The organism is Belliella pelovolcani (assembly GCF_900156785.1).
Classification (GTDB): Bacteria; Bacteroidota; Bacteroidia; order Cytophagales; family Cyclobacteriaceae; genus Belliella; species Belliella pelovolcani.
On record NZ_FTOP01000017.1, the window covers coordinates 1 to 57671 of the forward strand.

Below are 57671 nucleotides of genomic sequence, written 5' to 3' on the forward strand. Positions count from 1 at the left end.
TAGTCCGAGACACCCAAAAACACAAAATCAAATAATATAAGTCAATGAAATTCAATTACTTAATTTTCAACTAAAATATACCCGCACAAAACAGGAGCAAACCCTAATGAATATATAGGAAATGATCTTCCTAGATAATTCTTATCCAAATTATCAATCAATTAAAAAACCACCCAAATCGGGTGGTTTTTTGCTTTTCTCTCTTTGTTAAATCTTTTCTGAGCTAACTCAATCTTCCAATGTTCTAATTTTTCAAAATGATTATACGCTTCTTTACAAGTAGCTTCAATTTCTAACACAAAAGGGTGTTGTAAAACATTATCTAATAATGTTTAAATATCAATTAATATCGATTTGTACTGAAAACCCAAGCTTAATTTCATTGCTGGCAAAGTTCCGTATATACATATTTTTCAATCACTAATCCTTACCTCACCGGATACACGTAGCTCCCAAATCTATCAATAATCGCTCTTTCTAATTCTTCTCTATGGTCAGGGTGGGCGATATTCATGAGGGCGTAGGCTCTCTGTCTGAGGTTTTTGCCATAGAGGTAAGCTACCCCAAATTCTGTGACTACATAGTGCATGTGGGCTCTGGTAGTTACTACACCAGCTCCTTGTTTTAGGAATGGAACGATTTTGCTTGCACCTCTTCTCGTAGCTGCGGAAAGCGCCATCACAGGCTTACCACCCTCAGACAATGCCGCTCCACGCATAAAGTCCATCTGACCTCCTACACCAGAATAATGATAGCTTCCGATTGAATCTGCACATACCTGACCTGTCAAATCCAGTTCTAGGCAACTATTGATGGAGACTACTTTGGGATTTTTTCTGATGACTGCGGTATCATTGACATAAGCCGCTTCGTGGAAGGAAAAGATAGGGTTGTCATGGACCTTTTGGTACATTTCTTTATTTCCAATTGCAAAAGAAGTAACGATTTTGCCAGCGTGCTTTTTCTTGTAAGCGTTGGTGATAGCACCTGATTCTAGCAATTCTATGACACCATTAGAGAACATTTCTGTATGAATACCGAGGTCTTTGTGCCCGGTTAGTTTTTTCAATACCGCATCAGGAATGGCGCCTATTCCCATCTGTAGCGTGGCCTTATCTTCAATCAATTCTGCTATATAAGAACCGATTTTCAATTCGTTTTCTCCGATTTTATCCCCATAGTTTACCTGTGGAAGATCCTCGTCCACTTCCACAGCGGCTGCAAATCTACTGAAGTGGATATGTCCATCTCCATGTGTTCTCGGCATTTGTTTGTTGACTTGAGCGATGATTACCTTGGCGGTTTCTATCGCAGGTTTGGCAATATCCACAGATACGCCCAAGGAGCAAAATCCATGTTCATCTGGCTCTGAGACATTGAGGATGGCTACATCAATGGGTAAGATATTATTTCTAAAAAGCCTTCCAATTTCACTCAAGAAAATTGGTACATACCCTCCTTGTTCGCTATTGACTGCCTGACGTACATTTTCTGATACAAATAGTGAGTTCATAAAGAAGCTCCCAAGGCAATCAGGAGCAGCTAGAGGCATCTCTCCCAAAGTAGAAATCGATACGACTTCCACATTTCGCAATTCATCCTTTCTAGCAGCTAGCGCATGAAGCAAATGTGTCGGAGTGGCTGCACTTCCATGAATAAAAATTCTTTGGTCACTTTTGACATGTTTGACAGCTTCTGCTGCACTGATGTACTTAAACATAGTTATTTAGTTTTGTAGTTTTTGAAATATTTATAAAGCTCTCCTGCCCACAGGACAAGTGAGGATAAGGCAATCCAAGTGAGAAATTCGATAGGATTGACTGCTTTGAAGTTGAAAAGAGCAGCAAATACTGGAACTTCTATAATCAATACCTGAATGATAACGGAAAGGATTAAGGCATAATTCACCCATTTGTTGCTGAACAATCCTATTTTGAAAATGGACTGATCAAGATTTCGCATGTTGAAGACATTGAATAATTGAGAAAACGCGATGACTATAAAAACCATTGTTCTGGCTTTTTCTATCCCCAAAGGGAGATAGGATTTGAAAGCAAAAATGGCCAAGCCAGTCATGATAAGCGCATTGATCAAAAGAAAAGGAATGATATTTCTATTGATGATATTTTCTTTTGGACTGATAGGAGGGGAAGTAAGCTCTCGACCTTTGCCTTTTTCAGCTGCTAAGGCCTTGTCGCAAAATCCATCCGTAACAATATTGATCCAAAGAATCTGTGTCGCTGTCAATGGTAAAGGCAGACCAAATGAAATCGAAGTGATCAGGGTCAATATTTCCGCAAAATTTGTTGTGATCAAGAAGAAACTTGTTCTTCTGGCATTGTTGAATACGATTCTTCCCTGTTCGATGGCATGGACGATTGTTGAGAAATTATCATCCGCTAAAACCATCAATGAAGCGTCTTTGGCCACATCAGTACCCATGATACCCATAGCAATACCAATGTCTGCCTGCTTCAAGGCTGGAGCGTCATTGACACCATCACCTGTCATCGCCACAAGCTCTCCCTCGGCTTGCAGTGCTTTGGCTATTTTCAACTTCATCAATGGAGTCAACCTAGAAAAAACATCGGCATTTTGCACTGCGACTTTGAATTCCTCCTCAGACATGGCTTGAAGCTCTGAATCTGTATAGACCAATGTTCGACCTGCTTTGGCTATGCCTACTTTCTGAGCGATGGAAAGTGCCGTGCTAGCATGGTCACCAGTAGCCATGATGACTCTGATCCCTGCTTGGTGGCAGGAAGCTACAGCCGGAATTACCTCGGGTCTCGGAGGGTCCATCATGCCTGCTATCCCAACAAACTCTAAGTATTCGTCCTTTTCTAGATTAATCCCCTTTTTTCTAGCCAAAGCAAGTACGCGAAGGCTGTCTTCTGACCAGGCTTGTATTTTTGAATGGATCTCTCTTTTATCATGCTCAGTCAACTCTTGAGACTCACCCTGATTATTGAGGAAAAAATGACATCTTTCTAAAATGGGTTCAGGTGCACCAATGTAAAAGCGTAATTCGTCTTGATCTTTTCTTACTAATGTTGATCTGAATTTCAATTCGGAACTGAAGGCAATGTCTTCAATGATCTTGAGAGTTCTTTTTTTGCCTGCTTTGTTAGCCAACACCAAAAAAGCAGCCTCAGTAGGGTCTCCGATGATGTTGATTTGGTCACTTTCCTTGATTTGGATACTGGATTGATGGCAGTGGGCTGCGATTTCAAGGAGGGCATTGGCTCCAGCTATATCTTCTTTTTCACCGATAAATTCACCCGTACTATCCCAACCTTCTCCACTGACTTCAATGTCAGATTTGCCTAAGCCCCAGATTTTTTTGATGGTCATGGTGTTCTGAGTGAGGGTTCCGGTCTTGTCAGTGATGATGGTGCTGACTGATCCCAGACTTTCTGTAGCTGTCATTTCGCGGATGATGGCATTTTTTTGAGACATCCTATAGGAACCTACTGCTAAGACAATAGAAAGTACGGCCGGCAAGCCTTCAGGAATAGCGGATACCAAAGCAGCAATGGAAATTAAAAGTAGCTCACTAGTCTCTACTTCTAACACAAAGTAGCCAACCACAAATAAAATAAGTGCACTCCCAATTGCTAAATAGGCCATCTGAAGCGCTAGCTTGTCAGTCTTATTTTGGAAGTTTGTCTTCTTAGGAAGAATACTCTTCAAACTTGAGGCAATTTGCCCTATCTGAGTGCCTAATCCAGTAGAGGTGACCACAGCTCTGATACTACCACTGGCTACGAATGTACTCTTCCATACCATGTTTTTCTGGTCTGAAAATCCGCATGCCTCTAAGTGTTGCTTTTCTGATTTCTGAACAGGAACAGACTCTCCAGTCAGGGAAGCTTCTGCTGTCCTTGCATTTTTCTCGTAAATGATCCGTGCATCGGCTGGAACAATATCTCCCTCTTCCAAGGCAATAATATCTCCAGGGACTAATTCCTCTGAGTTGATGCTGATTAAATTGCCATTTCTAATAACCTTGCATTTCGGAACCAACAGCCCTTTCAATGCTGCTAAGGCACCCTCTGCTTTGTATTCTTGGACAAATCCTATGATGGCATTGATCAGGATGATACCCAGTATCACATAGACATCAATATAATGCGCAGTGGCATAGGATATACCAGCGGCAATCAGCAGGATATAAACCATCAAATGGTTGAATTGCTTGATGATTAGCTTTAATAGTGATTTCTTTGCTGGATCTGGAAGACTGTTTTTACCAAATTTGGCAAGTCGCAAACTAGCTTCTGCATCAGTTAACCCTTCGGTACTTGATTTTAATCCCTCTAGAATTTCTTCTGCTGGTTTTAAATAAGGATCTTTAATTGTCTCAATCATTAGAAAGCGCAGATTTTACTAGAATAAATTCAGTGATATTTTCTTGATCGAGAATGCCTAAAAAGTGGCCGTTTTCGATCACAAAGGCTACCTTTCTTTGCTTGGTCATCATATTTCGCCATGCTTCTTCTAGCGATTCTTCTGTTTCTATCTTGAATGGATTGAAGTCAGTTACTTCTTCAATTTTCAGGTTTGAACCACCCTCTTTTAGTCCTTGTATGATTTGATCTTTACTCAGCGTGCCTACAGCCACATCATCTTTGACAACTACAAAATGTGTCGCTTGACTATCCAGTAGTTTTTCTGTGGCTTTAGATAGGGGGGCATCATAAGCTAAGATTTGAAATTTGAGCATCATGGCATCTTTTACCTTAAAACCTTTCAAAAAGCTGGCTTGCGATGTATGGTTCACCTCGGCAGCAGCCCCAAGGAAAATGAAGATGCCTATCAAAACCAAGATGGGGTTATTGAACAGTCCGTAGAATACAAAAGCAATAGCTAAAAGTTGACCTATGCTTCCAGCAATTCGAGTAGCTTTGGCTCTAGGAAGTCTTATGGCTAGAAATGCTCTTAAAACTCTTCCTCCATCCATAGGAAATGCGGGGAGCATATTGAAAAGCGCAAGGATCAAATTGGCTGACGCTAAATAAAGAATCATGGTACTTCCATTGATGTTTAAGTTTTCTAAACGCTCAAGGTCATACCCAGTAAAAGCTAGGATTATTGAGAGGATAACAAAAATCCCGATATTCACTAGAGGTCCAGCTATTGCAACCCATAGTTCTTGCTTTGGCTCTTCAGGGATTTTTTCGAGCCTCGCAAGGCCTCCGATAGGAAGTAGGGTGATGTCCTTTGTGTTGATGCCGTATTTCTGGGCAGCCAGCGCATGTCCAAATTCATGGAGAATCACGCAGAAGAATAGTCCAAACACAAATAAAAGAGTCCATAGTATATCTTCTACAGGAGTATTAGCCCTAAGATTCGATATGATAATCCAGAGTAAGAGCAAAGAAAATGTCCAATGAATAAAAACTTTTACACGTTTATAGGTGCCTAGGTAGAGGGATAGCTTCATGGTGCTTAGATTTATTTACTAACGAATCTTTAAGATAAGCATTAGAATTTTTCTTTGCACAAAGTACGCTCAATTCTGGTGTGATTTTCATGACAAAAATCAGTTAATAAGCTGATTTCACTTATTCTTAAAATATTATATTTTGTTTTGAATGACTTTGCATTATTTGTTTTGTTTTTGGAATCACCAAGAAATGAATCGCTTATTCAGAATAATATTTCGAAATCCTTGTCTTATCTTACTGATTGAGTCTTCTATTTTTCTTATATTCGCAAGCACATTCAAAAAGCATTAAAACGAAAGCTACAATAGTTTTTGATATTAAAAGAAATAAACCCAATTCATTGATATGTCAGTTACTTCAGAGATTTATAAACCACAAAATCATATTCGGATTGTCACCGCTGCGTCCTTATTTGATGGCCATGATGCTGCCATCAATATAATGCGCAGGATCATCCAAGCTACAGGTTGTGAGGTGATCCATTTAGGGCACAATAGGTCAGTTCAGGAAATCGTAGACTGCGCGATCCAAGAAGATGTACAGGCTATTGCCATTACTTCTTACCAAGGTGGCCATGTGGAATTTTTCAAATACATGTATGATTTACTCCATGAAAAAGGAGCAGGGCATATCAAGATCTTTGGTGGAGGAGGAGGTACAATTCTCCCTGAAGAAATCAAGGAATTGCATCAGTATGGCATTACCAGAATCTATGCCCCTGATGATGGGAGAGCGATGGGGCTGCAGGGGATGATCAATGATTTGGTTCAAAAATCAGATTTTCCAGTTGGAGACAATCATAAGGGTCTAGATAGCCTAGACAAGACAGATAAAAAGGAGTTGGGTAGGTTGATCTCTGCAGCTGAGAATTTTCCAGAGGAAAGCAAAGAACTTTTGGCTCAGATCAGAGTAAAGGCTAGTGAAAGCAAGACTCCTGTGCTCGGAATCACTGGAACTGGAGGAGCAGGTAAGTCTTCACTGGTAGATGAATTGGTAAGAAGGTTCTTGATTGATTTCAAGGATAAAAATATGGCTATCATTTCCGTAGATCCTTCCAAGAGAAAAACTGGTGGAGCCTTGCTTGGCGATAGGATTCGTATGAATGCCATCAATCACCCAAATATTTACATGCGCTCCTTGGCTACAAGACAGTCCAACTTAGCCTTGTCAAAGTATGTGCAAGATGCGGTTGATATTGTCAAAGCAGCTGATTTTGACTTGATCATCTTAGAAACTTCAGGAATTGGTCAGTCCGATACAGAGATCATTGAGCATTCTGATATGTCACTCTATGTGATGACACCTGAGTATGGTGCAGCTACACAGCTGGAGAAAATCGACATGTTGGATTTTGCTGATGTGATTGCCTTGAATAAGTTTGATAAAAGGGGCGCGCAAGATGCACTTCGAGATGTCAAGAAGCAATATAAACGTAATCACAACCTTTGGGACATAGCTGACGAGGATATTCCAGTATTCGGAACCATCGCGTCTCAATTCAATGACCCAGGTATGAATAGCTTGTACAAGGCTATCATCAATAAACTAAAAGAAAAAACTGGGGTTGACTTGAACACTTCGTTTGAAGTTACGGGAGAAATGTCTGAGAAGATTTACATAATTCCTCCTGCTAGAACTAGGTATCTATCTGAGATTTCTGAGAATAACAGGAACTATGACAAGTGGGTAGCGGATCAAAAGGAAGTTGCTCAAAAGTTATATAGCATTCAAAAATCTATAGAAGCCATTCAAAATACCCAAGTAGGGGATAAAGATAGGTTGGTCAAGGAACTCCAAGAAGTCTATGCTGAAGTGGAGCTAGAGCTGGATCCAAAGAATAAGAAATGGCTAGAGGAATGGCCAGCCAAATCACAACAATACAGAGATGAGTACTATTTATTCAAAGTGAGAGATAAGGAAATCAAGGTAAAAACGTATACCACTTCTTTGTCTGGTAGCAGCATTCCAAAGGTGTCCCTTCCTCGATACGAAGCTTGGGGAGATTTACTAAAATGGGGGCTAACAGAGAATGTTCCTGGAGAGTTTCCTTACACATCTGGCGTATTCCCTTTCAAAAGAGAAGGAGAGGATCCTACAAGGATGTTTGCTGGGGAAGGTGGGCCAGAGCGTACCAATAAGCGTTTCCACTATGTTTCCAAAGGGCTGCCTGCAAAGCGGCTTTCTACAGCTTTTGACTCGGTGACCCTGTATGGCGAAGACCCTGACTATAGACCTGATATCTATGGGAAGATAGGAAACTCGGGAGTGAACATTTGCTGCTTAGATGACGCTAAGAAGCTTTATTCTGGTTTCAATTTAGCAGATCCAATGACCTCTGTGTCTATGACCATAAATGGACCTGCGGCGACAATGACAGCGTTCTTTATGAATGCCGCAATTGATCAACAGTGTGAACTTTATATCAAGGAAAATGGCTTGGAAGAAGAGGTAAATGCTAAAATTGAGGCGATTTACAAAGAAAAGGGGATTCCAAGACCTACTTACAATGCCCCAATTCCAGAGGGTAATGATGGGTTGGGTTTGATGTTGCTTGGTGTAACGGGGGATGAAGTACTGCCTGCGGAAGTTTATGCCAAGATCAAAGCTGAAACTGTCGCCAAAGTAAGAGGAACCGTGCAAGCGGATATTCTGAAGGAGGATCAAGCGCAGAACACTTGTATTTTCTCTACAGAGTTTTCCTTGAGACTGATGGGTGATGTGCAGCAGTATTTCATAGAAAATCAAATCAGAAACTTCTATTCTGTATCTATTTCAGGATATCACATAGCAGAAGCAGGAGCCAACCCAATTACTCAATTAGCGCTGACCCTATCCAATGGTTTCACTTATGTAGAGTACTATGTATCTAGAGGTATGGATATTAATAAATTTGCTCCAAACCTCTCTTTCTTCTTCTCCAATGGAATCGATCCTGAGTATGCAGTGATCGGTAGAGTGGCCAGAAGAATCTGGGCCAAAGCCATGAAACTGAAGTACAATGCCAACGAACGATCTCAAATGTTGAAATACCATATACAGACTTCTGGGCGGTCATTGCATGCACAAGAGATCGATTTCAATGATATCAGAACGACCCTACAAGCACTTTATGCAATCTACGATAACTGTAACTCGCTACATACCAATGCTTATGATGAGGCGATCACTACCCCTACGGAAGCATCAGTAAGAAGAGCAATGGCGATTCAGCTGATCATCAACAAAGAGCTTGGATTGGCTAAGAATGAAAACCCACTTCAAGGCGCCTTCATCATAGAAGAGCTGACCGACTTGGTAGAAGAAGCTGTCTACGCTGAGTTTGACAGAATCACTGAGCGTGGAGGTGTACTAGGCGCAATGGAAACCATGTACCAAAGAGGAAAGATTCAAGAGGAAAGCCTGCATTACGAGATGTTGAAGCATACTGGAGAGTATCCGATTATCGGGGTGAATACCTTCCTTTCTTCAGAAGGTTCCCCTACAGTGACACCTGGAGAAGTGATCCGTGCAACTATCGACGAAAAGGAAGCACAAATCACTACTTTGAATAGTTTACACAAAAGAAATGAAGACCAGTCAGCTGCTTGGTTGAGAAAATTGCAAGAAGCAGCGATCAAAAATGAAAATATCTTCGCTCAACTCATGGATGCAGCCAAATACTGTTCTCTTGGACAAATTACCAATGCCCTTTATGAAGTAGGTGGCCAGTATAGGAGAAATATGTAGTGAAGGATGAAAGAGGAAGGATGATGGGTTGTATGAGTTTGGAAGGTGGAAATTAGAATTTAGAATCTTTAAGTTATGAGTAAGAGAAGTGTTACAGTACGCATGAAAGCGGACTACGAATATGAAGCTGTCAATCAACAGGGCAATAAGGTGGAGATAGACATGTATGATGCGCCAAATAAGCAAGCACAATCCCCAATGGATCTACTGCTATCTGCATTAGCAGGCTGTGGATCTGTAGATGCGGTGGTGATGATGAAGAAAAAGCGTAAAACGATAGTCGACTTTTATGTAGAAGCAGAAGGAGATAGAAATGATGGGATTCCTGCATTTTATAAAAGTATCCACTTGAAATTTGTCTTGGTTTCACCGGATGCCACAGAAGAAGAGTTTGCCAAGGTAGTAGCTTTGTCGGTAGATAAGTATTGTTCAGTGGCTTCATCTTTGAAATCCGAAATTACTTACAGTTCAGAAGTAAAAAGACCAGCATGAGAGTAGTGCAGGAGTTTGTCAAGGACGATATCAGGATATCCATATTCTCTTGGAATAATAAATATTTAATCAAATTTGAGCTTGGTCCGATGGAGCAAACTTTCAAGATTCCAGAAATGGATGTCCTTGATGAGACTGACTTGAATACTTTCTATGAATCAGATTTTTTTGAAGCTGTCAAGTTGAGATTCAAAGAAATGGGACAATCATTTCAAAAACAGCTTGAAAATCTTTAGCTTTATGCAAAGCCTGGAGGTTTATGAGACACAAGCCATCATTTTTTCTAATTCTTTTTCTTTTAATCGCTTCTTGTCAACCAAACAAGAACAGTTCCTATGAGAGAAATTCAATGGAGGTAAAAGCCTTTATTGCTTTGCTTGATTTTGATTTTGAGGCTTTGGAACAAGAACTACAAGGTTTGGAAAATCTAATTCAAAAACTTTATGCCTCAAAAGACAGTGTACTAGCTCTGGCAGATCGTAATATGTACAAGATTGAAGGACATTACGCTAATTCTGCTCCGAATGAAAATCCTGCTTTGAGTACATTGTATCTGCCCATCATTCCCAATACCGATCCAAAGGCAATTGAGGAAATGTTGCTATTGACTAATCCTATTGATGAAGCTTTTAGAAGGGTGATTAATAATAATGAAGTCATATCTCAGGTTTATTTTAATAGCAAGGTGCAGTTCAATAGACTATATCCACCCTATGATGCTGCTACGATGCTTGATCCTGATTTGGATGTTACGGCTTATAATTTTTATTATGAGGCGGATGAAGTCAATAATCCAAAAAGAGAAATGGTCTGGGTTAAGGAGATTTATATTGATCCTGTCGGTAAGGGTTGGGTTGTTTCACTTCTGAATCCAGTATATATTGGTGATGAGCTCAAAATGGTGCTGGCTTTTGATATTTCCATCAATGTGATTTTGGAGACTTATTTGTCACAAACTAATCGGAAGCTGGTCATTTTGGATGAAGCTGGGACTGTAATTGCAGGGAAAGCAAGAGCGATAGAAGCTTTGGCTCTACCTCCGTTGAAAAATCATACATACATACAAACAATCTCCTCCGACAGTTTTAGACCTGAAGAATACAATCTTTTTAAAAGTAAGAGTAAGGCGGTTAGAAGTATGATTTCCCATTTTCTGCTTTCAGGTGGAGACCAATATTTACTCCATGAAGGAGCAGAAAGTTTTGATGTTCATGCTTACAAAATGGAGAGAACAGGTTGGTTAATATTAGATGTAGCAATTTGATGATAAAGGTTCAGAATCAGTATAATAGTTCTAATGGCAAGGCCTACCGGTGGTTTGTTGTTACTGGGATTTTGGTTGTTTTACTGGTGGTTTTTCTAGCCTTCAATTTCTATGATGCGCTTTCCAAAAATCAACTTGAGGCAAGAAAGCAATTTCTTAATAAGCAGGTGGAATTGGCTGCAAAAGATATACAGAATCATTTTGGTATTACATATGATGATATGGTCTTTTTTGTCAATAACCTTGAGCCTTGGACTTACGATGTCCCTAACGAGCAATTGGCGTTTGAAGGGAGGACAAGAAGGATTTTCAACAATCATCGCAATCTCTTAGATACTATTGTGGTTGAATTTCCAGATCAAGTTGTGACTTTTTATTTTGATCAAAGAAATAACTTTATTAAAAACTCTTTTGACACCATTGATGAAGCTATCCAAGATAAGGCGGCTTACATCAATTTTGAAAATCCTGTGAAAAATGTAAAAATCTGGGTAGCAGTCAATATAGATAGGTTTCTTGGAGATCAACTTGGCAATTACTATTTGGGAATTAATAGTGAGAAACTCTTGTACTTCAATGGACAACTTTTTGGTGTTTTTGAATATATGCCTACTAAGGGGTACAGCATTCAGCCGGATGTATTCAAGGCTATCCAAAAGGATATAGATATAGGTTTAAGGGGTAGCTATCAGGGGTTTTTGTCAAATCAACCAGAGAATAGAGAATTTGAAGCGTTGATTTTTCAATATCCATTCAGTCTATATCCACTCAATGAAAAGTTCTCCGTGGTTTTTGTTCAAGATAGACAATCGATTACTTCTGGGGTTTTTTCAACCTATGCCTATTTATTAGCTGGTTTGATGTTTTTGCTGGTGGTTGTGATTTTGATTCTGTATCGATTTATCAAAAATTCTCAAGAGTCAAATATAAAACTTGCACAGAACTCAAATAAGATTGCTTCACTCTTTAGACAACAAAATCTACTCTTACAAGAATCTAGGGGCTTCATTTATTTCCAAGATGCAGAGCGGAGGATGACCAACGTAAGTGGGGAAGTCCTAAAGATTTTGGGCTATGATGAAGCAGAGTTTATTCAAGGATTCAAGTCTTTTATAGATCCTAAGGATGACAAAAAACTAGATGCTATCATTCAAAAAGCCATTCTCAATAAAGAAGAAAGTTTTTCACTGGAGTTTAATTTTAAAAAAAAATCCGGAGAATGGTTGAGGGTACGTGTGTTTGAAAAGTTGTTTTACGATGACCAAGGAAATTTTACAGGAAATGTTGGCATTTGCACTGATATTCAAGATCGATTCTTGGCAGATCAAGAATTATTCAAAAGTAATAACAGGCTGATTTCAGTATTGAGAAGTTTACCTGACATCATTTTTATATATAATAATGAAGGTGTATTCTTAGATTATTATGTCCAAGACGAAAGTTTGTTGATAAGACCTGCTCGAGAATCGATAGGTAAATACATAAAAGATGTTCTTCCTGAGCCTTTGAGTTTAGAAATTATGGAAGGCTTTGAGAAGGTGAAACGTACTGGAAAACTCGTTAATATTGAATTTGAGGCCATTTCCCAATCGGGTAAAAAGATTTTTGAAACGAGGCTTTTCAAGTTAGATGATGACCGGGTGATTTCCATTGCCAGAGATATTACTGGTCAAAAACTTTGGGAGAAGGGGCTACAAGAAGCCATGGAGGCGGCTGAGCTTGCAAACAAGGCCAAGTCTGAGTTCTTGGCTAATATGAGCCATGAGATCAGAACCCCTATGAATGGCTTGTTGGGTATCATAGGTCTGATGGAGAAAACCAATCTAGATGCTCAACAGCAAGAGTTTTTGCAAGTGATCAAAGATTCAGGACAATCACTATCTGTAATTATCAATGATATCCTTGATTACTCCAAGATAGAAGCAGGAATGATGAAATTGGAGGTAAGTAAGTTTCATTTTAAAAAAGAAATTGAGAAAATCTTAAAAATTTTCAATGGGCTAGTCCAAGAGAAACGGATTAGATTGAGGTATACTTTTGGCCCATTGATGCCTGAATATGTACAGCTAGATAGATCAAAACTTGGTCAAATTTTATTCAATCTTATTGGTAATGCTGTGAAATTTACACCCGAAGAGGGGGAGATTAGTATTCAAATCAATGGTGAACTATTTATGGACACCAATGTCATTCTTCATTTTACTATCAAAGACTCAGGGATTGGAATTGCGGCAGATAAGATCAGTTCTTTGACTCAGCCATTTGTACAAGCAGATGGAAGTACTACAAGAGAATACAAAGGTACTGGTCTTGGACTTGCCATTTCAGAGAAATTGATCGAATTGATGGGGGGGGAGTTGAATATTACTAGCGAGCTTGGCAAAGGATCAGTTTTTTCATTCAATGTATATGGAACAGTTTGGCTGGAAGATGAGCATGATCTCAGCGAATTGGCAGAGCAAAAATCAGAAGAGTTTGAGTGGTTTGATATGGCTAAGGACTATCCAGTAGATATCTTATTGGTAGAGGATAATGAAACCAATCTGAAATTTATGCAGATGCTGATGAAAGAGCTCGGGTATGAAATTACTATTGCCAAAAATGGCGTAGAGGCTGTTTCAGCTGTACGAGAAAATCACTATGACCTTGTACTGATGGATATCCAAATGCCTAAAATGAATGGACTAGAGGCTACAGAGATTATTCGACAAATGGAAGATGAAAAGAAATTTGTTCCGATCATTGGTTTGTCAGCAAATGCTTTTCAGGAAGACATCAATAAAGCTATATCAATAGGCATGGATGGCTATCTCACAAAACCTGTCCAAGTCCAAGAGATTGCACTAACTATCAAAAAACATCATCAGTTGAAAATAAAAAAAGAGGCGCTTTAGGCCTCTTTTTTCAAGTTTTAAAGTTCTGTTTCTAAATTGAAGGCTTCCAAGTAGTCAGCGACTCTTCTCACGAACATGCCGCCGAGAGAACCGTCTACTACCCGGTGGTCGTAGGAGTGCGACAGGAACATTTTATGTCTGATGGCTATGACATCTCCTGTTGGTGTCTCTACTACAGCAGGTTTTTTGGTGATCGCACCTACTGCAAGGATTGCTACTTGCGGCTGCATGATGATCGGTGTACCCATGACGTTGCCAAATGAACCCACATTAGAAATGGTATATGTTCCTCCTCCTAGCTCGTCTGGGGAAAGTTTGTTGTTTCTAGCTCTTGTTGCTAAGTCATTTACTTTCTTAGAAAGACCAGTCAAGTTGAATTGATCGGCATTTTTGATGTTAGGTACGATCAAATTTCCTGATGGCAATGCCACCGCTATTCCAATATTGATGTCTTTCTTCTTAATGATATTTTCACCATCTACAGAGATATTGATCATAGGGAAATCTCTGATTGCTTTGGCTACGGCCTGTACGAAGAAAGGGGTAAAAGTAAGTGCTTCACCTTCTTTTTTCTTGTAGGCATCTTTCACTTTATTTCTCCAAAGTACGATATTGGTTACATCTGCTTCCACAAAAGAAGTCACATGTGGAGAAATACGCTTGGAGTCAAGCATCCTTTGAGCAATCATTTTTCGCATTCTGTCCATTTCGATGATTTCGTCATGGGCAGAAATACTCACATCTACCTTAGGCATAGGTGCGCTCGCTGATGGTTTTGGGGCAGTAGCTTGTGGAGTAGGTTGTTGTTGTCCCCTGTTTTTGAGGTAGGCAAGCATATCATTTTTGGTGACTCTTCCATCCTTTCCTGTACCTGAGATTGAAGCCAATTCAGCTTTGGATATGTTTTCTTCCTTGGCAATACTCTGTACCAATGGAGAATAAAAGCGATCATCACCTTTAGAGTCATCTGATGAAGATGTCGAAACCAATGTAGCTGTTTGCGCTGGAGCGGCTGCGATCAAATCCTCTTTCTCTGCAACATTTGAAGAAGATGCTGGAGCAGAGGTTGTAGTAGCTACTTCCGCATCAGTCTCTATGATGGCAATAGGAGCACCTACTGCAACTACATCTCCTTCTTTGACTAAAATTTGCTTCAAAATGCCTCCATGAATTGCAGGGACTTCAGTATCCACCTTATCTGTAGCTACTTCCAAGACAGACTCATCTTGCTCGATTTTGTCTCCTTCTTTCTTTAGCCAAGTTAGGATGGTTCCCTCTATAATGCTTTCACCCATCTTGGGCATTACCATTTCTACAGTTGCCATGTTTGTATTATTTAATTGGGTTTATTTCTGACTTTTAAAATTAAATTTTATTTTAGGTAATACAAAATCATTTAATAAAATTTTTATTCTGTTTTTCCTAAAATACATAATCGTAACAAATTCAATGCTGCTACAGCTGTCAACTGGATGTTCAGCATTCTATCATGAGTCAGTTGCAGTTTTTTACTGACTGTTTTTCCTTCATAAGCACAAGCGATCCAAACCGTGCCAACTGGTTTTTCTTTCCAACCTCCATCTGGGCCTGCTATACCACTACTTGCCAAGCCATAATCTGCACCAAACATTGTTCGGATATTTTCTGCCATTTGGATGATAGTTTCCTCACTCACAGCCCCATGCTTTTTCAAAATCTCAGCTTCCACATCTAGAATTTCATTTTTGAACTGATTGTGATAGGGGACTAGTGTGCCCTGAAAATACTTACTGCTTCCTGGTATACTAGTAATTAGATGTGAGATATAACCTCCCGAGCAGCTTTCTGCCAAAGCTACTTTTTTATTTGCCTGTTTCAAAAGTCTACCAATGGATTCTTCCAAGCTTTCATGGTTGTAGCCGTAGATGTACTTGTCAATTAAAGGCTTGACTTGGTCGATCACTGTCTCTACATCAGCTTGAAGTTCGTCATAGTCATCTCCAAAAGCTGTCAATCGCAACCTGACTTGACCGAGTGATGGGAGATAGGCCAGCTTGATATGTTCTGGTAGGTTTTTTTCCCAGTCCTTAATTACATCTGCGAGCCAGCTTTCACCAATCCCTACTGTCTTGATTACTTTATGATAGATGATTGGGAGAGGGTAGAGTGATTTGATTTTGGGAATTACGAAATCATTCATCAATTTCTTCATTTCATGAGGCACACCAGGCATAGACATCCAAACTTTTCCATTTTCCTCAAACCACATGCCTGGAGCAGTTCCTACTTCATTTGGGACATAGGTACATTTGGTGGGGAGGTGAGCCTGCAATCTGTTTAATTCAGTAAGCTCTCTTCCTCTTTTTTCAAAAAATGTCCTTACCGCTTCCAAGGCTTCGGGTACCAGTTCAATGGAACAGTTAAAGTATTCTGCCAGAAGTGGCTTGGTCAGGTCGTCATTTGTAGGGCCTAGTCCACCTGTCATCAAGATGATATCTGCGCGCTTTTCGGCATCTTCAAATGCTGCCATCATGGAATCTCTATTATCACCAACGGTCGTTCTTCTTACGACCCGAACACCAATTTTATCCAACTCTTGGCTGATCCAATGACTATTGGTGTCTATGATCTGACCATAAAGAAGCTCGTCTCCTATGGCTAAAATCTCGGCTGTGATCTCTTTGTAATTGGTCATTTTTGGGTAATCTTATGCTTAAAGAGAATGATTAGTAATGTGATTTTTAGTGTAATCTCTCGACTATCTAACTTTGGCTTTTCTGATAAGTTTTGAAAAGACTTTTGGGAAGAAACGCTTCAAGTATACCGCCAAAACTTCTTTTCCCCCTATTAGCACTTCCTCTTTTTTGCGATCTAAAGCCTTTTTGATTGCTTGGGCACAATCTTCGGGACTCATTCCTTTGTCCTGTGCATCATCCATTTCGTTAAGTGGAGTGCCATCAGCCGTGAGGGCATTGATGGAGACATTGGTGCGTATGAAACCGGGACAAATCATAGTTACCCCAATGTTTTCTTTATATATCTCAGCTCTCAAGGAATCAAAGAAACCATGCAGAGCATGCTTGGCAGCGGCATAAGATGACCTATAAGGGGAACCAAATTTCCCAACTAAACTGCTCACAACACCAAAATGCCCTGATTTTCTAGCTACAAAGTGTGGGAGAATCGCCTTACTCAAAGCGATTGTTCCGAAAAAATCAATCTCCATTATTCTTCTATCCACTTCTAGACGAGTTTCTAAGGCAAGGGATCTTTGGCTAATTCCTCCATTGTTGATCAAAAGGTCTATGTGCCCAAATGCCTTGACTGCTTCTGCTACTATTTCAGAGAATAGGGAGCTATCAGCAAGGTCTAAAGGGAGTATATAGATGGTTTCTGAATTTTGACAAGTTGCTTTTACTTTTTCTAAAGCTTCTCTTTTTCTACTGGATATGATTACTTTCCAGCCACCTTCATGGTAAGCCCTTACCAAGGCCTCGCCTATTCCAGAAGATGCTCCTGTGATCCATACTACTGATGCTTTCATGGATTGACTCTTTTGTAAATCACAAACTTGAAATCATACTCGTTTTTTTCATCCTTAGAGAATTGTTCTGACTGGACAATCTTCCAAGCCTTGGAGTCGAATTCTGGGAAAAAGACATCCCCGTCAGGCTCCGCATCCACTTCGGTGATGAGCATTTCATCACAAAACTGTATTGCATCCTTATATATTTGTGCTCCACCAATGATAAACACTTGATCTAAGTTTCTACTTATACCCAATTGAATCGCCTCTTCAAGGGAATTGACTAGATGATGACCCTCTGGAATTTTAAAGTCTTTATTTCTACTAATAACGATTGAAGTGCGATTGGGCAGTGGTTTGCCCATTGATTCATAGGTTTTTCTACCCATGATGATATGGTGGCCTGTTGTATGTTTTTTGAAGAGCTTCAAATCTGAAGAAAGTCTCCAAATTAACTGATTGTCTTTGCCTATTACATTGTTTTTGGCTTTGGCGACGATTAGGGAAATTTTCAAGACGGTATACTATAGGTTAGGAACACAAGATACCAAGGTTTTTGAAGGCAAAAAATCAAATTGTCAAAATGAATTTAGAGTATTCGATATTTTATGTTTTGGACTAGTTTGGAGCCATGCTAATTGGAAATGTTTTTTATTTATGACAACAGACCTGCATCTAAAAAATGAAAAGTCCATCAATTCTTTTAAAATAGATGGACTTTTTTTTAATAATTTAGATTGGTAACCTTTTCTTATTTATTTTCTCCTTTGAGGATATTTGGATAGTCCTTCATAATAAAACTAGAAGGGCTGTTATCATTGATCTCAGTTATCTTAATTTCGCTTTTAGATTGATCTTTGTGGCTTTCGAAATACATCTCCATCATGTGGCCATTTGGAAGATTGTCCATTTTAGTGCTTTGCTGCTGATAAGCTTTGGTGCCCATAAGAGGATTTCCTTCACCCCAAAATGATCCACTTCCTTTGATTGGCTTATCTGTAATCCAATATATTGCTTTTCCATCTTCTGATTCTGCAATATATTCTTCACAGGTATATCCATGTATGACTTTGCTATTGCCTGATTTGCGAATGGTGAAATCCGCATCTTCCAAATCGTTTTCCCAATCTGTCATATCTACTCCCTCTGACATTGCTTCAAAATCATAACTATAAGCCATGCTATTTTTCTTTCCATCGGAATCTATTAAGAAAATCGAAGCATTTCGCTCCATATCATAGATGAGAACGGTCTTGGCATTACTTTTTTTATCCTGATTTTCAAATTCCATCGCAACTGCATTGTCACTTTCAGAGATATATGTTTTCATCATAAAAGGGTCTAAATCTTTCCCTTTTTCATCTACACTTTTGACAACCATGGTTGTGTAACCGTCAAACTTATAAGTATCTGAAACTTCTACATCCATAGAAATTCCACTCAGGATTTTTTCCATGTTGAACCCACCAGAAGGCATGTCAGAACCATAGATGTTTTCAAATGCTTTTTCAAGTTGTCTTTGGGCGATATTCTCCGCTTCTTTTTCAACTCTCTTTTCTAAAGCATTACTAAGTCCTCTACTCGCTGCTTGCTTCAATCTGTTGCCAATTTGTGCTTCTGATTCTGCTGCTGATGATAAGAGAAAAATCAGTAAGAAAAGTTTTATCATTTTTTTCATAACAAATAGATTTTAAATAAGGGTCTAAAATTACCATTTGCTGTGATGAAATTCAAAAAATACGATTGTTAAATTTTAGAATCTATTAATGATCAAGGAGGTAGGCGGTAGAGAAGTGCTGATTAGGGAAAAAGTCTAGCGTCAAATCGAAGTGGTGAAATTGAAAGTATTTCTAAGTTGTCAAATTGAGGATGCATGGGGTTGATTATATAATTATTCTCCTCAGGTACCACAGCCGAAGGAACTTGAAGTATAAAATATTTCCTCTCCAATAAAAATTCGTCTCCTATATCTTGGGTAAAGTGGCTAGGAGGAGATTCTTTCCAAGAAGGATCCAAGTCCTCCATTGGGACTTTTTTAATTAACAATTCTGGAACTTGGATTTTGACCAATTGTAGGTCTTTGGGGACTTTAATAGGATTGATGTGTACGGCTACTTCCAACATGGCCAAAGATATGGAAGCAGCTGTGTAAAGTGCAGGTTTTCCTTTACTATTCCATCTTGCACCATAGAGCATGGCACCTTTTCCACTTAGGTCATTAGCGTATGCTTCTCTGCTGATGCGATAGACTATCATACAAAAATACCATGCTGAATCCTCCCTAGCTCGTCCTTGACTAAGTCCATTCCAAAAGAGGTGTCTAAGAGCGAAAAGGGAGTCTGTGAACCTAAAGGAATAGAAGTCTCAAAAAGCCATGATTTGAATAAATCCATATCGCCAAATACCTCCTCACCAAACTTGAAGAGCATGGCTAATTTAAGGATGCGCTCACAATGAATTGATTCAAAAGGCTTTTGGTCTTTTTTGTAGCGCTGCATGGTCCTCTCCGATACGTGCAAGAGGTCAGCCCAACTCTCTTCTGGAATAGGGCTATCTGCTACAATATTTGAGAAATCTTCATAAGCTAGACCATTGCGGCTGGTCTTTGCGAGGCGTAGTGAGAGTCTATCTCCTGCAAATCCATAGCTGGCAACGAAATCATTGACAATTCCCATGGCTCTTGATTTTTTTATTACATAACAAATGTCGGAAAAAATCAGACAATTGACAAGTTTTTTAATTGTTATTTTTAAGATAATTTATTGCCTCTCAGGAAGTCAGCTATTGGCATTCTTTTTTTTCCTTCTAGTTGTAGCTCTAGAATATTGAGGCTGCCATTTCCAGTTTGAAAAGTTAATTTGGATTTACCATCCGAATGATATTCTCCAGGCTTTAGATTAGTGAGTTTTTCATCACTTATCGCTGTTTGATAGATTTTACAGTTTTTATCCAAGAAAGTGGTCCAAGCTGCAGGATAAGGAGAGAGCCCACGTACCAGATTATGGATTTCTATGGCAGATTTGTTCCAATCTATTTCACAAGTCTCTTTGAATATTTTGGGAGCATGATGTAGAGCTTTTGATTCATCCTGAGGTAGTGGGTGAATATTCCCTGCTGCTACAGCTTGGATTGTTTTGAGTACCAGTTTTGAGCCTATTTCCATCAATCTTGTATACAAGGTTCCAATATTATCTTCTGGATGAATAGGTTCTTTTTCTTGGAATATGATGCTTCCTGTGTCAATTTCATGCTTGAGGAAGAATGTAGTGACCCCTGTTTCTTTTTCTCCATTGATGATGGCCCAATTGATAGGAGCAGCACCTCTGTAATTTGGAAGTAGTGATGCATGTAAGTTGAATGTCCCAAGTGGAGGCATGTTCCAAACTACCTCAGGGAGCATTCGGAAAGCTACTACTACTTGAATGTCTGCCTGATAGGATTTTAATTCATCGAGAAATTCTGGTGACTTGAGATTAGTAGGTTGTAGTACAGGGATATTGAGTTTGAGAGCAGCTTCTTTTACTGGTGAAGGTATTAGTTTTTGTCCTCTTCCCTTCGGTCTATCGGGAGCGGTAATTACTGCAACTACATTCCAGCCATTTTCGGCTAATATTTCCAAAGAAGGTACAGCAAACTCAGGCGTCCCCATATAAATAATTCGAAGGTCTTTTTTCATGCTATTGGAATTAGTCTAGCAAAGGTCTAAAGTTATCTGGTAACCTAAAATTAAAAACCTATCCAAAGGATAAGTTTTCAAAATATAAGGCTATTATGAATCATACATAAATATTATAAAAATTTGGTTTTCATTTTATAGAATGATTTTTACTTCTGCTTGTAATCTATTTCATAAAATATAATTTCCATAAAAATCTATATGTTTGGTTGAATTAATTGGAAACTATTTGGGGGCTAACTTCCGTTTGAATAAATATTTCTAGAAAATCTTAAAAATTATATAATTTTGCATCATGATTCAAAAGCTCAGAAATAGATTTAAGAAGCCTTTACAGTGTTTAGCTGTAATGATGGCCTTCTTTTTCTCTGTTTTAGCTGTTGGAGATGGTTTTGAGCAAGTTGAGGAGCCTGTTTATGTTGGAGAGTTTGTAGATGAAGCAGATTTTGACTACGTAGATTTTCCTACTTCCTTACTTCGTAATCAGTCAGTTAATAAATTATCCAAAGTTCAAAGACTTGAGATTGTCAAGATTTTTGATGTATTGGTAAATAATCTGACCTTAAATACAGAATTCGTTAAAATTTCCTTTTTAGGCTTCAGTGGTGAAATACCATATTTTCAATTTGTTTTGGAGAAAGTAATTGCCTCCAACGCCCCCTGATCAATTATTTGTTCGGTTTTATTATTGCTTAAGATTTGCCTAATAGGCAACACATCAATCATTTATTTCTTATTAAAATGAATTCAAAAGGTTTGTTTAAATCTTTTGGAAAGACTTGTATGTACCGTCTTTCCAAAATCTCTTTTGTGCTTTTGCTAAGCATAGGCTTTGTTTCCTGTCAGTCTGGAAATGGAAAAAGTCAAGATAAAATTATTTTGGCTGATATTCCTGTCTTGGAATTGCAACCAAAATCCATCGAAGTACCAAAAACATACGTGTGTGACCTACAAGCTGTACAGTTTGTAGAGGTAAGAGCCAAAGTTGAAGGTTTTGTAGCTAAAATTTATGTAGATGAAGGCCAATTTGTCAAAAAAGGTCAATCTCTGTTTCAATTAACATCCAATGAATTCAATGAAATGGTGAATTCTGCAAATGCAAAGCTGATGCAAGCAAGAGCAGAAGCCAAGTCCACTGCTTTGGAAGTGGAAAGATTGAAAATATTGGTCGATAAGAAAATAATTTCCTCTTCAGAACTTGAGTTGGCAAGAGCCAAAAATTCTGTATCCCAATCAGCAATTCTGGAAGCTGAGTCTTTGCTTAAAAATGCCCAAACTGGTTTGTCATACACGACCATCAAAGCACCTTTTGATGGGATAGTTGATAGGATTCCCTACAAAACAGGAAGCTTGGTGACGGCTGGAGATCTCTTGACCAATATCACTGATATTTCAGAGGTTTTCGCATACTATAAAGTCACTGAAAATGAATATTTGAAATACATGAGGGATCGATTGGAGGAAGTTTCAGAGTCTGATGAAAATGGCGATGAAGTGGTGTCTTTGATTCTATCTGATGGACAGACTTACCCTTATGTGGGTAAGCTAGAAACCATGGAGGCTGATTTTGAGAAGGGGACGGGTTCGATAGCTTTTAGGGTTCGATTTCCTAATCCTGACCAATTGATCAAGCATGGAGCTAGTGGGAAAGTTCAGATGGATAATATGCTCGATGATATATTTTTGATTCCTCAAAAGTCCACTTTTGAAATTCAAGATTATAGCTATGTCTATATTTTAGATAAAAATAATATTGTAAGGGTTAGGAGCTTTGTTCCCCTTCAAAGGTATGGAGTGTACTACATCTCTGATAGTTTTGAACCGGGAGATAGGATCATATTCGAAGGAATTCAGCAGCTTAAGGACGGGATGGAGATTGTTCCAATGGCTGTTTCCGAAAAAGAGGCTTACGATACTTTGGTCAATGCTTTTTAAAGTCTAATAAAGAGATCGAATATGTTTGAGTTATTTATTAGAAGGCCTATCCTTTCTACAGTAATATCTGTATTTATTACTTTGCTCGGATTATTGGCATTGACTTCACTGCCGATTACTCAGTTTCCTGAGATTGTTCCTCCTTCCGTGACGGTAACAGCCAAATATACTGGAGCCAACGCAGAGGTGCTTTCCAAAGCTGTAGCAACGCCACTGGAAAGAGCAATCAATGGAGTACCTGGTATGAGTTATATGACTTCCGTCAATACCAATGATGGGATTACACTTATCAATATTGTATTTGAAGTAGGGACAGATCCTGATCAAGCAGCTGTCAATGTACAAAATAGAGTGGCTACAGTTTTAGATGAACTTCCTGAGGAAGTTATTCGGGCTGGTGTGCAGACGGAAAAGGAGGTCAATAGCATGTTGCTTTATCTCAACTTAATGACTGCTGATACGACTCAGGACGAAAAGTTTGTCTACAACTTCGCAGATATCAATATTCTCCCTGAGTTGAAAAGGATAGATGGGGTAGGATTTGCCCAGATCATGGGTTCTAGAGATTATGCCATGCGTATCTGGCTCAATCCAGATCGTCTCGTAGCTTATGATCTGACTCCGCAGGATGTGACAGAAGCCATAAGAAATCAAAACGTAGAGGCTGCACCGGGCAAGTCAGGTATTTCCTCTGACAGAGATCCTCAAGCTTTACAATATGTGTTGAGATACACAGGTAAGTTCAATCAAGAAGTAGATTTTGAAAATATTACATTAAAAGCATTGCCTGATGGTTCACTTTTGAAGTTGAGGGATGTAGCAGAAGTTCAGTTTGATTCTCAGGATTATAACATGGTTTCGATGACTGATGGCAGGCCATCTGCATCGATCATGATCAAACAGCGACCAGGGTCTAACGCCAGAGAAGTCATCGATAATATCAAGGATAAAATGGAAGAGCTACAGCTTTCTTCCTTCCCTCCAGGAATGGAGTATAACTATTCCTATGATGTCTCAAGGTTCCTTGATGCCTCTATTTTTGAGGTTATCAAGACACTCGTTGAAGCTTTTATTTTGGTTTCTATAGTTGTGTTTATATTCTTACAAGACTTTAGGTCTACGCTGATTCCCGCTATAGCAGTTCCTGTGTCATTGATTGGAACTTTTGCATTTATGCAGTTATTTGGGTTTTCGATCAATTTGCTGACGCTTTTTGCATTGGTCTTGGCAATTGGTATTGTGGTGGATAATGCCATTGTGGTAGTAGAGGCAGTGCATGTGAAAATGCATGACCTGAAGCTCAGTGCTGTGGACGCTACGCTTGTTGCCATGAAGGAAATCGGGGGAGCTATTGTGGCCATTACCTTGGTGATGTCGGCGGTGTTTGTACCAGTAAGTTTTCTTTCTGGTCCTGTGGGTATATTCTACAGGCAGTTTTCCTTGACTCTAGCCATAGCCATTGTGATCTCAGGGATCAATGCCTTAACACTTTCTCCTGCCCTTTGTGCATTGCTATTGAAGCCTTCAGATGTAGAACATGATCCTAAAAAGGGCTTATTGCAGCGCTTTTTCTATAATTTCAATAAAAAGTATGATCAACTTGCAGGAAAGTATGCAGGAGTGATCAATCAAATAGCAGGAAGAAGAACGATTACTTTTGGTGCTTTGGTTTTATTCTTTGCACTTACGTACGGTGGCTTATCAATAGTTCCAGGAGGATTTATCCCAAATGAAGATCAAGGGATGATCTATGTCAATGTGACTACCCCTCCTGGCGCAACAGTGGAAAGAACAAGTGTAATCATGGATCAAGTGCAAGCTAGCTTGCTACCACTCGAAGAAGTTGAAACGATTTCTACTTTGGCAGGATACAGTTTACTGACTGAGACAGCTGGAGCTTCTTATGGTATGGGAATGATCAACCTAGTGGATTGGGGTGAAAGAGATAAAAATGTAAATCAGTTGATTTCTGATTATCAAGAACGCGTCTCTCATATCAAAGGGGCGGATGTGCAGTTTTTCTCCCCTCCACCTGTACCAGGTTTTGGGAATGCTTCTGGATTTGAACTGAGACTTCAGGATAGGACAGGAGGCAATCTAGAAGTAATGGCTCAAGTCAGTCAAGAATTTGTGGAGGCCTTAAATGAGCGCCCTGAATTGAAGGAGGTTTTCACCAATTTTGAGCCGAATTTCCCACAATATATCATCAATGTAGATCATGACAAAGCAGCCAAACTGGGCGTTTCTGTCAATGATGCGATGGAGACGCTTCAAAGTTATGTAGGGAGTTTTTATTCCTCCAATTTTATACGCTTTGGTCAGATGTATAAGGTGATGATACAGGCTGCTCCTGAATACAGAACCTCCCCAGAATCTATTTTGAGCATGTATACCAAAAATGATAGAGGGCAGATGGTCCCATATTCTAATTTCATCAATTTGGAAAGAGTTTATGGTCCCGAGCAACTTTCTCGATACAACATGTTTACCTCAGCCCTGATCAGTGGTGACGCTGCTGATGGTTACTCCTCTGGAGATGCTATCAAAGCAGTGGAAGAAGTCGCTTTACAGACTTTACCAAGAGGTTTTGATACAGATTGGTCTGGGATCACAAGAGAGCAGATCGCTTCTGGAAATCAAGCACTTTATATTTTCTTGATATGTCTTTTGTTTGTCTATCTTCTGTTGGCTGCGCAATACGAGAGTTATTTCTTGCCACTTCCTGTGATATTGTCTTTGCCAGCTGGGATTTTTGGTTCTTTCTTGTTCCTGAAATTGACAGGTTTAGAAAATGACATCTATGCACAAGTATCCCTAGTGATGTTAATCGGTCTATTGGGGAAAAATGCCATTTTGATTATTGAGATCGCAATTCAGAATAGAGCGAGAGGACTTTCAATTCTTCAAAGTGCTATCAATGGAGGCGTAGAAAGATTGCGTCCGATTTTGATGACATCTTTTGCATTTATCTGTGGCTTGATTCCATTGACAATAGCATCTGGTGCGGGAGCGATTGGAAACAGGACAATCGGTACAGCGGCAGCTGGAGGAATGTTGATAGGGACTTTAGTGGGAGTATTTATCATCCCAGGTCTCTATGTGGTGTTTGAGACCTTGAATTCAAAGTTCCGCAAAAACGAAATGAAGATCGAAACTCAAAAGGAAGTACAATGAAAATCAATTATATCAATTTAATCGTTGCTTTTGGGGTTGGTTTGCTTTTATTTTCTTGTAAGGCACTGAAGCAACAGGATCAAGACCAAGCTTTAGCTTTGCCTACTGACTTTGATCGAATAGCAAAGGGAGTAGAAGATTCTACTTTCAACGTTGCCTTATTGCATTGGGAGAATTTCTTTGAAGACGAAGAACTTCGCTCTTTAATAGAAGTTGCCTTAGAAAATAATCAAGACAATCAAAAAACCTTAGAGCGAATTAAGATTGCAAGAACCAATTATAAAATTGCTAAAGTTGGTTTTCTTCCAGAAATCAATGGTTTGGCTGGTGCATCATCAAGGAGATTTGGAGAATATACTATGGACGGAGTGGGTAATGCCGACTCAAACCTTTCACCTACCGTGCCTGAAGATAAATTGATTCCGGATCCTTATCGTGATTTTATCATAGGAGCTCAGTTCAACTGGGAACTGGATGTATGGGGGAAATTTAAAAATAAGAAAAAAGCAGCCATGGCCAGATTGATGGCGTCTCAGGATATGGCTAATCATGTGAAAACTTGGCTGATTACTGAAGTTGCCAATGCATATTACATGTTGGTTGGCTTGGATGAAGAGCTAAGGATTCTACAAGAAAATATCAGACTGCAAGAATTGGCTTTCAACTTGACCAAAGAACTGAAAGAAGCAGGAAAAGAAAATCAACTTGCTTTGGATCAGTTTGAGGCTTTGCTTTTGTACTCTAAGGGTCAGTTGATAGAAAGACAAAGAGAACAGAGATCAGCTGAATTATATTTATCTAGCCTTTTGGGTATTTATGACCTCGATCACAGTCGAAATGATTTGGCTGCAGTGAGTCTCGGCTCAAAGCTTACTCAAATAGGAATTCCTGCCCAACTACTTGCCAATAGGCCGGATATAAGAAGTGCTGAACTAGAATTACTTGCATCCAAAGCCGATGTCAATGCTGCTCGAGCAGCATTTTTCCCATCTATAAACCTATTTGGTATGGCAGGTTTCAATGCTTTTGACTTTGGGAAATTATTTTTTAATCCCGCATCAACTGTTTATCAGTTGGGAAGCGGCCTGATGGCTCCTGTTTTCAATAAAAATGCAATTAGGATGTCTTATGAAGCTGCTAATGCCTCCCAACGCATTGCCTTTTTGGATTACGAGCAGACCGTCTTCAAAAGTTATTTGGAAGTACTAGATCTAGTCAATTCAATAGACCAATATGCAAGTCAATCGAAATTAAAACAAGAGGAAGTGACTGCACAAAAAAGATCTGTGGATAATTCCAATGTGATGTTTTCTGTAGGCTATGCGAATTACCTAGAGGTAACAAATGCTCAAAGAAGAGCGCTGGAAGCAGAGATTGAACAAGTGGAATTGAAGGTCAAAGAGCTACAGACAAAAGTAAAATTATATAGGGCTCTCGGTGGAGGCTGGAATCAATAAGAATTAAATGAATAAAGTGCATATTTGGAGTTATAGCATTAAAAAAGTCTTTGCCAGTGGCAAAGACTTTTTTTTGAATCTCGAAGATCCCACTTAAAACTTAAACACCTTTACAGATTTACTCTTAAAAGCATTTCAAATATGATTATAAAATTTTATTCAAAAAATAGCTACTTGTAGGTATTTTTTGAACCATCATATTTGAATAGTGAAATAAAATATCAATAAAATTATTTAAAATTAATTTTATTTTTAGTTATTCCCGAATACTCTTGTCTCTAAATGTTCTTCCAGCTTGAGTTTCTCAATGCCATCAGCAATCCAATCTGGTGCTTCTTTTCCTTTGAGGTGATGGTCGAAGAATTCCATCATTCTTACGCTGTAATCCTTTCTGTTTTCCAACTTAGACAGCCCATGATTTTCACCTTTGTATTGAACCATAATCACTGGTTTTTTCAACCTTCTGAGTGCGTTGTAATATTCTATACCCTGAGTAAAATCCACAGCCCCATCTTTGTCATTATGCAACATCAGAAGCGGTGTTTTGACATTTTTCACATGATATACGGGTGAGTTTCTTTGATAAGATTCCCAGTTTTCCCACGGGCCTCCTGTGAATCTTCCTTGAGAAGCTTCGAAGATGGACATATTGCCGCCACCAGTATTCCAGTAGATCAAGTCATACATGGAGATCATATTGGTTAGTGGGGCTCCGGCTGCTGCAGCTTTGAACATGTCTGTTTGTGTGATCAAGAAGGAAGTCTGATAGCCTCCCCAAGAGTGGCCATGAAGACCCATTCTATTTTCATCGATTACACCTGTTTTGATGGCTTCTTTTACAGCAGGTAATACACACCATACTGCCGACATGCCAGGATCATCCATGGTATAGACGATGTCTGGAATAAATACAGCATAACCATTGCTAGTGTAGATATTAGGATTCCAGCCTGTCCCACTAAATCCTGGTGCATTGTAATTATGTAGTGTTTGAGATAATTTCTCGTAGTAGTAAATGATGGTAGGGTATTTCTTACCTTCTTCATAATTGGCCGGAAGGAATAGAGCTCCTTGAAGTTCGGCTCCTTTGTCTGAAGTATAATCTACCAATCTCACTCCAGATGACCATACAAATTTTGAGGCATCAGGCGTATTCTCTGTCAGCTGAGTTTGTTGATTGATTTGAGCATCGGTGAGATAGTATTCGGTAGGTTGATTGAATGTCTCTTTTGTGAAGAAATACACAGGAGCATCTTTAGCTTTTGTAAACCTATTGATATTCGCATCTTCCCATATCAATGATTTGGCACCAGCTTTCAGACCAGCTTTGCCAGGTTCTACTGATACGATTCCACTCTTTTTAGATTTTTCACCATAGCTTCTGAAGTACTGAGTTTGCTTCCAGTCATAGCCTTTTTCTTCATCATCAAGGACAAATCTGCTTTGGTATCTGATATTTTCTTTTCTGCCGTTTTGGGTTAGATTCACAGCTTTTTCCTTCGGGTTCAAAGGTACCTGCCAGATATCCCAGCCATCTCTCAAGAGTACATATTTGCTGTCATTACTCCAGCCCAATGCGTTTTGCATGGGTTTGATCACATTGTGATCATCTTCCTCATTTACAAAAGTGACAGGAATAGATTCCGTGATATTTGTTTTGCTATCACTATTCAAGTCGTAAATGTAAAAGTGCCCATCATAAGCATATAGCATCTTGGTGCCATCTGGAGATGATCTTGGGTAGGAAGCATAGGAAGGGAGATAGAATTTTTTGAATAGTTGCTTCCTTTCCCCATTACCAAGGTCTACGACATAAATATCTCTATAATTCTGCCCATCAAGATTGATATCCAGTTCATAAGCACTCTGATCTGCTCCAAGAGCAAATTTTTCCTTAGGCATTAAGGTCAGTTCTTTCATGCTATTATCCTGAAGTGCCGTATGCTTACCTGATTTCAAATCATACATAGCCCAGAAACTGAAGTTTTTGTCCTGATTTTCTAGCACTTGCTGCCTGGACTGCAATCTGCTATCCTGCCAATGCCAAATGGTCATATCAGGCTTTGTCAAATCCCCATTAGAAGTTGCTGGCTTGGATTTGGTACTATCTGCTTTCGCGATCGCTTTTTGAAGATCTGCGATAGACTTGATAGAAGAGTCAGCCATGATTTTTGCTAATTTTTCAGCCTCAGCAGCTTTGACAGAGTCTTGATTTACTTCTTTTTTGTCCTCTTTTTTTGCAAGAATAAGCGGATGTATGCCATAGAATAGCTTATTTAAGTCCTCAGACCATTGTGGTCTTCTGTTTGGACTGATGGTGTAGTCCTTAGAAAAATTCACACTATCCTTCACAGGATCATAAATAGTCAATTGTGGATTATTCAGGTTTTTGACACCGATTAATTTACCATGATCTTGTTTGTACTTTTTGTCTTTGACCATTTTGAGCAAAGCAAAAGCATCACCATTTTCAGTCCAGTTGATAGACTTGTACGAGGCCGCATCACTGTCCAAGACCTGTGTGCTATTGCTAGCCATATTCATCAGGTATATTCCATTACCGGACTGATTAGCTGCATCGACTACATAGGCCAAGTGGGAGCCTGATTTATTGAAAGAAAACTCCAGGACGTTACCTAGATTCTGTTTTTTACCTGAGTTCAATTGTACCAAAAGTAAATCAGAACCTTTAGCATCACCATTTGTACCTTCTTTGGTTAGGTTTAGAGCTAGGTGAGAAGCGGTTTTTCCATTGAAAGAGAAGTTGGCTACTTTTTCAAATTCAGACTTTTTATCTTCCTTCAAGTCTAAAAGAATCACCTTTTCTGGTAGTGGTTTACCCTTATTGGCTTTTTTTTCTTTTTCTTTCGGATACTCTTTGAAAGCGATCCACCGGCTGTCTTCGCTGAAGCTTAGATTTACAAAATTGGTAGAGCCAATTACATAAGTCTTTTTAGATTTTGGATCATCTGTTTTTTGGATGATCAATTCTCCATCGCTTTCTACTGGTAGCATGGCATAAGCCATCCACTTTCCGTCAGGAGACATTCTTACACTGTTGCCAGAGATGGATTTCCAAGAAGGTATATCCTTCCAGTCCATGGGACGAGGTTCTGATTTTTCCTGAGCATTGGCTTCAAATATGAAGACAAATGCAAACAGGAAGTAAAATAGCTGTTTTCTCATTGTTCTGTTTTTCATTGTTTCTAATTATGGGTGGGCTACATAGCGTTCGAAAAACTCCATGATTCGCCCGATTCTATCTATTCTTCTGTGAACAGCCCCCGACCTTGATAGCTCGTGACCTTCATCTGGGTACCTTACATATTCTACTGGTTTGCCGAGGATTTTTAGACTCTTATAAAGTAATTCAGATTGGCGCACACCAGTTCTGTAATCCACATCGCCATGCTTGATCAATAGTGGCGTTTGGATATTAGCCACGTAAGTTTGTGGACTGTTGTAATCCATGATTTCTTTCACACCTTCTTCCCATGGATATCCAAAATGATTAGGAACCAATCTCCATGCATTTCCTTCACCAAGGAAAAAAGTAAGTTCGTAAACACCTCTCTGAGAAAATGCAGCCTTGAATCTGTGATCATGACCTACTATCCAAGCAGTCAAATAGCCTGCATAGGATCCGCCTGTAAGGAAGTACTGATCCTTATCAATCCAGTCAAATCTATTGGTCGCATCATCTAGTGATCCTAGGACATCCGCAGCAGGGCCATCGCCCCAATCTCTGTAATTGCCTTTTTGGAAGGCTTTTCCATAGCCACCGCTTCCTCTCGGATTGGCATAGACTACGCCATAACCCATAGCTGTCATGACTTGGAATTCATGCCACATGGATCCTTCTCCCGGTCCCCACATTGCAGATGGACCACCATGCATTTGAAGGACGGTAGGGTATTTTACGCCTTCTTTTCTATTCACAGGCTCCATTACCCAATAATCAATAGTGAAACCCTCAGGTGTTTGAATTTGATGTGCTTTTGGTTTGGAGATTTTCTTACCTGCTAGCCAGCCTTCGTTGAACTTACTCACTTGCTGAGGAGACTTGTTTGCAAGGTCAGCCACATAAAATTCAGAAGGATTTTCGATTTTGATTAGACTGTAGACCATTTTCTGACCCACTATATTCAGGTTGCCTACACCTACAGGTCCTGTGATGATGGGATCGATTTTACCATTATTCGGGTTGACTTTCCAAAGTGAAGTACCTCCTTGGTTTCCTCCTGTGAAATAGATCGATTGGCTGTCTGGGGTCCATTGGCCACTAGAGATGCTCCTGTCTAGGCTTTCGGTGAGCCATTTGAAGCCAGAACCATCAGGCTTCATGACTCCGATCATGCTTTGGTTATAACTTGGCTCCTCTACGTTTTGTCCATTGATGAGTAGCCATTTTCCATCAGGTGAGAATGAAGGATTGCCTACACGGTGGTTATCCAATTTGAAAAACACCCCGGATGCTTTTGTCTTTAGATCAATCTTCCATATTTCAGCATGTGAAGTAAGGTCTGGATGCTCTTCATTTTTCAGTGAAGATGCTAAGATATAGCTTCCATCAGGAGACCACGTGGCTCCAAAGTAGCTTTGAAATCCTTGAGTGATCATCTCAGATTTTTCAGTATTGAGGTCATAAATACCTAGATGAGAAAAGAAAAGGTCTGGGCTCAAGTCTTTTTCTCCGAGGAAATTTAAGCGGTCTATTACTCTTGGGTCATTTTTAGCGGCATTTTTAGCCAACCAAGCTCGCAGTTCCTCCAAGTTCCCATCTGGATTTGGCTTGATTTCTTCCATGCCCATTCCGGCGTTGATAGCTTTATAATTAGGTTCGTCACCATATTCTCTGCCTGGTCTTTGGTGTTCCCATTCAGGTCTTCCGTCTATGGCCCAGATTGGGGAAGTGGAAGAAAATAAGATTTTCTTTCCATCTGGAGACCATTGTGGGCTGCTTGCCCCATTTTTTTCATTAGTCAAGACTTGACTTTCTCCACCATTCATAGGGAGGATCCATATCTGAGCCTTGCCATCTTTAGGTCTTACAAATGCGAGATGTTTGCCATCGGGTGATAGTGCAATAGAAGAAACATTATACTCCGCAGAAGTTAAAGGTCTAGTGGTGAATGGAGCATTCAAATCAGCTATAAATGCTTGGCTTTTATAGCTATATTGGTCATTTCCTTTGGTCTCGATGAAGTTTTTGACGAATACTACCTGTTTGCCATCAGGAGTGATTTGATGCGAAGATGTAGTGATGATTTTAGTCAAATCAGTGAGTTGAACCAACTCTTTTTCCTGTGCAATGCTGTATTGCCACAGCAGCAGGAATATCAGGAATAGTGATTTTGTTTTTTGTAACATTATTTTAATTTTAGTTGCAAATATGTTTTAAAAGAAAATGTTGTAGTTTAGTCGCAAAGCTTAAATTGTACATCCTAACTGAATCGAAGCTAAGATTACCTTCCAAGATGAACCAATTCCCCCAAATAGATCTAATAAGTTTTTTTGATCAAGTAAATGAGCCTATTCTGGTATTTTCACCAGACAAACTTGTCTATTCGAATCAATATTTTAAGCAGAATTTTAATTTATCCTTTGAAGGGTATCAAGATTTTTTCTCAGGTTCTGCTATTGAAGCAGAAATTAACAAATTTTTTCTTGATGGTGACTTACCGAAAGTGGAATTTATTAAATCACTGAAAGATAAGCGTGGAAATCTAAGAAGCTTTGAGTGGATTTTTGTCAGTATGCCCAATGCTCCTGAAGATAGACTACTTTTTGTGAAGGGGAGATTGATCAAAGATATCATGGAACTGAGTGAAAAGGCCAATCAATCAGCATCACAGAATGCTGATCTTGAACTGGTCAAATCTATCCTCCGATACAACCACGACATGGTAGTGATCTTGGATGAAAAAGGAGAATATAAATTTATCAGCTCCTCAATCATCGAGAAATTAGGGGTGGAACCGGAGAAAGTATTGGGAAAGACCTACAAGGATTTCGTCAATCAAGGTATTTTGGAGATTGTGACGGGTGATTTCGAACAACTCTTGAGAACAGCGGAGGAAGTGAATTTTGACTTTTGGATTAAGATTCCAGGTAGGAAAAAAGTATACATAGAGAGTTATGGTAGAAATCTACTCAAAGACCCACAAATCAGGGGGATACTTTTCAGTGCCAGGGACATCACCGCTTATAAAAAGGCTGAAAAATCACTTCAAAAGCGTTATGAATTAGAGCGACTGATTAATCGAATTTCTAAAAAATTTGTAAATGCGACGCAAGAACAATTAGACGAAGTTTTCAACGATTCTTTGCGAATACTAGGGGAATTTGAAAAAGCAGATCGTGCGTATATTTTTCTTTTCCATGAAGTTAAAGGTGAGATAGAATATGCTTATGAATGGGTGGCTGAAGGGATTGAACCACAGATGGAATACATGAAAAGTATCCAAATCACTGATGATCTACTCACCATCAAGTCTCTCAAGGAAGGGGAGATTTTTATCATTCCCGAAGTATCTAAAATGGATGATAAATTCTCTTATGAAAGAGAAATTTATTTGCAACAGGGTATTGAATCTGTGATTTTGATTCCGATTTTTTCTGAGAACAAATTGATAGGTTTCTTTGGTCTAGATGCTGTAGGTCAGGCAAGAGCCTGGCACGAGAAGGATGAGTATGTACTGCGTCAACTAGGAGATGTCTATGCTGGGACTTTTATCAATCGATCCATCAAAAAGCGTCTTGAGCGAAATGAAAACCTGCTAACTTCAACAGAATTACTTGCTAAATCTGGCTCTTGGAGATATAGTAATTCTAAAAATAAACTGTTCTTTTCCAAAGGATTGAATATCCTATTTGGAATAGATGAGCGTGTAGGGTCTGCTTCAGTTATCGAACTGGTCAAAAAGATTGATAAAGCTGATAGGGCTGGATTTCTAGACAATATCAACAAGGCTATCAATAGGCGTAGTTCTGTTTCTGGGGAATTTAATCTTATAGGAGCAAAAGATACAAAGTACATCAGCTATACCATTGAAGTAAGGAATATTCCAGGGACGTCTAATTTTGAAATTTATGGTTATTGTACTGACATCACTGACAAGCGGGATGCAGAAAAATACCTCAAACTCCAATCCCAAATCCTCGCACAGGTAAATGATCCTGTGTATGTGACAGACAATCAATTGAAGGTCATTTATATGAATGAAGCAGCTTTCAAGGAATGTCAACTTGAAGGTGAGACAGAGTTTGATGGGAAAATAACCGCACTTTTTGATTTTAATTATGAAGAGCAGTTTGACTTACAGGAAGTGCTAGAAGACCTTGATGGGCAAGATGAATTTAGAAAAGAGCTTGTACTTCAAAACATCAAAGGCAAAACTGACCCCTATGAATTATCTGTTCAGGTTTTTTGCAATGATTTAAAGGAACCTATAGGTTTTTCATTTTTGATTAGAAACTTATCCCAATTATTCAAGCAGCAAGATTTGGCCAAAAAAGCCAAAATGATTGTGGAGAATAGTTCGGCCATACTTTTTACAGTGGATCCCAATGACCATTTCAGATTGGTCTACATCACTGAGAATATCAAGCAATTTGGCTATAAGGCAGATGTGCTCTTGGCTAGCGGCGTGAGTATTCTTGACTTGATTCATCCAGATGATGCCGAGCAGCTGGTACATTACCATTATGCCAAAAAGGATGGTAAAGGAGTACCTGCCTTTTCAGGAGAATATAGGATTCGTAAGAAAGGTGGCACTTATCGCTGGGTAGAAGATAAAACACAAGAGGTGTATGATTCCAATGGTAAAATCATCTTACACGAGGGCTTGCTGCAAGACATAACCGAACGTAAGAAAAATAGGGAAGAAATCATCCGCTCTCAGCAGCGATATAGGGTCCTTGCTGCCAATATTCCATTGACCAATGTGTTTTTGATTGATAAGAACCTTACCTACATAGTAGCTGAGGGAACAAATTTCGGAAATTGGGGAATGTCTTCTGCTGATTTTGAAGGGAAGTCACTCGAAGAAATCCATAAATACAATCTTCACGAAATCAAACCCGCGGTAATGAGGGCATTGGAGAAAAGGGAGTTTGTCCAGAAAACCTTACTTTATAAAAAGAGAGTCTACGAAATGACCGTAAGGCCGATCATTTATGATGGAGAGGTAGAGTATGCATTGGGTATTGTGAGAGATATCAATGAAGAGTTTGAGGCAAAGGAAAACTTAAGAGCTAGTGAGGAGAAGTATAGGACATTGGTGGAAGAGTCTACCGAAATCATCTTCTCTTTATCCCTAGATATGGAACTGACTTATGTCTCTCCAAATGTGAAGCAATTCTTAGGGTATGAATACAAGGAGGTGACAGGAAGGAAACTGACTGAGTTTCTCCACGAAGATGATTTGATGGTGTTTTCAGACATCTTGAAATCCGCATCTACTGATTTCTTTGAAGTCAACCAATATTTGGAATACAGGCTAAAGCATAAGTCGGGAGAATATCGAGTTTTTAGCTCTAATGGAAGATTGATCAAAGATGAAATGGGCAATATCCGACATTATACGGGCATAGCTAGGGACATCACTAAGCTCAAGGAAGCTCAGCGTGAACTATTTCACGCCAAGGATCGAGCAGAAAAAGCATCTACCATCAAATCACAATTCTTGTCCATTATGAGTCATGAGATCAGGACTCCAATGAATGCGGTGATTGGGATGGCACATTTGCTGATAGAAGATGAACCAAGACCAGATCAATTGGAGAACTTGAAAACCCTGCAATTCTCTGCAGAAAATCTTCTTGGTTTGATCAATGATATTTTGGATTACAGCAAGATTGAATCTGGGAAAATAGAACTGGAGCGGGTTGCCTTTGATCTCTCTTTGGTGTTCAATCGTATCATTCACTCATATACCTATCAGACTAGAGAAAAAAGCCTAGAGGTTAGTTTTGATGTAGATGGTACACTTCCAAAAGTGGTGATGGGAGACCCAGTTCGTCTGGCACAGGTCGCAAATAACCTGATCTCCAATGCGATCAAATTCACTGAAAAGGGTTTCGTAAGGATTCATTTGAAAAATCTTCAAGAAAGTGCAAATGAAGTAAAAATCAGATTTGAGTTTGAGGACAGTGGGATAGGGATTCCAGAAGAAAAGTTGGGAACTATATTTGAAGCATTTACGCAAGCAAGTGCAGAGACAACTCGTAAGTATGGAGGTACCGGACTTGGATTGGCAATCGTAAAAAGACTCGTAGAGTTGTTTGGAGGGCAGATTCATGTGGCGAGAATGTCACATGGTGGCACCATGTTTAGTTTTGAAATAGGATTTGAAAAGCCCGATATACAATTGCTCGAAAGCAAAGAAGAGGAGATCAATACAGAGAAAAACCTATCACATGCCAAAATTCTCGTCGCTGAAGATAATTTGGTCAATCAGATCATGATCAAGAAGTTTTTGAGTAAGTGGGGCGTCAAAGAAGTCGTCATGGCCAATGATGGCAATGAAGCTATAGAGGCAGTATTGTCTCAATCTTTTGATTTGATTTTATTGGATTTGCAGATGCCAGAGAAGGATGGCTTTGAAGTAGGAGCGTTTATTCGTGCGCATGAAGATGATGCTATCAGAAATCTTCCCATTATAGCATTGACAGCATCATCTTTGTTGGAGGTGAAGGATCAATTGGATGCAGTAGGCATGAACGATTACATTCCTAAGCCCTTCAATCCAGATAACCTCTATGCCAAAATCATCAAATACCTCAATGTTTGATTTTACAGCGCTTTTGTATTGAGGTTTTTCAATTAATTTTGGAAGACAAATGCCAACTATGAAAAATCTTATTTTCGTCTTTGTATGCTTTTTTGCTATTGGAGGAGCCTTTGCCCAAAATAATGAAGGGAATAGGTCGACCTTTTATGTGACTTATGGACAGACGGGAGCAAACCTAAGATTGTTCAATGAAATGTTAGCCAACAAGGGGCTCACCCCTATGCGAAGTGGGTATTCTAACTTGGGGATGGGCTATCAAACAAGGTATAATGACTTTATCCTAGGATTTGAAATTTATCAAAATGCAGGTCTTAAATCTACTTTCAATGGATATGATATTGATTATAGGTCAACCCGTGCTTTGCTCAATGTTGGTTATGCCTTGACAGAAGAGGGTCGATTTCAGTTTATACATTACATGTCTTTAGGTTCTGGTTTTTTGAACTTTCAGATGTTGCGGGAAAATACCGCTCAAAATATCAATCAATTTCTGGAACAGCCTCAGCATGGATTTATCTTGAGAGACGGTAATATTCATAAAGGATCAAGGTATTTTACAGGTCTATTGACAGAAATAGGATTTCAGATGAGTTATGATTTAGACATTCCTGGAAGAGAAGAGGTTTTTGAAGTGATGGCAAAGTTTGGCTACTCTTTCAGTCCATTTGAAGAATCATGGGAATTGAATGGAATTCGATTTGGGAATGTACAGAGTGGCGCTTTTTTCAGAGTTGGTACGGGAATTTCTCTTCCAGATCGAAACTTCTTCTATCGTGACGCCTCTCTTTCTGCTCAGATATTGACGGGGTTTCATTTTACGCAGCCTAATCGATTCAATGAATCTCTTGAAGCAAATGGATTAGAAGCCTTCGAAGGGCGACCTAATAATTGGGGTATCAAAATTCTTGGTGAGTCCAAAGGTTGGCTATACGGCATGGATCTATACAACCTAGGGATGAAAGGTCAGGCGAAAGAGAATCACTCCCATACCCTCAACAGTGTAAGGATGTACGGGAATGCAGGGTATAAATTCTTTGAGCGAAAAAATTTCGAAATAGGAGGACTAGCTGGGTTGGGGTATGCGAATATCAGGTATACACTCACCAACAATATTAAGCCTGACTTTCCAAGGCTTTTTGAGGAGCCAGATTTTGACGGGTATTTGAGAAATGCAGGAATAATGGCTAAACCTGAGCTTTATATTGCTTATGGCATTCCTTTCACTTCTGAAAATGTCTTCAACTTACTCTTTTCTGTACACGGAGGCTATGAAGTTCCTCTCAGTAGATATAGATTGGCTAGCGTGCCTATGTATCAATACATGTCAAATTCCTATCTTCACTTCACAGTAGGAATTAGGCCTTAATCCCTTTTTTGTTGTAAAATCATTTCATTTTGTTGTAGTTTATTATCAAATTCTCCACGTTGACAAAGATTTTTTAGAAAAGTTGATATTATTGAGAATTAGGCAGTACCTTTGGACTTGCTTATCGAGAAAGACCGAGGGAAGGGCCCTGCGACGTCTTAGCAACCTGAATCAACAAGGTGCTAACTCCCATTCTGAAATTAGTTCAGAAAAAGATGAGCGGTAGATTAGATTCAAAAATCTTTTTTCCCGGTTCTTGCTCGCATAAGTTTTTGAATATATAGCGACAGACATGAATAGAACCGAGTTACTTCTTAGCCAATCACATAAAAGAATCCTTATCCTAGACGGAGCCATGGGCACCATGATTCAGCGATACAAGCTTACTGAAGAGGATTTCAGAACTCCTGAGTTGAGAAATCACCCAAAACCCCTCAAAGGTAACAACGATTTACTTTCACTCAGCCGACCTGATATCATCAAAGCCATTCATGCAGCATACCTAGAAGTAGGAGCAGATATCATCGAGACGAATACCTTTAGTGGGACTACAATTGCTCAGGCTGATTATGGTTTAGAGCATTTAGCATATCAGATCAATTATGAATCTGCGAAGCTAGCCAAAGAGGTGGCGTTGGAATATTCTGAAAAGACCCCTGAGCAACCAAGATTTGTCGCTGGCGCTGTAGGACCGACCAATAGGACGGCTTCTATATCCCCAGATGTCAACGACCCAGGATATCGTGCTGTGACTTTTGATGAGCTATCAGTTGCTTACAAGCAGCAAGTGGAGGGTCTCCTTGATGGAGGTGCTGATATCATTTTAGTAGAGACCATATTTGATACGCTGAACGCCAAAGCAGCGATATATGCTATTCAGGAGGTTTTTGAAGAGAAGGGTTTGCCACTAGATCCTAAGGAAGGAGGAATTCCAGTGATGATATCAGGTACGATCACTGATGCATCCGGTAGGACATTGTCAGGGCAGACTACGGAGGCATTTTTGATATCTGTATCCCATATACCCCTATTCAGTGTGGGTTTGAATTGTGCACTCGGAGCCAAAGAATTGCGGCCTTATTTGAAAGTCCTTTCAGAAAACGCACCTTTTAATGTCAGTGCTTACCCTAATGCAGGATTGCCTAATGAGTTTGGTCAATATGATCAAGATGCAGCAGAGATGTCGGGTCAGGTGGAGGAGTTTCTCAAAGATGGTTTGATCAATATACTGGGAGGGTGTTGTGGAACTACACCAGACCATATTGCTGCTTTGGCTAAGACAGCAGCAAAGTATAGTCCAAGGAAATTAGAATTTGTAAACGATTCAGATGAGTAAAATCAAAAATATAGATGTGATGAAGCTTTCGGGGTTGGAGCCTTTGGTTTTTACACCTGAAATCAACTTTGTCAATATAGGAGAGCGAACTAATGTCACAGGGTCTAAGAAATTTGCCAGATTAATTCTCAATGGGCAATATGATGAGGCACTGGATGTGGCATTAGAGCAAGTTCGTGGAGGAGCGCAGGTATTGGATGTGTGTATGGATGAGGGGATGCTGGATGGCGTAGCAGCGATGCAAAAGTACCTCAACCTGATTGCTTCTGAGCCTGAGATCAGTCGAATTCCTATCATGATCGATAGTAGTCGCTGGGAGATTATTCTGGCTGGGCTGAAGTGTATTCAGGGCAAGGGGATTGTCAATTCAATCAGTTTGAAAAATGGAGAGGCTGAATTTATCCATCAGGCCAAGACCATCAAGAAATTTGGTGCAGCAGTAGTTGTGATGGCTTTTGATGAAGTAGGGCAGGCGGATACCTATCAGCGAAGGATCGATATCTGCAAGCGTAGCTATGATATATTAGTTCAACAGGTGAAATTCAATCCTCAGGATATCATCTTTGACCCCAATATTTTTCCTGTAGCCACAGGAATGGATGAGCATAGAAAAAACGCTTTGGACTTTTTTCATGCTACGCAGTGGATCAAGCAAAACCTCCCAGGTGCCAAAGTCAGCGGGGGAGTGAGTAATGTGAGTTTTTCTTTTAGGGGAAATAATCCTGTGAGGGAAGCCATGCATGCGGCTTTTCTCTATCATGCCATCAAGCATGGTATGGATATGGGAATTGTCAACCCAACCATGTTAGAAGTCTATGATGATATCCCAAAAGACTTGCTTCAAAAAGTAGAAGATGTACTTTTTGATAGGCATGATTCGGCTACAGAAGATTTATTGGAATTTGCAGAGACGGTCAAGGCTTCAGATAAGAAAGAGGCTGCGGCTGAGCTATGGAGAGAAGAACCCGTTGCTAATCGAATCGAACATGCTTTGGTCAAAGGAATCATTGACTACATCATCGAAGATACAGAAGCAGCTAGGATTGAACTCAAAAATCCGCTCAAAGTCATTGAAGGGCCTCTTATGGATGGGATGAATGTGGTGGGGGATCTTTTTGGAGAAGGTAAGATGTTTCTGCCGCAGGTAGTGAAATCTGCCAGGGTGATGAAAAAGGCCGTAGCTTACCTAGAGCCTTTTATGCCAAAAGTAGGAGATGTGGATTACAATGAAGAGCAATGTAGCATCAAGAAGATACTTTTGGCCACTGTGAAAGGTGATGTGCATGATATTGGCAAAAACATAGTGGGTGTAGTACTCGCTTGTAATAGTTATCAAATCATCGACCTAGGTGTGATGGTTGATGCGCAAAAGATCATCGATGAAGCGGTCAAGAATAAAGTTGACATTATAGGATTGAGTGGTCTGATCACACCGTCTTTGGACGAGATGGTTCATGTAGCTGCTGAGATGGAGCGACAAGGCCTTCAAATTCCATTGCTCATAGGTGGGGCTACGACTTCGAGAATTCACACAGCTGTCAAAATTGATCCCGTGTATTCTGGAACAGTGATTCATGTAACGGATGCATCCAAATCTGTCCCCATAGCAGGTGAGTCCATCTCTGAAGAGACCAAAGAAGCTTATCATAAGCAAATCAAGGAAACGTATAGACAACTAAGAATCGAGCACGAAGCCAAACAGCAAGTGAAGCAAATGGCAACGTATGAAGAAGCCAAAGCTAATCCAGTATTTATTGATTGGGAGCATTACCAGCCTGTGGTGCCATCTCAACTTGGAACTACTGTATTGGAAGATTTGGACCTGAATATTTTGAGGCAATACATCGATTGGACGCCTTTCTTCAGCACCTGGATGCTTTCGGGCAAATACCCTAAAATCCTCCAAGATGAAGTTGTAGGTCAAGAAGCACAGCGACTTTTCAAAGAGGCCAATGACATGCTGGATCAAATCATTGCTGAGAAATGGCTTCAAGCCAAGGCAGTAGTGGGATTATTCCCTGTGGACCGTGTAGAAGATGACTTGGTACTTCCAGATCAGGGTGTGAGTTTTCATTTCTTGAGACAGCAAGGCAAGAAAGGTAAAGGTGTACCTAATCGTTCCTTAGCTGATTATATTCACCCTGATCAAACAGATTATCTAGGAGGCTTCGCAGTGACTGCTGGCTGGGGGATAGAGTCCAAGCTGAAAGAGTTTCAAGACAAAGGAGACGATTACAATGACATCATGCTCAAAGCGCTTGCGGATCGACTTGCCGAAGCGGGAGCAGAATACCTGCATGAGTTGGTGAGAAAGCAATTATGGGGCTATGCTCAGGATGAAAATTTGGATAATGATGCACTGATCAAGGAAACGTATACAGGTATCAGACCTGCGCCAGGGTACCCTGCCTGTCCAGAACATAGTGAGAAGCGGACGCTCTTCGACTTGTTGCAAGTAGAAGAAAGCATAGGAATCACTTTGACGGATAGTTTTGCCATGTACCCTACCTCTTCGGTAAGTGGGTTTTACTTCGGGCATCCTGAAAGTAAGTATTTTGGATTGGGCAAAATCGGAGAAGATCAAGTAAAAGATTATGCTAGAAGAAAAGGTATCAGCCAAGAGCAAGCAGAAAAGTGGCTTTCTCCAAATCTAGCCTATTCACCATCATTCAATATTCAAGAGCCCTAGGCATGAAATGTCCTCCAGCAAAGATTCTACTCAATTCAGCAACATTAGATTCTTTGAAAGGGTGGCTTAAAGACAAAATATAAGAAAATGAAAATTACAGAATATATCTCTCAAGCTGAAAAAACGCTTTTTTCTTTTGAGATCCTCCCACCACTAAAGGGACAAAGTCTCAAGGATCTTTGTGAAGGAATAGAGCCTTTGATGGAGTTTCAACCCCCTTTTGTGGATGTGACCTATCATAGAGAAGAATTTATTTACAAAAAGCATCCAAATGGCCTGCTCGAAAAGGTCAGCACCAAAAAACGTCCGGGGACTGTGGGAATATGTGCTGCGATCATGAATCGATTTCAGGTAGAAGCAGTACCACATTTATTGTGTGGGGGATTTACAAAGGAAGAGACAGAAAATGCCCTGATTGACCTCAACTTTATTGGTGTGCAGAATGTATTGGCTTTGCGTGGAGATGCTCCCAAAAGTGAGAATAAGTTTGTGCCTGAGCCTGATGGGCATGCATTTACCAAGGACTTGGTAGCTCAGATTATAGGGATGAATCAGGGGAAATACCTGCATGAAGAGACTGAAACAGGTTTTCAGACTGATTTCTGTGTGGGAGTAGCAGGCTACCCAGAGAAGCATTTCGAAGCACCAAGTTTGAAGTTTGACCTCAAGCATCTCAAAGAAAAGGTCGACGCAGGAGCCGAGTACATCGTTACGCAGATGTTTTTTGATAATGCAAAGTATTTTGATTTTGTCAAGAAAGTCAGGGATCTTGGAATTACTGTACCGATTATCCCAGGCCTAAAGCCTATCACAACTTTGGGGCAGATTACGATGTTGCCGAGAACTTTCTTCCTTGATTTGCCAGATGCATTGATGGACGAGTTAGAAAAATGCAAGACCAATGCAGATGTCAAGCAAGTCGGTATCGAATGGGCGATCCAACAAAGTAAGGAGCTGATTACAGCGGGCACCCCATGTCTACACTACTACACCATGAGTAAGGCTGACGCGACTTATAAGATTGCTAAGGAAGTCTTCTAAAAACCTTTGAGGTCTTTATTTATTCCATGCTTATTCACTTAAATTTATTTGAGACCTCGAAGGTTTGAATTAGCTGTGCCAAACCCTAGAGGTTCTTTGAAACCTCAAGGGTTGCCCAAGTAACCTTTGAGGTCTTTATTTATTCCATGCATATTCACTTAAATTTATTTGAGACCTTGAAGGTTTAAATTTATCATGCCAAACCCTCGAGGTTTTTTGAAACCTCAAGGGTTGCCCAAGTAACCTTTGAGGTCTTTAAAATTCATGTTTACTCACTTGAATTTATTTGAGACCTCGAAGGTTTAAATTTATCATGCCAAACCCTCGAGGTTTTTTGAAACCTCAAGGGTTGCCCAAGTAACCTTTGAGGTCTTTATTTATTCCATGTTTATTCACTTAAATTTATTTGAGACCTCGAAGGTTTGAATTAGCTTTACCAAACCCTCGAGGTTTTTTGAAACCTCAAGGGTTGCCCAAGTAACCTTTGAGGTCTTTATTTATTCCATGCTTACTCACTTGAATTTATTTGAGACCTCGAAGGTTTGAATTAGCTGTACCAAACCCTCGAGGTTTTTTGAAACCTCAAGGGTTGCCAAGTAACCTTTGAGGTCTTTATTTATTCCATGCATATTCACTTAAATTTATTTGAGACCTCGAAGGTTTGAATTAGCTGTGCCAAACCCTCGAGGTTCTTTGAAACCTCAAGGGTTGCCCAAGTAACCTTTGAGGTCTTTATTTATTCCATGCTTATTCACTTAAATTTATTTGAGACCTCGAAGGTTTGAATTAGCTGTGTCAAACCCTCGAGGTTTTTTGAAACCTCAAGGGTTACCCAAGTAACCTTTGAGGTCTTTATTTATTCCATGCATATTCACTTAAATTTATTTGAGACATCGAAGGTTTAAATTTATCATGCCAAACCCTCGAGGTTTTTTGAAACCTCAAGGGTTGCCCTAATAACCTTTGAGGTCTTTATTTATTCCATGCTTACTCACTTGAATTTATTTGAGACCTCGAAGGTTTGAATTAGCTGTGCCAAACCCTCGAGGTTCTTTGAAACCTCAAGGGTTGCCCAAGTAACCTTTGAGGTCTTTATTTATTCCAATCATATTCACTTAAATTTATTTGAGACCTCGAAGGTTTAAATTTATCATGCCAAACCCTCGAGGTTTTTTGAAACCTCAAGGGTTGCCCTAATAACCTTTGAGGTCTTTATTTATTCCATGCTTACTCACTTGAATTTATTTGAGACCTCGAAGGTTTAAATTTATCATGCCAAACCCTCGAGGTTCTTTGAAACCTCAAGGGTTAATAATTACACAAAAATTTGTTCCTCCAGACCTCTCAGCCTATCTTCAAGGTATGATTAAACTGATAGAGTGTCCTAGGGATGCCATGCAAGGGCTTCCTCAATTCATCGATACCGCCATCAAGGCAGCTTATATCAACCAATTACTTCAAGTAGGATTTGATACCATAGATTTTGGGAGTTTTGTAAGCCCAAAAGCAATTCCTCAGATGCGTGATACCGCAGAGGTACTTGAACTCTTGGATCTTTTTGAGAGCAAATCAAAGCTTCTTGCGATAGTTGCCAATACTAGAGGAGCCGAGGATGCTTTGCAGTTTGAGCAGATTGATTATCTCGGTTTTCCGCTTTCTGTATCTGAGACTTTCCAGCAGCGCAATACCAATAAGTCTATTCAAGAGGCTCTAAGTACAGTGGAAGAAATCCAAAACCTTGCAGAAGTCAAAGGTAAGACACTTGTGACCTACCTCAGCATGGGCTTTGGTAACCCTTATGGTGACCCTTATTCCCCAGAGTTGATCGCTGATTTTGTTAAACAACTAGATGAGCTGGGTATCAAAATTATCTCTTTTGCTGATACTGTGGGTACAGCCAGTCCAGCATTGATTAGCAGCCTTTTTGAAATTAATATCCAAGCTTATCCACACATTGAGTTTGGTGCGCACCTACATACCAAACCGGATGAATTGGAACCCAAGATCAAGGCAGCGATCAAGGCAGGTTGCCTGAGGTTTGACGGGGCAATCAAAGGCTATGGCGGTTGTCCAATGGCCAAAGATGACTTGGTAGGAAATGTAGCTACAGAATCTCTGATCAAAATTCTTGAAAAATGTGGTAGAACTCCAGCCTTGAATATGATGGAGTTCAACGAAGCAATGAAATTAGCCAATGTCGTTTTTGCCTAGTTGAGAATCTAATTTCACCGTTGATATGAATCTTTTTGTTTGTGGATGAACTCCCTTATACTTTCGGGTTCTTAAGTAGGGCTTGCTGAAAAAGTCTCAGGTATGCCAGATTCAAAGCGGGCGAATGAAGATGTATGCTTATACTTCGATTGAGCCCAATGAAGAACCTGTCAAGTTGCCAGGCAGGGATGGTATGCCTGAGACTAGCCTGAAAATTTCGAGTTTTGAAATTTTCAAGAGCACGCAAATCAAGCTATATCATTGAATAAACTTGCACTTGCTTAAAAAGAAAACACTTGTTAAACGGGGTTTTCTTCAAAATTTAAAGAATTTATTCTCCAATTGGCGTTTTTCAGCACGCCCTAAGTAGAAAATGCCAAAAATCAATCAACTAGTCACCCAAACCAGAATCTCTCGCAGGCTACACAAGTGGTTTGGTGTGCCTATTGCTGTTTTTTTGATTTTAGTTTCCGTGACAGCGATTATGTTGGCTTGGAAGAAAGAAATGCGCCTCATTCCAACGAGTCAAAAGACAAGAGTCGCGGAAGGTGCTAGCTGGATACCTGTAGAACAAATCATTGTAGCAGCGACCACTCATATGAAAGACAGTGTGGGTAAGAGCTATGAAATAGATCGGGTAGATATCCGGCCAGATAAGGGAATTGCCAAGGTGGTATTTAAGAGGCATTTTACAGAAATCCAAGTGGATGGCTTATCAGGTGAGATCCTCTCGGTCAGTCAGCGCAACTCTGACCTGATAGAAAAAATCCATGATGGCAGTATTTTGGACTTTATCTTTGGAAGAGATGGGGGCGTGAAGCATATCTACTCCACAGTCACCTCAATATTTTTGATACTGCTATGTGTCACAGGCTTGCTGCTATGGTACAACCCAAAAGCAATAAAGAAAGAAAAAGCGAGGAGAATAGAACGCTGATAACGCTGATCTAGCGGATTCACACTGATAGTGATTTTTGCAAACGTAGCGTTTTAAATCTGTCAGACGGTTCTAAACCGTCAGACAAATAGACGATACCCGATACCCGTCAGACGGTTCCAATCCGTCAGACGGGTAGAGCGTTAATCCTATAATACGGTTCCAAACCGTCAGACGGGTAGGTATGGATAAACCTGTGAACATCCGCCTTATCCCTTTCATCAGTGCTCTATCAGGCTTGCTTATTTGGGAAGATTCTCCCTATCTTAGTTTTCAGCATCATTGAGCACTATGGAACAAGAGATATTTGACTTTTGGAAGTTTTTGGCAGGGATTGGGCTATTCCTTTGGGGGATGAATCAGTTGGAGGGCTCTATCAAGGAATTGGCTGGAAAGTCATTTAAAAATTTGCTTCAAAAATCCACCAATACCGCATGGAAGGGAATTTTGATTGGAGCGATGATTACTGCGGTTTTGCAAAGTAGTTCATTGGTGACCTTGATGGTCTTGGCATTTCTTGGAGCAGGGGTGATCAATCTCAAAAATGCCATAGGGGTGATACTTGGTGCCAATCTTGGAACCACAGTCACTGCCTGGATTGTGGCGACATTGGGATTTAAGTTTAGCGTAGCAGCCTTTTCTATGCCTTTCCTTGGAATGGGGAGTCTGTTGTTTTTGTTTGCCTCAAGTAGGCCTATGCTCCGTAATTTAGGAGCTTTTACGGTTGGGTTTGGGCTACTTTTTTTGGGGTTAGATTTTATGAAATCAGCTATTGAAGCAGTGGCTGATCAGATAGATTTGAGCCAGTTTGACAAATATGGGCTTTGGATTTATCTCTTCATCGGTCTAGCGGTGACAGCCTTGATTCAATCTAGTTCGGCCATGGTGGTGATCATTCTCTCCGCAATGAGCGCAGGAGTGATAAGCTTAGTAGAGGGGGCAGTATTGATCATTGGAGCCAATATTGGGACTACAGTGACAGTTGGTATCGGTTCGCTCAATGGTCCAGCAGACAAGAAAAGGCTAGCACTTGCACATTTTCTCTTCAATTTGATCACAGGTTTGATTGTTTTTGCATTTATCCGGCCACTGATTGATCTGACGATGCAGGTTTTCTCCATCCATGACCCATTGATGGAGTTGGTGTTGTTGAATACTGTGATCAATTTGATTGGGATTTTGCTCTTCTATCCTTTTATCAACAAACTAGAAAACTGGCTTCGACATCAGTTTGGAGAAGAAAAGCAGCAAGGATTGGCAAGATATATTGGTAAAGTGAGTCCCGAAATACCAGAAGCTGCGGTAGCTGCCTTGGAAAAGGAAATTCATTTGGTTTTTGACATGACGGCTGATTTTATTTTTAAAATCTGGGAAGGGGACGGGAAAGAAAACAGAAACATGTCCATTTGGCGAAAATTGATTCAGCAGCCTTATGACCTACTCTCTCAATACAAAAACATCAAGCAACTAGAAGACGAGCTTACTGCCTATCATATCCAATTGCAAGAAGAAAATTTGGATGAAGTGTCAGCCCAAAGAGCTACTTCTCTGATGTTGGCCCTCCGAACGATGGTCTACGCTTCCAAGGACATCAAAGATGTGATGCATAATATCAAAGAAATGCAGGAATCAGAAGATGATCAGGTCAAAGAACTGTTGAGTTTTCTAAAGACATTTACTTTTGACCAGCTCAATAAGATGAAAGGCTACATTGATTCCAGTCATGATGGCGATAGGCCAGATTGGATCAGTATGCATGATGAGGTGTATCAAAATGCCATCGGTGAACTCTACCAGAAAGCTAGAAAGCACCAACCCGAAATCCCGATTTCTACATTAACCAATGTCATCAAACAAGTGATTTCTAGTTTGGATAATTTGGGCAATTCCATCATCCATTGGAAACATATGGAAAAAGTGGTTATAGATTAAAAAAAGCAGCAGCCTTTCGACTACTGCTTGAGGTTATATTTGGGTGGTTTTGCAACTTTTCTATTTCTTATTCAAACTTAACGCTGAGCACAGGGATATCGGACTTGAAAAGAACTGTTTCTGTAGCGCCGATCATGTAGGAATTAGCAGATTTCCTTTTGTTGGATGCCATACCGATAAAGCCGATGTTGTTTCTTGTAGCAAACTCGATAATACCATTTTCAGCTTCATGGTGATTGTAGACGTGCTTATGAATGATTAATTCCTCTTGACCTATAGCATACTTTTGCATTTTGTGTTCTGATTCCATAGAAGTGACAAACTTCTCAGGTGTATTGACAAAAAGAAAATGTACTGCGCATCGAAGTTGCTTGATCAGTGGCTTCATGCGGGTAAAAGCGGGTTTTGATTCTTCGTTGAAAAGTGAAGCAAAAGCCATTTTGCGCAGGTCATTGCCATTGAGTGGCTTTTTCACTGCTAATACAGGGCAATTTGCCTGTCGCATCACTTTTTGAAGGTTGGAGCCGATGAACTTGCCCTCGATATGTCCTTTTCCATAAGCACCGATCACGATCAAGTCGGCGGCTTGTTTTTCGGCCAGATTGATAATTTCTTCATCTGGCAGACCAACTTCGACCACGCCTTCTATTGGAATACCTGGAGATTTGTGGTCTATGATAAAAGCCTTGAGCTTGTCTTTGCTCTCTGCTTCTAAATCTATAATATCTTGATGTTTGGCTTTTTCTTTTTCTTCCAATTTCGCCCATTTGAGTGTGGAGGCTACTACATTGACACAGGTGATACTGCTATTGCCTTTGGAGGCTATTTTCAAAGCACTGAGGAAAGCATTCTCAGAGTAACTGGAGAAGTCTATAGGGACGATGATTCTTTTCATGGCTAGGATCATTTGGTTTCAATGATCCAAAGGTCAGTAATCTTTCTTTTTTAATTTATGACAAAAGTCAGTTAAAGTGCTGATTATATACTTGTTGTGCTGGGATGGTGTTTTGTATCTTTGAGTTATAACAACAAACAAACAACAATCATGACACTCAAAGGAAAGACAGCGATTATTACTGGCGGTAGTGGAGGAATAGGCTTGGCTACAGCCAAGACATTTTTGGAGCAGGGGGCGGCCAGCATTATGCTGGTAGATCTCAGGGAAGTTGACTTGAAAGCAGCAAAGCAAACCCTCAATTCTGACTCGGTATATACATTTGCGGCTGATGTCAGTCAAGCTTCACAAGTGGAGGCATATACCAAAGCAGCAGTAGAAAAGATGGGGTCGATTGACATTCTTTTTCTCAATGCAGGAATTGAAGGAGTAGTGAAGCCTCTGACTGAATATCCAGAGGAGATGTTTGACAAGGTAATCGCTGTGAATGTCAAGGGGGTATGGCTAGGGATGAAATATGGTTTCCCAGAAATGAAAAACGGAGGTGCTGTCATCATCACCTCTTCTGTAGCAGGCATGGTAGGTACTGCACAAATGATGGCTTATACCACTAGTAAGCATGCCACTATAGGTGCGATGAAAGTAGGAGCACTAGAGGGCGCTCCATTGAAAATACGGGTTAATTCTGTTCATCCATCACCTGTAGACAATAGGATGATGCGCTCTTTGGAAGATGGCTTTGCACCAGGTGCTGGAGCAGAGGTAAAGAAGAGTTTTGAGCAGATGATCCCACTAGGAAGATACGCGGATAATCAGGATATCGCTGACTTGGTTGCATTTCTCGCCTCTGATCAAAGTAAATTTATCACTGGTGCGACTTATGTAATCGACGGAGGCTTTACTACTTGAGCGTGTGGTTGGTTTACTATTTTAACAAAGGGTTGGGTATTTTATCCAACCCTTTTTCTTTTTGTGACTATTATCACTATTTTGGGTGTACAATCAGCTTTTCTTTATCACATGGAATTAGATTACCTCAAACAAAAATTACCCAACATCACCGACCCTAATTTACTTTGTGCCATGTTGGAGCAGGGGACAGTACATAAGTTCGATTATGGTAAGGTCATCACAGAGCCCGGGCAATTCATCAAAATGGTGCCTATCGTACTTGAAGGGGCGATCAAAATCATGCGAATGGATGAAGATGGGAGAGAACTTTTCTTGTATTATCTCGAGCCAGGGGAGACTTGCGCGCTTTCCCTGACTTGCTGTACCACTTCCAAACCTTCAGAAATCAAGGCTGTAGCTGAAGAAAATACCGTCATTTTAGGCATTCCGATTCAACTCCATGAACAATGGTCTGATAGATACAAGCAGTGGAAAGATTTTGTAGCCAATACTTATCAGAATAGATTCCAAGAAATGTTAGTGGCCTTAGATGCAGTTGCATTCAAGCGAATGGATGAGCGATTGATGAGCTACATTGTGACCAAGATGAAGCAATATAAGTCAAATGAGCTACATACCACCCATCAAGAAATCGCCAATGAACTAGGAACTTCCAGGGAAGTAATCTCAAGATTGCTCAAGCAATTGGAAAAGAAGAAATGGATTGAGTTAGGTAGAAATGTAATCTATATCCGAGATGACTTCGAAGAGTTGATAGCATAGTGAGTTGATAGTCTTGCAGTGGATATTTAAATTGAAATAAATTTTATAAATTTGAAATAAACATTTGAAATAATGCAATAATGGAAACCATAGTAATATATCCTAAAAACGACAAGCAAAAATCTTATTAAAAATCGATAAACTTTTTGATGAATTGAGGGTGAATCCCAAAACAAGAACAGGAAAACCAGAAAAACTTGAGCACTATAAAAAAACTACTTGGTCAAGAAGAATCAACTCCAAGCATAGATTGATCTACAGAATAGAAGAAAATAAAGTAGTAGTTTTAGTTCTTGCCGCTTGGGGTCATAATGATGACCATTGATTTTTCCTCAAACCACCACCTCTTCCTTCAAATTTCTCACTAATCCTGTAGATAAGTCAAATACCCAGCCATGGAGGTTGAGTTTGATTCCTTTGGCCAAGGCTTCTGTATAGACTGAGGATTGTTTGATGTTTTCTATTTGCTCCAGAACATTGTATTCTACAAGCCGATTTAGTTTTTCGTTTTCATCTGTTATAGCCTCTAGGTCTTTTCTATAATGTCTGATCACATCTTTGATGTTGGCAAGCCAGTTATCGATCAGTCCATTAGCCTTGTTTTCATAAGCGGCTTTAATTCCTCCGCAGCCATAATGACCATACACGATGATGTCTCTCACTCCCAATGCTTCCACAGCGTATTGCATGACAGAGAGGAAATTCAAGTCTGTGTGTGATACCACATTCGCGATGTTTCTGTGGATAAATAGCTCCCCAAGTTCAGTCCCTAGAACTTTAGATGGGTTCACTCGGCTATCAGAACATCCCAAGAGCAATGCCTTGGGATGTTGACCTATTTTCAATTCATCGAAATACGCAGCATCCTTGGCCAGTACTTCTTTTACCCAATTTTCATTATTGGACAGGTATTGATTGACGTTGATCTGGCACATTATTTTTTGATATTTGATTGAATTGCGTATGGCGTATATTTTTCCAGTGTTTTGGTATCCATGGTGTGCTCGTATGCTGCTACAGCAGAATTGTCATCTACGAATACATGATCAGCACCCACACATTCCAGGATTGCCCATCTGTTGAGTACATCTCTTACGGGACCTTTGATACTTGTCATGCAAATATCAGTACCCGCTTTTCTCCATGTATTGATCCATTCATTGAGTTCGTGAGCACCTGTACTATCAATATTGGTGACGGACTCCATGTTGAATACGATCATCTTTACCTGATCATTGCGCTCTTGAATCCATTTGTCCAGTTTGTCTTTGATGTATTCTACATTGGCAAAGTAGATTGGGCCATCGATTCTGACCATTAGTAAATTCTCCTTGACGTCTAAGTCCGAAAATCTATTGATATTTCTGTAGATATTGGTACCGGGTACTCTACCAAGCTGAGCCATATGAGGTCTAGAAGCCTTGTAGATCACCACTAGGAGGGATAAAACCATCCCTGAAATGATTCCGGTCTCTATCCCTAGTGTCAATGTGATGATAAACGTCGCCACAAGCATGGTGAAATCAAACTTATCCTTATGCCATAAATGAACTGGTTCTTTGAAATCAATCAAGCCAGAAACAGCCACCAAAACCACTGCTGCAAGAATTGCACTTGGTAAATTGTAGAATAAATCTGTGAAGAAAAGTAAAGTCAATACGATTAGTATCGCAGAAATGATAGAAGCCATAGTAGTCTTAGCCCCAGCATCATTGTTGACAGCTGTCCTAGAAAATCCTCCTGTCACAGGATAACCTCTGAAAAAGGCAGAACCAAAGTTGGCCATTCCCAAAGCGATCAACTCTTGATTGGCATTGAGCCTGTAGTTTTTATGTTTGGCTTGAATGGTTTTAGCCACAGCAAAGCTTTCTGCAAATCCCACAAGTGAAATGGTAAACGCTATAGGAAGCAGTGTTTTCCAAGATTCCATATCAAAAGATGGGGATGATAGAGTAGGAAGTCCACTTGGTACATCACCTACGATCTTGACACCATATTGCGTCAAATCAAAACCTGCAACCAATGCAATACCCATCACTACTGCAACTAGAGGAGCAGGGAAGCTTTTATGAATTTTCTTACCGTACTTGATGATGATGATTCCTATGACACCGATCCCAAAGGTGATCCAGTGAATTTCTCCAATGTTTTGGAATATGGCTACTGCCATTTCTTGGATGTGCTCCGAATTAGGTAAATTGATGCGGAAAAGGTGCTTGATCTGACTGAGTCCGATGATGATCGCTGCTGCAGAAGTAAAACCACTGATTACTGGGTGAGAAAGAAAATTGACCACAAAGCCCAGTCTCAAAGCCCCCATCCCAAATTGTATCAAGCCTACTAAGAATGCCAGTGTTAGCGCATAAATCAAGTATTGCTCTGGAGAATCAGCGTTCAAGCTTGCAATACCCGAAGCTGTAAGCAAGGATACCATCGCCACAGGTCCAACAGCTAGTTGCCTTGATGTGCCGAAAATCGCATAAAGTAACAAAGGAACGGTCACTGCATATAGTCCGTGGATTGGCTCCAGTCCAGCAAGCATGGCATAAGCCATTCCTTGAGGAATGAGCATGATCCCCACAGTCAATCCTGCTGACAAATCCCCTTGGAGATCAGTTTTTTTATAATTGGGCAACCATTCCAAAATAGGAAGGAATCCCTTAAGCTTATTTGCAAACGTATTGTTCATAGTCTAAATTCTATTTGAAGATAGTAAAAATCAGGCTAGCCATCAGCATTTCCTGAAATCACCCTACAAAAGTCAGAAGTATTGAGAAAAGGTTTGGTGATGTTTGTTACATCTGATGCGATGTTTTATAAATTTTCAAATCTTGGATATTTTTTGTCTTTGTAACTTTTATCACTTCATTGATTTACAGAAATTCACATTTTTGCTTTGTGACATATTGATTATTCAATCTACCTTATATTATTGGTAGTTTGATGCAAACACTAACATTCAAAAATGAAAAAATCAAGAAGAAGTTTTATTGCCAAATTGGGCGCACTCAGTGCAGGAACAGGTTTGATCTCTTTAGCTCCTGGTTGTGCCAATGAAACTCAAAAACAAGCCGTAGATTTAGACGATAGCCCAAAAGCAAACTTTAAAGTCAGCATTTTCCAAACCACGGATGTTCATTGTCAGATTCATCCGCATGATGAACTTTATTGGGAGAATGGCGAGTCTGTTTTCAAAAAAGCTGGAGGGTATGCTAATTTACATACATTCATTCAACAAGAACGTGCCAAAGTTGAAAATTCATTTTTGATTGATACAGGCGATATGTTCCAAGGCTCTATGCTTTCTGTAAAGACTGAAGGTGAAGCCATGGTGCCCATACTCAATGCCATGAGTTATGATCTCTATCTACCAGGTAACTGGGAAGTGGTCTACTACAAAAAATCCATGCAAGACCTTCTTGGTTCACTTAATGCACCTAAGGTATGTGCCAATATGTACCATGATTTGGGAAATGGACAAAAAGGAGAGTTGATTTTTCCCCCATATTATATATGGAGAGTCAATGGGGTGAAAATCGGATTTTTGGGATACAATGATCACCTAGTTCCAAATCGACAATCTCCAAATTACAGTGAGGGTATCATTTTCACCAAGCCAGAAGACAATGTAGCCCATTATGTGGATGTGTTGAAAAATCAAGAGAAATGTGCTTTTGTGGCAATTGTGTCACATATAGGCCTTTCTCAAGAGATAGCTCTCGCAAATAATCCGGCTGCCCAAGGAGTAGACTACATTCTAGGAGCGGATACACACGAACGAGTTAGAAAACCTATTCAAGGCAAATATGCGAAAGTAGTACAGCCGGGTGCCTTCGGTTCGTTTCTAGGGAAATTGGAGCTGACTTTTGAAGATGGTAAGGTCGTCAAAGATGAATACGAGCTCTTGGATGTGCTAGCTGATGAGATCAAAGACTCTGAAAAAATAACTAACATCATCGAGCAAGTAGAAGCGCCTTTTAAATCAGACATTGAAAAAGTAGTAGGCTATTCTACCATACCTCTTTATCGGTATTTTGTCATCGAGAATCCCATCGATCAGATGGTGCTGGATGCTTTGAGTTGGAAGATGCCAGATATAGATATTGTATTATCCAATGGATTCCGATTCTGTCCGCCGAATACTACTCCGGATGAGACAGGTAATATCCCGATCACCAGGGGGAATGTATACGACATGTTGCCAGTGGATAGCATTGTGAGAACAGGCAGGGTCACAGGGCTCCAGCTGATAAATTGGTTGGAGAAGGAATTGAACAATGTCTTTGCCGAAGATGCCTCAAAGCGATTTGGAGGCTGGGTGATTAAGTTTCAAGGAATGGAAGTGGAATTTTACGCTTTTGGAGATGAAGGGAAGCGTGTAAAATCAGTGACTGTAAAAGGTGAACCCTTGGAATTGACCAAGACCTATTCGATCAGTGCCTGTGAAAGAGACGGAGATCCAGCCGATGTGATCTGTAGAATGAACAATGTACAGAACGTAGTCAATAAAGATTTGACGTTACATCAAGTGATGTTGGAATATTTGGCTGAAAATTCTCCCGTGACGCCTACACCAAAGGGCGCGGCAAAGGCATTAGATGCCCCAGCTACACTTTTGACACAAGTTTCTGGTGTTGATTATCAATTCAGGTAGTGAAAAAATCAAGATTATTATACCGTAACCTTATTAAACTAAGCCGTCAGCAGGATGCTGACGGCTTTTTGTTTATCTTCTTTTGAACCTATTTTCAGGTCGTCTATCTCCTGATTTATTATTTCTAGGAGGTCTTTGTTGTTTTGGTGCTGGACCAGTTACTTTACCAGTGAATGGATAGGGATGGTCCGTGATCTCAGGAATTCTTTTCCCGATCAACTTTTCAATATCCTTCAATTCCTTGTGTTGTTCTTCGTCACAGATGGATACAGCGATTCCTGAGTTGCCAGCTCTACCTGTTCTACCGATTCGGTGCACGTAAGTTTCAGATACATTGGGCAGGTCAAAATTGATGACATGCGCTAGCTCGTCAATATCAATTCCCCTAGCGGCAATATCTGTAGCTACGAGTACTTTGAGTTTACCAGATTTGAAATCTTTAAGCGCATTTTGTCTTTGGTTTTGGCTTTTGTTGCCATGTATTGCAGCAGCTTTGATGTCATCCCTTTGTAAGTATTTTACTACTTTATCTGCACCATGTTTGGTTCTAGTGAATACTAATGCTGTCTCAATATCGAGCGTCTCCAATAAATGCTTGAGCAATTTAGGCTTATCACTCTTTGCAGTGTAATATAGCCTCTGATCAATTTTATCAACTGTCGATGAAGGTGGTGTTACCTCTACTTTCGCGGGATTGGTCAATAGCCTGTCTGCAAGTACCTGAATTTCTGGAGGCATGGTAGCAGAGAAAAACAAGGTTTGTCTTTTGGCAGGAAGTAGCGCAATGATCTTCTTGATGTCATGAATAAAACCCATATCAAGCATCCGATCAGCTTCATCAAGGACGAAAAACTGCAATTGTCTCAGGTCTACGAATTTCTGGTTGATCAAATCCAATAATCTTCCTGGAGTAGCTACGAGGATATCTACACCCCTTTTCAAGGCAGCAGTTTGTGGATTTTGGTTGACCCCGCCGAATATCACCGTATGTCTTAGGCTCGTGAATTTGCTATACGCTGCAAGACTCTCATCTATCTGTATCGCCAGTTCTCTGGTAGGAGTGAGGATCAATGCTTTGATGCCGAATCTTTGCTTTTTTTGCTCATGAAGCAACTGAATCATGGGGATTGAGAATGCGGCTGTTTTACCTGTGCCCGTTTGAGCACAGCCTAGAAGATCCCTCTTTTCAAGGATCAATGGAATCGCCTGCTTTTGAATAGGTGTAGGCGTAGTGTACCCTTCCAAAGCCAAAGCTTTCAGGATAGGGTCAATAAGGTTAAGATTTTTGAATGCCATTTGGCTGTGTGTAATGATGCTGCAAAAGATGTTGTATGGTCTATGACAGCAGGAAATGTTCTATTAAAGCGACCTACAACTGGTCGATCTTTTTACAAAGTGCTGTAAAGATACAATAAATATATTTAGGAAGATTGAGCTTAGTATTTTGATCAAACTAACGTAAAAGAGAATTGTAAAAGAATGTCTAGTAATGAGCTTACATGATTATCCGCTTACTTACAAGTAGAACCTAAATAATGGAACAAACCTATGATTTATAACCAATATCAA

General features: G+C 39.9%; 39 protein-coding genes and 1 riboswitch. Of the genes, 22 read left to right on the forward strand and 17 right to left on the reverse strand.

Annotated features, from left to right (window positions below):
- Positions 1-427: 427 nt before the first annotated feature.
- The 3 genes from BW935_RS15445 to BW935_RS15455 are packed head-to-tail and all read right to left on the reverse strand — an operon-like array spanning position 428 to position 5446.
- Entirely contained in the window at positions 428-1720 is a 1293-nt protein-coding gene (locus BW935_RS15445) for an acetyl-CoA hydrolase/transferase family protein (RefSeq protein ID WP_076502694.1), read from the reverse strand.
- A 2-nt stretch (positions 1721-1722) separates the two neighbouring features.
- Positions 1723-4371 carry a cation-translocating P-type ATPase gene (locus BW935_RS15450; protein ID WP_076502695.1) on the reverse strand — a complete coding sequence of 883 codons (2649 nt, stop codon included), beginning with the start codon at positions 4369-4371 and terminating at the stop codon, positions 1723-1725.
- Complete coding sequence (locus tag BW935_RS15455) at positions 4364-5446, reverse strand: site-2 protease family protein (protein WP_076502696.1); 1083 nt, start codon at positions 5444-5446, stop codon at positions 4364-4366. The genes BW935_RS15450 and BW935_RS15455 overlap by 8 nt, the downstream gene beginning before the upstream one ends.
- Before the next feature lie 349 nt (positions 5447-5795).
- Here BW935_RS15455 and BW935_RS15460 point away from each other — a divergent pair, with 349 nt between their 5' ends.
- The 5 genes from BW935_RS15460 (at position 5796) to BW935_RS15480 (ending at position 13826) form a co-directional block, all read left to right on the forward strand.
- A complete protein-coding gene (locus BW935_RS15460; RefSeq protein WP_076502697.1) occupies positions 5796-9176 on the forward strand; it encodes a methylmalonyl-CoA mutase family protein in 3381 nt (1126 codons plus the stop codon).
- A gap of 75 nt (positions 9177-9251) precedes the next feature.
- A complete protein-coding gene (locus BW935_RS15465; RefSeq protein ID WP_076502698.1) occupies positions 9252-9668 on the forward strand; it encodes an OsmC family protein in 417 nt (138 codons plus the stop codon).
- Positions 9665-9904 carry a hypothetical protein gene (locus tag BW935_RS15470; RefSeq protein WP_076502699.1) on the forward strand — a complete coding sequence of 80 codons (240 nt, stop codon included), beginning with the start codon at positions 9665-9667 and terminating at the stop codon, positions 9902-9904. Before BW935_RS15465 ends, BW935_RS15470 begins: the two co-directional genes overlap by 4 nt.
- Positions 9905-9927: 23 nt before the next feature.
- Positions 9928-10932, forward strand: coding sequence for a cache domain-containing protein (locus BW935_RS15475; protein WP_076502700.1), 1005 nt, complete (start codon positions 9928-9930; stop codon positions 10930-10932).
- Positions 10932-13826, forward strand: coding sequence for a PAS domain-containing hybrid sensor histidine kinase/response regulator (locus tag BW935_RS15480; RefSeq protein ID WP_076502701.1), 2895 nt, complete (start codon positions 10932-10934; stop codon positions 13824-13826). Before BW935_RS15475 ends, BW935_RS15480 begins: the two co-directional genes overlap by 1 nt.
- A 17-nt stretch (positions 13827-13843) precedes the next feature.
- Here BW935_RS15480 and BW935_RS15485 read toward each other — a convergent pair whose 3' ends face one another.
- The 8 genes from BW935_RS15485 to fmt all read right to left on the reverse strand — a co-directional run bounded on the left by BW935_RS15485 (position 13844) and on the right by fmt (position 21007).
- Positions 13844-15151 carry a dihydrolipoamide acetyltransferase family protein gene (locus BW935_RS15485; protein WP_076502702.1) on the reverse strand — a complete coding sequence of 436 codons (1308 nt, stop codon included), beginning with the start codon at positions 15149-15151 and terminating at the stop codon, positions 13844-13846.
- Between the two features lie 83 nt (positions 15152-15234).
- On the reverse strand, positions 15235-16500 hold the full coding sequence (locus BW935_RS15490) for a competence/damage-inducible protein A (RefSeq protein WP_076502703.1): 1266 nt from the start codon (positions 16498-16500) through the stop codon (positions 15235-15237).
- A 63-nt stretch (positions 16501-16563) separates the two neighbouring features.
- Positions 16564-17349 carry an SDR family oxidoreductase gene (locus BW935_RS15495; protein ID WP_076502704.1) on the reverse strand — a complete coding sequence of 262 codons (786 nt, stop codon included), beginning with the start codon at positions 17347-17349 and terminating at the stop codon, positions 16564-16566.
- Positions 17346-17846, reverse strand: coding sequence for a dihydrofolate reductase (locus BW935_RS15500; protein WP_076502705.1), 501 nt, complete (start codon positions 17844-17846; stop codon positions 17346-17348). Before BW935_RS15500 ends, BW935_RS15495 begins: the two co-directional genes overlap by 4 nt.
- A gap of 236 nt (positions 17847-18082) precedes the next feature.
- Positions 18083-19009 carry a DUF4412 domain-containing protein gene (locus BW935_RS15510; protein WP_076502707.1) on the reverse strand — a complete coding sequence of 309 codons (927 nt, stop codon included), beginning with the start codon at positions 19007-19009 and terminating at the stop codon, positions 18083-18085.
- 122 nt (positions 19010-19131) lie between these two features.
- Positions 19132-19587, reverse strand: coding sequence for an RES family NAD+ phosphorylase (locus BW935_RS15515; RefSeq protein WP_076502708.1), 456 nt, complete (start codon positions 19585-19587; stop codon positions 19132-19134).
- Positions 19584-20006 carry a type II RES/Xre toxin-antitoxin system antitoxin gene (parS, locus tag BW935_RS15520; RefSeq protein ID WP_076502709.1) on the reverse strand — a complete coding sequence of 141 codons (423 nt, stop codon included), beginning with the start codon at positions 20004-20006 and terminating at the stop codon, positions 19584-19586. The genes BW935_RS15515 and parS overlap by 4 nt, the downstream gene beginning before the upstream one ends.
- A 74-nt stretch (positions 20007-20080) precedes the next feature.
- Positions 20081-21007 (reverse strand): methionyl-tRNA formyltransferase, encoded by a 927-nt coding sequence (fmt, locus tag BW935_RS15525; RefSeq protein ID WP_076502710.1) that lies wholly within the window; start codon positions 21005-21007, stop codon positions 20081-20083.
- A 295-nt stretch (positions 21008-21302) separates the two neighbouring features.
- Between fmt and BW935_RS15530 the strand changes: the two genes are divergently transcribed.
- The 4 genes from BW935_RS15530 to BW935_RS15545 all read left to right on the forward strand — a co-directional run bounded on the left by BW935_RS15530 (position 21303) and on the right by BW935_RS15545 (position 27573).
- Positions 21303-21671: a hypothetical protein gene (locus BW935_RS15530; protein WP_084565971.1), complete on the forward strand. Its 369-nt coding sequence runs from the start codon at positions 21303-21305 to the stop codon at positions 21669-21671.
- 119 nt (positions 21672-21790) lie between these two features.
- Positions 21791-22942 carry an efflux RND transporter periplasmic adaptor subunit gene (locus BW935_RS15535; RefSeq protein WP_076502741.1) on the forward strand — a complete coding sequence of 384 codons (1152 nt, stop codon included), beginning with the start codon at positions 21791-21793 and terminating at the stop codon, positions 22940-22942.
- Positions 22943-22963: 21 nt separating this feature from the next.
- Positions 22964-26116 (forward strand): efflux RND transporter permease subunit, encoded by a 3153-nt coding sequence (locus BW935_RS15540; RefSeq protein WP_076502711.1) that lies wholly within the window; start codon positions 22964-22966, stop codon positions 26114-26116.
- Positions 26113-27573: a TolC family protein gene (locus tag BW935_RS15545; RefSeq protein ID WP_076502712.1), complete on the forward strand. Its 1461-nt coding sequence runs from the start codon at positions 26113-26115 to the stop codon at positions 27571-27573. Before BW935_RS15540 ends, BW935_RS15545 begins: the two co-directional genes overlap by 4 nt.
- Before the next feature lie 252 nt (positions 27574-27825).
- On the opposite strand, the gene BW935_RS15550 is transcribed toward BW935_RS15545, so the two are convergent.
- Both BW935_RS15550 and BW935_RS15555 read right to left on the reverse strand, forming a co-directional pair.
- Positions 27826-30774 carry a S9 family peptidase gene (locus BW935_RS15550; protein WP_245802718.1) on the reverse strand — a complete coding sequence of 983 codons (2949 nt, stop codon included), beginning with the start codon at positions 30772-30774 and terminating at the stop codon, positions 27826-27828.
- A gap of 9 nt (positions 30775-30783) precedes the next feature.
- On the reverse strand, positions 30784-32943 hold the full coding sequence (locus tag BW935_RS15555; RefSeq protein ID WP_076502713.1) for a S9 family peptidase: 2160 nt from the start codon (positions 32941-32943) through the stop codon (positions 30784-30786).
- A 107-nt stretch (positions 32944-33050) separates the two neighbouring features.
- Between BW935_RS15555 and BW935_RS15560 the strand changes: the two genes are divergently transcribed.
- The 9 genes from BW935_RS15560 to BW935_RS15600 all read left to right on the forward strand — a co-directional run bounded on the left by BW935_RS15560 (position 33051) and on the right by BW935_RS15600 (position 48879).
- Complete coding sequence (locus BW935_RS15560; RefSeq protein ID WP_076502714.1) at positions 33051-37367, forward strand: PAS domain S-box protein; 4317 nt, start codon at positions 33051-33053, stop codon at positions 37365-37367.
- Positions 37368-37425: 58 nt separating this feature from the next.
- Complete coding sequence (locus BW935_RS15565; protein WP_076502715.1) at positions 37426-38733, forward strand: hypothetical protein; 1308 nt, start codon at positions 37426-37428, stop codon at positions 38731-38733.
- A gap of 118 nt (positions 38734-38851) precedes the next feature.
- Positions 38852-38955, forward strand: a riboswitch (SAM riboswitch).
- Positions 38956-39025: 70 nt separating this feature from the next.
- Positions 39026-40069: a homocysteine S-methyltransferase family protein gene (locus BW935_RS15570; protein ID WP_076502716.1), complete on the forward strand. Its 1044-nt coding sequence runs from the start codon at positions 39026-39028 to the stop codon at positions 40067-40069.
- Positions 40062-42758, forward strand: coding sequence for a methionine synthase (gene metH, locus BW935_RS15575; protein ID WP_076502717.1), 2697 nt, complete (start codon positions 40062-40064; stop codon positions 42756-42758). Before BW935_RS15570 ends, metH begins: the two co-directional genes overlap by 8 nt.
- Before the next feature lie 87 nt (positions 42759-42845).
- Positions 42846-43799 carry a methylenetetrahydrofolate reductase [NAD(P)H] gene (gene metF / locus BW935_RS15580; RefSeq protein ID WP_076502718.1) on the forward strand — a complete coding sequence of 318 codons (954 nt, stop codon included), beginning with the start codon at positions 42846-42848 and terminating at the stop codon, positions 43797-43799.
- Between the two features lie 1362 nt (positions 43800-45161).
- Entirely contained in the window at positions 45162-46010 is an 849-nt protein-coding gene (locus tag BW935_RS15585; protein WP_076502743.1) for a hydroxymethylglutaryl-CoA lyase, read from the forward strand.
- A gap of 124 nt (positions 46011-46134) precedes the next feature.
- A complete protein-coding gene (locus BW935_RS18580; RefSeq protein WP_217695377.1) occupies positions 46135-46275 on the forward strand; it encodes a hypothetical protein in 141 nt (46 codons plus the stop codon).
- A gap of 108 nt (positions 46276-46383) precedes the next feature.
- Positions 46384-46947, forward strand: coding sequence for a PepSY-associated TM helix domain-containing protein (locus BW935_RS15595; protein ID WP_076502719.1), 564 nt, complete (start codon positions 46384-46386; stop codon positions 46945-46947).
- Positions 46948-47238: 291 nt separating this feature from the next.
- Positions 47239-48879 (forward strand): Na/Pi cotransporter family protein, encoded by a 1641-nt coding sequence (locus BW935_RS15600; RefSeq protein WP_076502720.1) that lies wholly within the window; start codon positions 47239-47241, stop codon positions 48877-48879.
- Positions 48880-48946: 67 nt separating this feature from the next.
- Here BW935_RS15600 and BW935_RS15605 read toward each other — a convergent pair whose 3' ends face one another.
- On the reverse strand, positions 48947-49774 hold the full coding sequence (locus tag BW935_RS15605) for a universal stress protein (protein WP_076502744.1): 828 nt from the start codon (positions 49772-49774) through the stop codon (positions 48947-48949).
- A 150-nt stretch (positions 49775-49924) separates the two neighbouring features.
- Here BW935_RS15605 and BW935_RS15610 point away from each other — a divergent pair, with 150 nt between their 5' ends.
- From BW935_RS15610 to BW935_RS15620, 3 genes are all read left to right on the forward strand, one after another.
- A complete protein-coding gene (locus BW935_RS15610) occupies positions 49925-50683 on the forward strand; it encodes an SDR family NAD(P)-dependent oxidoreductase (RefSeq protein ID WP_076502721.1) in 759 nt (252 codons plus the stop codon).
- Between the two features lie 111 nt (positions 50684-50794).
- On the forward strand, positions 50795-51448 hold the full coding sequence (locus BW935_RS15615; RefSeq protein WP_076502722.1) for a Crp/Fnr family transcriptional regulator: 654 nt from the start codon (positions 50795-50797) through the stop codon (positions 51446-51448).
- A gap of 121 nt (positions 51449-51569) precedes the next feature.
- Positions 51570-51773: a Txe/YoeB family addiction module toxin gene (locus tag BW935_RS15620; RefSeq protein WP_084565972.1), complete on the forward strand. Its 204-nt coding sequence runs from the start codon at positions 51570-51572 to the stop codon at positions 51771-51773.
- A gap of 7 nt (positions 51774-51780) precedes the next feature.
- Here the strand turns inward: BW935_RS15620 and BW935_RS15625 are convergent, their stop codons facing one another.
- Together BW935_RS15625 and BW935_RS15630 are read right to left on the reverse strand one after the other, a co-directional pair.
- On the reverse strand, positions 51781-52383 hold the full coding sequence (locus BW935_RS15625) for a carbonic anhydrase (RefSeq protein ID WP_076502723.1): 603 nt from the start codon (positions 52381-52383) through the stop codon (positions 51781-51783).
- Positions 52383-54137, reverse strand: a complete 1755-nt coding sequence (locus BW935_RS15630) for a SulP family inorganic anion transporter (protein WP_076502724.1) — start codon at positions 54135-54137, stop codon at positions 52383-52385. Before BW935_RS15630 ends, BW935_RS15625 begins: the two co-directional genes overlap by 1 nt.
- Positions 54138-54413: 276 nt before the next feature.
- Here BW935_RS15630 and BW935_RS15635 point away from each other — a divergent pair, with 276 nt between their 5' ends.
- Positions 54414-56102 (forward strand): bifunctional metallophosphatase/5'-nucleotidase, encoded by a 1689-nt coding sequence (locus BW935_RS15635; RefSeq protein ID WP_076502725.1) that lies wholly within the window; start codon positions 54414-54416, stop codon positions 56100-56102.
- A 72-nt stretch (positions 56103-56174) separates the two neighbouring features.
- Here the strand turns inward: BW935_RS15635 and BW935_RS15640 are convergent, their stop codons facing one another.
- On the reverse strand, positions 56175-57398 hold the full coding sequence (locus BW935_RS15640) for a DEAD/DEAH box helicase (protein WP_076502726.1): 1224 nt from the start codon (positions 57396-57398) through the stop codon (positions 56175-56177).
- Positions 57399-57671 lie beyond the last annotated feature (273 nt).

Coding starts and splice junctions, on each gene's coding strand:
- BW935_RS15445 (WP_076502694.1), bottom strand. CDS start 1,720: ATGTTTAAGTACATCAGTGCAGCAGAAGCTGTCAAACATGTCAAAAGT.
- BW935_RS15450 (WP_076502695.1), bottom strand. CDS start 4,371: ATGATTGAGACAATTAAAGATCCTTATTTAAAACCAGCAGAAGAAATT.
- BW935_RS15455 (WP_076502696.1), bottom strand. CDS start 5,446: ATGAAGCTATCCCTCTACCTAGGCACCTATAAACGTGTAAAAGTTTTT.
- BW935_RS15460 (WP_076502697.1), top strand. CDS start 5,796: ATGTCAGTTACTTCAGAGATTTATAAACCACAAAATCATATTCGGATT.
- BW935_RS15465 (WP_076502698.1), top strand. CDS start 9,252: ATGAGTAAGAGAAGTGTTACAGTACGCATGAAAGCGGACTACGAATAT.
- BW935_RS15470 (WP_076502699.1), top strand. CDS start 9,665: ATGAGAGTAGTGCAGGAGTTTGTCAAGGACGATATCAGGATATCCATA.
- BW935_RS15475 (WP_076502700.1), top strand. CDS start 9,928: ATGAGACACAAGCCATCATTTTTTCTAATTCTTTTTCTTTTAATCGCT.
- BW935_RS15480 (WP_076502701.1), top strand. CDS start 10,932: ATGATAAAGGTTCAGAATCAGTATAATAGTTCTAATGGCAAGGCCTAC.
- BW935_RS15485 (WP_076502702.1), bottom strand. CDS start 15,151: ATGGCAACTGTAGAAATGGTAATGCCCAAGATGGGTGAAAGCATTATA.
- BW935_RS15490 (WP_076502703.1), bottom strand. CDS start 16,500: ATGACCAATTACAAAGAGATCACAGCCGAGATTTTAGCCATAGGAGAC.
- BW935_RS15495 (WP_076502704.1), bottom strand. CDS start 17,349: ATGAAAGCATCAGTAGTATGGATCACAGGAGCATCTTCTGGAATAGGC.
- BW935_RS15510 (WP_076502707.1), bottom strand. CDS start 19,009: ATGAAAAAAATGATAAAACTTTTCTTACTGATTTTTCTCTTATCATCA.
- BW935_RS15515 (WP_076502708.1), bottom strand. CDS start 19,587: ATGATAGTCTATCGCATCAGCAGAGAAGCATACGCTAATGACCTAAGT.
- parS (WP_076502709.1), bottom strand. CDS start 20,006: ATGGGAATTGTCAATGATTTCGTTGCCAGCTATGGATTTGCAGGAGAT.
- fmt (WP_076502710.1), bottom strand. CDS start 21,007: ATGAAAAAAGACCTTCGAATTATTTATATGGGGACGCCTGAGTTTGCT.
- BW935_RS15530 (WP_084565971.1), top strand. CDS start 21,303: ATGATTCAAAAGCTCAGAAATAGATTTAAGAAGCCTTTACAGTGTTTA.
- BW935_RS15535 (WP_076502741.1), top strand. CDS start 21,791: ATGTACCGTCTTTCCAAAATCTCTTTTGTGCTTTTGCTAAGCATAGGC.
- BW935_RS15540 (WP_076502711.1), top strand. CDS start 22,964: ATGTTTGAGTTATTTATTAGAAGGCCTATCCTTTCTACAGTAATATCT.
- BW935_RS15545 (WP_076502712.1), top strand. CDS start 26,113: ATGAAAATCAATTATATCAATTTAATCGTTGCTTTTGGGGTTGGTTTG.
- BW935_RS15550 (WP_245802718.1), bottom strand. CDS start 30,774: ATGAAAAACAGAACAATGAGAAAACAGCTATTTTACTTCCTGTTTGCA.
- BW935_RS15555 (WP_076502713.1), bottom strand. CDS start 32,943: ATGTTACAAAAAACAAAATCACTATTCCTGATATTCCTGCTGCTGTGG.
- BW935_RS15560 (WP_076502714.1), top strand. CDS start 33,051: ATGAACCAATTCCCCCAAATAGATCTAATAAGTTTTTTTGATCAAGTA.
- BW935_RS15565 (WP_076502715.1), top strand. CDS start 37,426: ATGAAAAATCTTATTTTCGTCTTTGTATGCTTTTTTGCTATTGGAGGA.
- BW935_RS15570 (WP_076502716.1), top strand. CDS start 39,026: ATGAATAGAACCGAGTTACTTCTTAGCCAATCACATAAAAGAATCCTT.
- metH (WP_076502717.1), top strand. CDS start 40,062: ATGAGTAAAATCAAAAATATAGATGTGATGAAGCTTTCGGGGTTGGAG.
- metF (WP_076502718.1), top strand. CDS start 42,846: ATGAAAATTACAGAATATATCTCTCAAGCTGAAAAAACGCTTTTTTCT.
- BW935_RS15585 (WP_076502743.1), top strand. CDS start 45,162: ATGATTAAACTGATAGAGTGTCCTAGGGATGCCATGCAAGGGCTTCCT.
- BW935_RS18580 (WP_217695377.1), top strand. CDS start 46,135: ATGAAGATGTATGCTTATACTTCGATTGAGCCCAATGAAGAACCTGTC.
- BW935_RS15595 (WP_076502719.1), top strand. CDS start 46,384: ATGCCAAAAATCAATCAACTAGTCACCCAAACCAGAATCTCTCGCAGG.
- BW935_RS15600 (WP_076502720.1), top strand. CDS start 47,239: ATGGAACAAGAGATATTTGACTTTTGGAAGTTTTTGGCAGGGATTGGG.
- BW935_RS15605 (WP_076502744.1), bottom strand. CDS start 49,774: ATGAAAAGAATCATCGTCCCTATAGACTTCTCCAGTTACTCTGAGAAT.
- BW935_RS15610 (WP_076502721.1), top strand. CDS start 49,925: ATGACACTCAAAGGAAAGACAGCGATTATTACTGGCGGTAGTGGAGGA.
- BW935_RS15615 (WP_076502722.1), top strand. CDS start 50,795: ATGGAATTAGATTACCTCAAACAAAAATTACCCAACATCACCGACCCT.
- BW935_RS15625 (WP_076502723.1), bottom strand. CDS start 52,383: ATGTGCCAGATCAACGTCAATCAATACCTGTCCAATAATGAAAATTGG.
- BW935_RS15630 (WP_076502724.1), bottom strand. CDS start 54,137: ATGAACAATACGTTTGCAAATAAGCTTAAGGGATTCCTTCCTATTTTG.
- BW935_RS15635 (WP_076502725.1), top strand. CDS start 54,414: ATGAAAAAATCAAGAAGAAGTTTTATTGCCAAATTGGGCGCACTCAGT.
- BW935_RS15640 (WP_076502726.1), bottom strand. CDS start 57,398: ATGGCATTCAAAAATCTTAACCTTATTGACCCTATCCTGAAAGCTTTG.